The sequence below is a fragment of the Patulibacter minatonensis DSM 18081 genome (assembly GCF_000519325.1).
Taxonomy (GTDB): Bacteria; Actinomycetota; Thermoleophilia; order Solirubrobacterales; family Solirubrobacteraceae; genus Patulibacter; species Patulibacter minatonensis.
Map to the genome: position 1 here is coordinate 4023716 of NZ_KI912613.1, position 56405 is coordinate 4080120.

Genomic DNA, 56405 nt, shown 5'->3' on the forward strand with positions numbered 1-56405 from the left:
CGCTGGGCCGCGGCCTTCAGGTCACCGGAGCGCCGGTCGGCCAGGGCGAGCGCCGCCTCGGCCATCCGCCGGATCTGCGGACGCTCCTGGGGGCGGGCCGCGGCCATCGCCTCCTGGAAGTAGCCACGGGCCGCCGCGGCGTCGTAGCGCTCCGCCGCGCGGCTGCCGAGGATCGCCCGGGCCGCGGACCGGTTCTTGCTCTCGCGGAGGAGGTCGGCGTCGGAGCGCTGCTCGAGCTCCTGGATCGCGGCGAGACCGCCGCGCTGCTCGATGCGCATCTGCCGCTGCTGCTGCTTGGCCATGGACCCGCGATGGTACTCCGCACCGCGTCACGCCGCCCGGCACGCCCGGTACGGCATGCTTCGCGGTGGATGCGGACCCTCGTCATCTCCGACCTCCACCTCGGCGGACGGGGCGGACGCGACGTCCTCCGGCGCCCGGCCGCGCTGGAGGCCCTGCTCGACGCCCTGACGGACGTCGACCGGCTCGTCCTCCTCGGCGACGTCGTCGAGCTGCTCGAGGGCCGGACCTCCTCCGCGCTCGAGGACGCGCTCCCGACGCTGCGCCGGATCGGCCGGGCGATGCGCGGGCGCGAGGTCGTCGTCGTCCCCGGCAACCACGACCACCTGCTGATCCGCGCGTGGCTCCGGCGGCGCCGCGCGGACGAGCAGCCGCTCGGCGCCGCGACGCGGGTGCCCCGCGACGCCACCGAGCTCCTGTCGACCCTGACCGATGCCCTGCGCCCGGCGGGCGGCCGGCTCCGGGTGCACTACCCGGGCACGTGGCTCGGACCGCACGTCTACGCGCACCACGGCCACTACCTCGACACGCGCCTGACCGCCACGCCCATCAGCCGACTGGTCGCCCGCGCCAACGCGTCGGAGACCGACGAGCTCGGTCCCGCCGACGCGTACGAGCTCGCCCGTGCGCCGACGGTCGCGGCGGCGTCCCTCGTCGTCCGCGACCTGCCGGAGGGGTTCGAGGAGGGCGTCGAGCGGATCGGCGGGTTCGCCCGCGCGATCGGCAAGGCGGTGCTCGGGCGGGACGGGGTGCCGACCGCCGCGGCGCAGGCCCGCAACGAGCGGATCGCCGCGGTGGGCTCGGTGTGGCTCGACCGTCGCCTCGAGCGCGCCGGTCTGGGCAGCCTGCTGCGGGTCGCGGACGACCTCGGCGTGCTCCCGCGCGCCCACCACGTCCTGTTCGGACACGTCCACCGACTCGGACCGCTGAACCGCGACGAGGCGCTCGGTCCCTGGCACCCCGACCCGAACGGGCCGTGGCTGTGGAACAGCGGCTCGTGGGTGTACGAGCCGCTCCTCGTGCGGTCGACGGACTCCGACGGCCCGTACTGGCCCGGCGGGGCGCTGCTGCTGCAGGACGACCGGACCCCGCAGGTCCTCGCGCTGTTGAAGGACGTGCCGCTCTCGGCGCTGCAGCCGCCGACGTCGGCGGTCGAGGGGCCGGCGGAGGACGCCGGGGACTGACCGCCGGGACGGGCGGGCGGATCGCCCGCCCGTCGCGTGACGGGCTAGGAGCGCGGGGCCGCCAGCGCGTCGCGGATCTCGGTCAGCAGCACGACCTCCTGGGTCGGCCCGGCCGTGTTCTCCTCGGCCTTGCGGCCGCGGGTCGCGCGCTCGATCGCGCGGACGATGAAGAACAGGACCGTCCCGATGATCAGGAAGTTGATGAACAGCGTGATGAACACGCCGATCTTGATCGGGGTGTCGCCGAGGTTGATGACCACGTCGTCGAAGCTCGGCTTGCCGACGATCGCGGCGATGATCGGCATCAGGATGTCGTTCACGAGCGACTTGACGACCAGGCCGAACGCGGTGGCGAGGATGAACGCCACCGCCACGTCGATCAGGCTGTCCTTGAACAGGAACTTCTTCAGGTCTTGAATCACTGCGGCCTCCGGGGAAGGGGCGACGCGCGCGCGGGGGCTCCGCGAGCACGCCGGGGATGGGATCGCAGGTGGGTTCGACGCCGGACGGACCGTTCCTCCGCCCTCCCGAGGCCCTCCGGCCGGCGACGTCCCGCCCTCGTCCGGGGCGGGACGGCCGTCCGTGCCACGATGGTGCCGTGGCAGTCCCCTCCGGCGTCGACCCGCACGAGGTCCTGGGCGTGACCTCCGGCGCCCCGCCGGCCGACGTCACCGCCGCCTACCGGCGGCTCGCCAAGCGCTGGCACCCCGACCGCGCGCCGTCCGCGGAGGCCGCGGACCGGATGGCCCTGATCAACGCGGCGTACGACCAGCTGCGCGACGCGGCCGAGCGGGCGGCGTCCGGGGCGCCGGACGCCACGGGACCGGTGCCACGCACGTCGGGGTCCGCGGGCGCGCCGTCGTGGCCGCCACGCGGCACCGCGGGCCCCTGGGAGGACCGGGAGCCGCCGTCGGGACGGGCGCGGACCGGCGCGGCGGGGGAGGGGCTCGGGCCCGACGTCGATCCGCGGGCGCCCTGGACCCCGGGGCTCGACGGGCGGCTGCACGTGCCCGGCGGCGACCCGGGGCCGTCGGAGGTCCACCCCGGGCCGCGGGACGGGCTCGCGCCGGCGGTCCGCCGGGCGCTCGGGCTCGAGCTGCGCACCGCGCTGGAACCCGGCGAGACCGTCGGGCTGGTGGTGCCCGCGACGACGTGGGCGAGCCCCCAGACGACGCTCGTGGTCACCGACCGTCGCATCCTCTACCTGCTCGACGACGCCCCGGTGCACCGGGTGCGGGTGCTGCCCCTGGCGGACGTGACCGACGTCCGCGTACGACCGCCGCGTCCCTGGCGGGGCGGGGCCCAGGTCGCGTGCACCGACCGCCGCGGACGGCGCACGACGTTCGGCGATCTGCCCCCGGCCACGGCCGCCGCCGTCGCGCGTCGCGTGCGGGCGGGAGCGGCCCGCACCGGCGCCTGAGGCGCGGTCAGGACGCCGCGCCGCCCCGGAGGCTAGGATGCGACGCGCAATGGACGACTGGTCGCTCGGAATCACCCTCATCCTCGCCGCGGTCGTGCTGGCCTACGGCATCAACCTCGCCGCCGGCGCGGTCTGAGCCACAACGCCGGGGCACCCGCCTCGGCCCCAGCGGCGGCGCGCCACGTTGCACGCCGGACTGCGGGCGCACCCGCACCGGGCGACTACGGTCCCCCGGCCGATGGTGCATCAGACCCCTCGTGCCGCGGTCGCCGTCCTGACCGCAGGCCTCCTCCTCGTCCCGTCAGCGGGCGCCGCGTCCACGTCGTCCCTCCAGGGGAGGCTCGACGCGCAGCAGCGCCGCGCCCAGGGTGCCCGTCAGGGCCTGCACGCGGACCGCATGCGCCTGAAGGCCGTCACGGCGAGGGTGCAGGAGCTCGAGGCCCAGCTGGCGCCGCTCGACGCCGACCTCGACCGCGACGCCGCGCGGCTGGACCAGCTGCAGACGGAGCTCCGCGACACCCGCGCCCGGCTCGTGAAGCTCCGCGCCGAGTCCGCCCGCGACCAGAAGGTCCTCGCCGCGCAGCTCGTGGCCCAGTACGAGGACCCGCGGCCCGGCCTCGCCGAGGTCGTCCTGAACGCCCGCGGGTACTCGGACCTGCTCTCCCGCGTCGGCCAGCTCAAGCAGGTCGCCAGGCGCAACGCCGAGGTCACGGTCGCCGTGACGAAGGCGAAGACGGCCGCCGACAGCACGGCGAAGCACCTCCAGGAGCTCTCCGAGAGCAAGGCCGCGACCGTCGCCTCCGAGCGCACGCGCCGCGACGCCGTCGCCCACGTGCGGCTCGAGGTCGTCCAGCAGCAGGCCTCGATCGAGCGCTCCCGCGACGCCCACAGCGCGCGATTGAAGTCTCTCGGGCGCCGGGAGGACGCGCTCCGCAAGCAGCTCGTCAAGGCCCAGCGCGCCGCGGCCAAGGCCGCCGGCGTGCCGCTGTCGGGCGGCACCACCCCGCAGGGCGGCTACGGGTTCTTCCCCGCCGCCGGGACGAACTACTCGGTGCACGACGAGCCCGAGCTGGCGCAGCGCCTGAACAAGATGGGCAAGGAGCTGCACCTCCACCTGATCGGGCTCTCCGGCTACCGGACCCCGCAGCACTCCGTCGAGGTCGGCGGGTTCGCGAACGACCCGCACACGCGCGGCGAGGCCTCCGACACGCCCGGGCTCGAGGGCGTGCCCGAGGCGACGCTGAACGCCTACGGCCTCACCCGGCCCTTCGCCGGCGCCGCAGAAGCCGACCACGTGCAGCTCCACGGCGCCGGATGAGGGCCTGCGCGCCAGGACCCGCGTTCCCGCGCCACGACTGACGATTCGGCGGCGCGGACCGCGGTCCGGGAGGGCTACATTCGGGGTATGACGACGCCTGCGTCCCGCCGTCTCGCCGTCCCGCTCGCCGTCGTGCTCGTCGCCGGCGCGGGGCTCGCGGGATGTGGCGGCTCCGACGACCCGGCCGCCGCCGGGAGCTCCTCGACCGACGCCGCCCGGACGACGCCGGAGGCCACCACCGGCCCGGCCACCACGATCACCCGCTGGCCGAAGCGGACGGACCGCGACGGGACCGCGAACGTGAACGTCGAGCTGTCCGCGGCGCCGGCTCCCGGATCGCCCCGCCCGACGATCAGCCCGAAGGTCGCGGGAACCTGGTCCACGCACGGCACCACGGAGTCCTTCACGCCGACGGCCACGCTCACCCCGTGCGCGAGCTACACGCTGAAGGTGCCCGCGAGGACGACGGGTACGGGGCAGTCCGCGCTCGGCCGGACGCGCACCGCGCACCTGAAGGTCGCGTGCCCCGGTGACCGCGCGGCGGAGAACGCGCTCGCGCACCTGCGCTACCTGCCGGTGCGGGTCAGCGGCGGCGGCACGACGAGGCTGCCGTCCTCGGGGGCCGTCTCGCGCAAGGCGGCCGCGAAGCAGCTGTTCCGGCCGACCGGGAGGCTCGTCGCCCGGTACGACGACGCCCCGAAGGTCGTCTCGGGCAAGCGGACCGAGGCCCTGCAGGGCGCGATCATGGCCTTCCAGCACCGGCGCGGGCTGGACGTCGACGGCTACATGGGGCCCGCGACCTGGCGGTCGCTGCTCTCGGCGCTCACCCAGGACCAGCGCGCGCAGGGTCCCTACACGTGGGTGACCGTCCACAAGGGCGGCAACGAGAGCCTCACGGTCCACCGCGCCGGTGCGACCGTGCTGACCACGGTGGCCAACACCGGGGCGCCCGGGGCGGAGACCCCGTCGGGCTCGTTCCCGATCTTCGAGCACACCCCGGCGTCCGACATGAGCGGCACGAACCCCGACGGCTCGCACTACAGCGACCCCGGCGTGCCGTGGGTCAGCTACTTCCACAACGGCGACGCCGTCCATGGGTTCGAGCGCGCGTCGTACGGCAGCCAGCAGTCCGCCGGCTGCGTCGAGCTGCCGATCGCGACCGCGAAGAAGGTCTACGGGATGCTCGACATCGGCGACCTGGTGATCGTCTCCAGCTGACCTCCGGCCGGCGGGGCGTCAGTCCCGCAACTCGGCCCGCAGGTGGGCGACGAGACCGTCCAGCGACGCCGCGATGATCCCGCCGGTCGCCTCGACGAACGAGGCGACCTGGAGGTTCAGCGGCACGCCGGGCTCACCGGCCTGGCGCAGGTCGCTCCGGATCCCGTGGCAGCGCAGCCCCAGCCCGGCGGCGTAGCCGAGCTCGCCGACCGTCCCGCTGTCGGCCTCCTGCCCGTCGAGCTGCGCGATCAGCATCGTGCACGACCGGATCGCCTCGATGTTCCGTCGGCCGATCTCCAGGGCGATCTCGCGGTGCCGCCCGGCCTCGTACGCGGCGGTGATCTCGGCCTCGGTCGTCAGCGACCACGGGTCGACGGGATCGACGACCTCCACCAGTGCCGGGAGCAGGACGTCGGCGTACCAGGGACGCGTGGTCTCGGAGAAGCCGAGCGGGGAGGCGACGTAGCAGCGGGGGCGGGGCACGCCGCGGACGCTACCGTCGTCCGGCCGGACGGACCGCGCCCGACCCGGCTCAATCGGCCGGGACCGCCGTCGCCGCGGTGATCCGCCCGCGGCCGGGGATCGCGACCGAGATCGCGATCGCGACCACGAGCGCGCCCGCGCACATGAGGAAGCCCGCCGTGTAGGCGCCCTCCGACGGCAGACCCGTCGCGGCCACGAGGGTGCCGGCGAGGATCGTCCCCGCCAGCTGCGCGCCGACGGCACCGCCGATCGTCCGCATCACGGTGTTCATGCCGGTCGCGATGCCCGTCTGGTCCTGCCGGACCGCGACGACGATGAGGTTCGCCAGCGCCGCGAACGACAGGCCGAGGCCCACGCCCAGGAGCGCGGAGGCGAGGTACACCTGCCAGTGCTCGGTGTGGGCGAACGCGAGCAGTGCGTACGCGGCGGCGGTCACTGCGCACCCGGCGAGCAGCGACGCCCGCGCGCCGAAGCGCCGCTCGATCTTCCCGGTGAACTGGCCGACGAGGAGCATCGCGACCGTCGACGGCAGCAGGAACAGGCCGGCGGCGGTCACCGACGAGCCGAACCCGTAGCCCGTCGACGTCGGCTCCTGCACGAACTGCGGGATCAGGATGAACGAGGTGTAGAGGCCGACGCCCACCAGCAGCGCGGCGGCGTTCGTGGTCCAGACGCCACGGATCCGCATCATGCGCATGTCGACGAGGGGGTCCGTGGCCCCGGTCTCGTTGCGGATCCATGCGCCGAGGACGAGGAGCGCGACGACGAGCATCGCCAGCGTCTTCGGCGACCCCCAGCCCCAGTCCGACGCCTGGCTGACGCCGAGCAGCAGCACCGACAGCCCGAGCGAGAGCAGGAGCGCGCCGGTCCAGTTGATCGATCCCGGCGCGCGGACGGGCGACTCGGGCACGTACCGCCAGGTCAGCGCGGCGGAGGCGACGATCGCGACGAGCGGGATCCAGAAGAGCCAGTGGTAGCTCAGGTTGTCGACGATCACGCCGGCGAGGACGACGCCGAGACCGCCGCCGATGCCGAGCAGCGACGACATCATCCCGATGGCCCCGGCCACCCGTTCGCGCGGGAACTCGTCGCGGATGATCGAGAACGCGAGCGGGAAGATCCCGCCCGCGGCGCCCTGCACGATGCGCCCGGCGATCAGCAGCGGCAGCGAGGTGGCGACGGCCGACATCAGCGTCCCGACGCCGAGCGCGACCAGCACCCAGAAGAGGACCCGCTCCTTGCCGTGGATGTCCCCGAGCCGACCGAGGATCGGCGTCGCGACCGACGCCGCGAGCAGGTACGACGTGAGGATCCAGCTGACGGCCGAGGCCGAGGCGCCCGTGGCCTCCTGGATGTCCGGCAGCGCGGGGGCGACCAGCGACTGCAGGAGCGAGTAGGAGACCGCGCCGAGGGACAGGACGGCGAGCGTCAGGGTGGGGGGTGATCGGCGCGCGACGTCGGTCGATGACACGGGGCCTCCTGGAGGACTGGTTCACGGCGGCGAAGCCCTCGGGATCCACCGCTGCCGCATACAAGTATCGCACGGGTCCGGACCACGGTCCGCGTTCGTTCCCGGCACCGGTTGGAGGGATCGACGAACGGCGGCGCCGACGCGGTCCGGGGGACAGGAGGTGGCGCGCCGGTACCCTCCCTGCCCGTGACCGCGTCGCCCGCCGAACCGTCCCCCGACCCCGCCGACGGGACCGGTCCGGCGTCCGAGCCGGCCGCCGACCGGGCGCCCGCCCGCAAGGCCGTGGAGCCGCCGTCGCTCCTGGACGCCGTCGGCGGGCCGCTCGGGGTCGCCGAGTCGTCGGTCCCGGCCGCCCTCTTCGTGTCCGTCTACACGATCGGCGGGCACGACGCCACGATCGCCGCGATCGTCGCGGTCGTCGTCGGCGCGTCGCTGACGATCGCGCGCCTGGTGCGCGGTCAGACGCTGCAGTTCGCGCTCTCCGGGCTCTTCGGCATCGCCCTGGCGGGGTTCATCGTCGCCAAGACCGGCAACGCGTCGGACTTCTTCCTCCCCGGGATCCTCATCAACATCGGCTACGCCGGGGCCTACCTCGTGTCGATCCTCGTCCGCTGGCCGATCATGGGGCTCCTGATCGGCAGCCTCACGGGCGATCCGACCGGCTGGCGGAAGGACCCGCTGCTCACCCGGACCTACGTGCGGATCACGTGGATCTGGGTGGGGCTGTTCCTGCTGCGGGTGGCCGTGCAGCTGCCGCTCTACCTCGCCGACGCGGTGGCGGCGCAGGGCGTCGCCCGGGTCACCATGGGCATCCCGCTGTTCGCGTTCGGGCTCTGGCTGACGTTCCTGATGGTCAAGCGCGCCGAGGCGAACGCCGCCACCACCGCCATCGCCTGAGCCACGGCACGAGCGCCGTCGACGGGTCCCCGGCGCTCCGGGGACGGGAGGCCTCGACCTCCCGGAGCCGGCTCAGGCGTCGACCCGCGCCAGCGCCGGCGAGTCGTCGCCCGCGTCCGAGAGCAGGTCGCGGACCGCGTCCTCCAGGGCGATGCGGCCCTCGGGGTCGATGAAGGCCTCAGGCCCGCCCAGCTCCCGGACCCGCGCGGCGATCGTCCAGCCGGCGTCGAAGCGCGCGAAGACCCGCGGGTCGACGTACGACGCCTTCGCGACCGCCGGGGTGTTGCCGAGGAAGTACGCGACCTCCTTGACCGTGTCGACCACCGCCTGGTCGCGGCCCCGGTCGTCGAGGTCGTCGTCGGCCTTGACGGCGATCCCCAGCGCGGCCAGCACGGTGCCGTTCCAGGTACGGAAGTCCTTCGCGGAGCAGTCGCCGGCGTGCTCCTTGAGGTAGTCGTTGACGTCCCCCGGGTGGAGCTCCTTCCAGCGCCCGCCGTCCTTGAAGGCGAGGAGCCGGTTCTTGCTGCCGCGGCGCTTCTTCAGGCGCTCGACCACGTCGACGACCTCCTTGTCGGCGATCACCTGCACCCGGCGCTTCCCGGCCTTCGCCGTGTAGTCGAAGACGACCTGCTCGTCCTCGACCTTCACGTGCCGCTGCTGGAGGGTCGCCACGCCGTAGGTGTCGTTGGCCTCCGCGTAGTCCTCGGAGCCCAGCCGGAAGAACCCGAGGTCGAGCAGGCGCACGGCGCAGGCGAGCGCGCGGTCGCGGGGGAGGCCGTCCTGCCGCAGGTGCTGGATGAGGGTCGCGCGGAGCTTCGGGAGCCGCGCCGCGAACGCGACGACGCGGTCGAACTTCTCGTGGTCGCGCTGCTCGCGCCAGGCGTCGTGGTACCGGTACTGCTTGCGGCCGGCGGCGTCGATGCCCGTGGCCTGGACGTGCCCGTTCTCGTGCGGTGCGATCCAGACGTCGTCCCAGGCTGGTGGGATCACGAGCGCCTCGATGCGCTCGATCGTCCGGTCGTCGGTGATCCGCTCGCCGTCGGCGTCGCGGTAGAAGAACCCCGTCCCGGCGCCGACCCGCGTGATGCCGGGGGCGTCGTGGTCGGAGCGGCGCAGGCGGTTCATCGGTCCGCTCCTGTGCCCGCTTCCGGCGTCCGCACACGCGAGCGTGGCGCACCGCACGGTCGCGGCCCGCCCCGCCGTCCCGGAGGACGACGGGGCGGGCCCCACGACGTCCGGGCTAGCGGAGCGCGGTCGTCCGGGCGGCGACGCCCGACGTCGCCTTCTGCGCCTTCGCGGTGCCCGCGACCCGCGTCACGACGGACACGCGCGTCCGGCCCGTGAGCCGTCGCGTGCTCGTCGCGACGACCGTGACGCGGCCGGAGCCCGATCGGGTGACGGTCCGGCGGCTGCCGGCGACCCGGACGGTCGCCCGCACCGCCGCCTTCCGGGTGTTCGCCGTCGTGCTCCGCACCGTGCAGGAGACCGCACGACGGTTGCGGATCAGACGGCACGAGACGGTCACGCGCGGGGTGCTGCCGGTGGCGCCCTTCGCGCCCCTGTCGCCCTTCGGGCCCCGGGGGCCGGTCGCGCCGTCCGTCCCGTTCGTCCCCGCCGCCCCGGTGGCGCCCGTCGCGCCGGGGGCCCCGTCCGCACCGTTCGTCCCGGGCGCGCCCGTGGTGCCCTGTGGACCGGGCTGACCGTCGGCCCCCGGGACGCCGGGAGGTCCGGCCGGGAGTCCGCTGCTCGTGCCCGTCAGCGGGACGGACGCCGTGCGCTCCGCGGTGTTCGTGGCGAACCGCAGGGCCGCGGTCGACGTCGCGTCCTTCCGCGACGGTGCGAAGCGGACGAGCACGCGGCAGGTGCCGCCCGGCGCGACCTCGGTGGAGGCGCAGGTGTCGTCCGAGAGGAGGAAGTCGCCGGCCGACGCCGCGTCCGACGCCTCGATCCGCACGTCGCCGAGGACCAGCGGACGGTCGCCCGTGTTGCGGACCTCGACCGACTGCCCGGTCCCGATCGTGCCGACCGGCTGCGTCGCGAAGACGGGCGTGGCCGCCGAGAACCGCGGACCGGGGCCCGTGAAGGCGGTGACGTGCACCGTCTTCGTCGTCGTGACGGGGGCCAGCGACGCCTCGCCCGTGAACTCGCGCATCGACTGGTTCGTCACGGAGATCTGGACGTCACCCTTCTTCAGGCCCGTCAGCTGTCGCGTGACGGGGTCCAGGATCGCGACCTTGCCGGCCTTCCGGGCGGCGTCGGCGGCGGCGTCACCGCTGCCGATCGCCAGGCCGGCGTCGCCGGACCAGTGCACGGACATCGGGTACGCGAGCGGCACCACGCGGGAGCCGGTGCTGACGCCCGCCGGCTGCACGATGCTCCCGGAGAGGGTCTGGGAGGTCCCGACCTCGAGCGCCTCGGGGGCGTTCAGGGTGATCGACTGCGCGAACGCGTTGACGTCGGCCGTCAGCCACTGCTGCCCCGCGTCGTCGTCCGGATCGACGGTCCAGCGGAGGAAGCCGGTGAAGCCGCCGCGGTCCGGCGTGCCGTACGGATCCTTGCCCGAGGACGGGAGCACCGTGTACGGGACGCCCTCCAGCCGGTGGACGTCGGCGATCTGCGCGTGCGAGCCGACCATCGAGACGCCCTTGCCGCTGTCCTTCCGGAAGTCCGACAGGAGGTTCTCGACCAGCGACACCTCGGTGCGGTCGGTCAGCTGGCTGGCCTTCGTCTCCGCCGGGTCGTCGACCGGGTGGTGCGCGAAGACCATGACGTTCCTGACCTTCGGGTCGCTCTTCGCCTCGGTCAGCGCCTGCTGGAGCATCGGCAGCTGCTCGAACCTCGAGCTGCGGAGGTTCCCGTACGCGGAGTCGAGGATGAGGAAGCGCGTGCCCTTGTGGTCGAACGTGCCGTAGGGCTGGCCGAACTCGGCCTCGAACGGCGCGGTCGTCGACTGGACGTTGCCCAGGCCGTAGGACTCGTGGTTGCCCGGCAGGTAGTAGCAGGGCGTCGTCGTGTCGTCGGGCGCGGGCGTGTCGTCGCGGCCGATCGTCGAGGTCAGCGGGATCAGCCGGCAGCCGCCCTGCTCGAGGGTCTGCCGCGCGAGCGTCATGTCCTGCGGCAGGCCGCGGTCGGTGATGTCGCCGTTGAGCACGATGAGGTCGGGCTTCGTCGCACGGATGCGCTTGAGCGCCGCGACGCCGACCTTCGTGAGCTCCGGCGCGTCGGCCGTGAACTGGATGTCCGACAGCGTCGCGAACGACCAGTCGTTCGCGTCCGTGGGGATGCGACCGTCCGGCGAGAACAGGGGGTCGGCCTTCAGGGGCTCGGTCGCAGGGATCTCGACCGCGCTCGGGACGTCCGCCTGCAGCGACCGCACGGTGTAGGTGCCGGCGGCCTGGTTGCCGGTGTTCGTCTCGATGCCCTGGAACGAGTTGAACCGCAGCGGGAACGTGACGCCGGCGGGGATCGTGAAGTTCAGGTCCTGCTCCGTGCCCTTCCCGTTCATCGCGAGGCCGGTGACCGGGTCGGTCTGGGCGAACAGGCCGTAGCTCTTGCCGGCGGCGTCGAAGAGGCCCATGTAGGCCAGGGACGCGCTGTGGCTCGAGGTGACCTTCAGGCGGACCGTGAGCGGCTGCCCCGGGATCTCGACGCCGCGCGAGACGACGCCCGACGCCGTGAACCCGAAGTTCCGGGAGGCGTTGTAGGTGACCTTCAGCCCCTCGGGCGTGTCGGTCATGACCGTGCCGTTGCCGGAGGTGCCGTTCGGCGCCCAGCGCGGCGGGGTCGCGGCCGCGCCGCCGTCGTCGAACGAGAACAGCGTCTTCGTCTCGACGCCGATCGAGATCGGCAGCTTCGCCGTCCGGCCCGCGACCTTCACGGTGAGGACGGTGCCGCCGGACTTCAGCGGCGTGACCTTCAGGCCGGCGCCGTCGGGAGCGATCCGCACGACGGAGCGGTCGTAGTCGAGGTCGAGGTCCTGCGACTCGACCGGGGCGGTGTAGCCCTGCCCGTCGCGGCCGGTGACCTGGAGGCCGACGGCCGACGAGGCGCCGGAGGCGGAGAACGAGAGGCGCTTGGACGACAGCTCGAGGGTGCGCAGCGGCCGCAGGACGCGGACCTGCTCCTCGGCCTGCGCCGCGTCGGTCCGGCCGCGGACGGTGACCGTCCGATCGGACGCGTCTGGCGCCTGCAGGACCCCGCCGTCGACCGTGCCGGCGTCGGACGACCAGCGCACGTCGCCGCGCTGCAACGGCACCGGCGTGTCGTGGTCGTCGACCGCCTTGGCCGTCAGGGTGCGGTGGAGACCGGGGAAGACCGTGGCCTCCCGGCCGGAGTCGTCGTCCGTCTTCCCGGCCGGCACCACGGCGGAGAGGACGAGGTCGTCGACCTTGCCGTCGCCGGGCTTCACGAACAGGCCGACCCCGTTGGGATCCGCCCGCTCGCTGCCGTCCGACGGCACGTTGCGGACCGTCGCGGAGGTGTCGCCGAGCGCCCGCGCGACCATCGTGGTCGAACCGCCGCCGTCGAGGTTGACGGCCGTCTCGGCCCCGAGGTCGGCCATCATCGCCGCCTCCTTCGTGAGGGTGACGCCGCCGTTGCCGGTGCCGCCCGGGCCGTCGACCGTCTGCATGATCAGCGTGCGGCCGCCGTCCTTGAAGCCGATCGCCGTCCGCGGGGCGATCGCGGTGTCGCCGATGTTCTGCGCGACGCCGCCGGTCACGAGCTGCGTGTCCGCGCCGATCGCGAACTGCAGGTTCTTCGCCGCGTCGGGGTTCAGCGCGTAGGAGAGCTCGACCGGATCGCCGACCGCAAGCGTCTTCAGCGCGGTCGCGCCGGTGCCGGCGCCGACGAGCGCGGTGGTGCCGTCGGGCAGCTGCCCCGCGGCGGGCGTGGCCGCCGCCTGCACGACCTTGCCGCCCGCGACGAGGACCTCGGCGACGTTGGAGCCCGTCACCTGGGTGGCGCGGGTGTAGGCGCCCCACCGGTGGTCGTAGGCGCCGATCGCGTTGGCGCCGACGTTCACCTTGTTCAGGCCGCTGAGCGCGCGGGCCTGGCCGGCGAAGGTCGCCTTGCCGTCCAGCGCGAGCGTCAGGAGCTGGGCGATCCCGTCCTTCCCGACGCCGAAGCTCCGTCCGCCGTTGCGGTCACCGGACTTGATCAGCTGCCCGCCACCGACCTCGAACCCGAGCGCCGCGCCCGAGTTGCCGATGTCGAAGAAGTCGCCGTTGATGCCGGCGACCGCTCCGGCGGCGTTGGCCTGGTCGGTCAGCGCCGAGCCCTTCGCGACCTTCCCGGAGGTCAGGAGGTCGGAGCCGACCGCGGCGTTGCCGAGGTCGGCCGTGACGACCTGGCGGTTCACCCAGCCCGTGGACTCGAGGTACTGCTGGTGGCGCAGGGTGATCCCCGGGCCGAGGGTCTCGGTGTGGTCGACGACCGCGAGGGGGTCGGCCGCGTGGGCGGCTGATGGCAGGGCGACGAGGACCGCGAATGCGGCCAGGGGCACGCGCCACCGTCGGGCGCGTGAAGGGCTTCCGGACATCGGAGCTCCAGTGGATCGATGGACCGCCGCGCGGGGGACCGCGTCGGACGGGGGATGGGAGACGGACCGCGCGGCCCTGAGGAGGCCGGAGCGGTGCCGACGTCACTCTGCGCCGAGGTACGCCGTCAACTCGTGAACGGTCGGTCACCGGGCGGTGAAGACCGGTGAACACCCGCGTCCCCGGTGTCCCGCAGCGCGCTCCAGTCGACCCGCCGCAGCTGCTCCCGCAGCCGCGCTCCGCGGGCGGGGTGGACCTGCGCGACCCAGGCGACGCGGCCCCGCACGTGGGCCTCGAACGCCGGTCCCATCCCGCCGCGGTCGGCCGCGCGCGGCCCGGCGACCTCCGCCTCGTGGAGGAGCGCGCGGAGCCGGTCGACGTCGCGCCGCGCGACCGCCGGGCGCTCGTTGACGACGATCCCGCAGACGGTCTGCCGGCCCTCCCGGGCGCGGACGCGCGTCTTCTGCGGGTTCACCCGGAACCCCTCGTCGGCCGCGATCGCCGCGATCGTCCGCTCGAGCTCGTACGCCCGCCGTGCGAGGTGCCGTCCGCCGGACAGGGCCAGGTCGTCCGCGTAGCGCGAGTACGTCAGGCCGAGCGAGCGGGCCAGGCCGTCGAGGCGGCGGTCGAGCCGGAACGCGGCGAGGTTCGCGAGGGCGGGGGAGGTCGGGGCGCCCTGCGGCAGGTGGGGTGTCGCCAGGCGCCGACCGAGCCGGTGGTGGCGCTCGATCTCGCGCGGCCCGTCCGGTCGCGGGATCCGGGCCCAGAAGCCGTACGGCACGACGTTCGTGGTCAGCCCGACGATCGCGTGCGCCACGGGCTCCGGGTAGCCCGCGGCACGCAGGATCCCGAACACGCGGCCGGCCGTCACCTGCGCGAAGAAGTCCTCGAGGTCCAGCTGCACGACGACCGTGCGCCCGACGTGCCGCGCGGCGTGGTCGAGGACCGAGCGTCCGGCCACGAACCCGCAGGCGGCGTCGTGCGGCGGGATCGGTGCGAGCACCTCGCGCAGCAGGGTGCGCTGGACCTCCTTCAGGCGGGCCTTCGGGCGCTCGAGCACCCGGGGAGGACCGCCCGTCCGCGGGTGGTGCGTGTAGCGATAGGCCCGCAGCCGCTCGTCGGGGACCTCGCGCTCGAGCCCGCGGACGTCGGCCAGCCACGCGAGCGCGCCCGGGTCGCGCTCCCCGACCAGGCGGCCGAGCGCGGCGACCGTCGGCAGCGGGGCGACCGGCCAGCGGGCGCCGCGCATGGCGGTGGGCGGCGCGTACCGGCGGCGGACGCGGGCGTTGGGCGGCCATCCACCGCGGGGTGCGTGCCCGCGGACGAGGTCGTCGATCTCCTGCGCGAGCGCCCGAGGGGCGTCCGCCGGCGGCGTGCGGTGCAGGGCCAGGACGGAGGCGACGAGGCGGGCCGGGAGCCGCGGGCCGAGGGGTCGCACCGCCTGCTGTAGCCGGCGGAGCATGGCGCGCTCGGTCCAGGCCCCGGCGAGGAGCGCCGCGGCGGCGGCCTGCGCGAGGTCGCCGGGCGGCGTGCCGAGCGGCGCGGGTCCGCGCCTCACGCCGTCGGCCCGGTCGCGGCGAGCGCCCGCGGCACGCGGCCGGTCGCACCGTCCCGGAGCGGGTGGCCGGGGCGGCGCGGTCCGGACGACGACGGCGACGGGGCCCGACCTCCTGCGTCGTGCGTGCGCGCCCCCGCGCGGAGCGGCGGTCGAGCGCACGCGATGCGATGTCCGGCCATCACCGGTGCCCCCGGGGGTTCCCCGGAGCGGCCCGTGATCCCGAGGGATCCGCGGTGCCGTCTCGGGCCCCGCCGTCGTCCCCGCCGAGCCTAGTGCGTGCCCGCCCCGTCCACCACACGCGGCGATGCTCGCAGACCGGCACCGGTGCCGGGGCGCCACGATCGCAGCCCCGCGAGCCGCGACCGCGGGGTCGAGGGCTTGCACCATGCAGGAAGCGGGACATGTCCACCGACGTCCTTGCTACGGTGCCCAGAGCCGAGTCGCCGGAGATCCTCTCCGGCGAACGGGGGAACCAATCGACACCGGGGCTCATCCACCTCCCGAGGTGGAGGCGCGATCTTTCTGCGCTCGCCCGTCAGCTAACCCCGTAGGCCGACGAAAGAGAGCCGTACCCCGTGAAACGCCTGACCAGCGGCGTCGCCGTCGCGCTGACGCTCATGCTCGCCTCCGCCCCCGCGGCGATGGCCCAGGAGCCCGCCACCGGCGGCACCTCGACCGGTGGCACCTCGACCAGCACGACGCCATCGGACGGCACGACGACCACGACGCCGGGTGACGGCACGTCGACCACGCCCGGCGACGGCACGGCGCCGACCGACGGCACCTCGACGCCCGCCGCACCGAGCACGGGGACGCCATCTGCCACGAAGACGATCACGCTGACGAAGGCGCAGAACAAGCTCGTCCAGCGGCGCATCCACGTGAAGGCGGACGGCGCCCTGGGCGCGAAGACCCGCACGGCGCTCAAGAAGTACCAGTCCAAGCGCAAGCTCACGAAGACCGGTCGCCCGAACCTCGAGACGATCAAGGCGATGAAGATGCCCTTCGCCGCCGCCGTCGAGCAGAAGCTCAGCGGCAAGGCCACCGGCACCGACGCGTCGACGACCACGCCCGCCGCGGGCGACATGTCCGCCGTCATCGCCGCCGCCCAGTCCGTCATCGGCACGCCGTACGCCAGCGGCGGCAACGACGCCTCCGGCTTCGACTGCTCGGGCCTCACGGTCTTCGCCTTCAAGACGGCCGGGATCACGCTCCCGCGCACGTCGTTCGAGCAGTACAAGGAGGGCACGGCGGTCCAGAAGGCCGACATCCAGCCGGGCGACCTCGTCTTCTTCTCCACCGCCGGCGCCGGCGCGTCCCACGTCGGGATCGCCACGAGCGCGACGACGGTGATCTCCGCCACCACCAAGGGCGTGATGGAGCACAAGATCGACGACGACTACTGGGGAGCCGCGTACGTCGGCGCCCGTCGCATCACCGCGACGGACACGACGACGGCGGCCGCACGCCGCTGACGCGCCCACCGCCGCGCCCCGCGCGGCACCGCAGGACCATCGAGGGCCGCCCACTGGGCGGCCCTCGCCCGTTCCCGGGACCGGCCGGCGCACCTCGGGGACGGCTCCGGGTGGCGGATCCCGGGCGGTCGCGCTACTCTCGGTAGAGAAGATTGACTGACCAGTCAATCTAGCCAGCCGCCAGCACGGAGACGCCACGTGAGCACCGAACCGACCAGCGCCGAGTCCCGCAAGTTCGCCGAGGACGCCCGCGAGACCGAGTGGAAGCTCCCGAGCTTCGGCAAGGAGCTCTACCTGGGCGACTTCCAGTTCGACCTGATCCACCCGCTGCCGGCCGACGACGCCGAGAAGGCCGCGCGCGGCAAGGTCTTCCTCGAGAAGCTGCAGACGTTCCTCGAGAACGAGGTCGACCACCTCCAGATCGAGCGCGACGCGAAGATCCCCGAGCCCGTGATCGACGGGTTCAAGGAGCTCGGCGCGTTCGGCATGAAGGTGCCGCTGAAGTACGGCGGCCTCGGCCTCTCGCAGGTCGACTACAACCGCGCGCTGGCGATGGTCGGCACGTGGCACGGCTCGCTCGGCGCGCTGCTCTCCGCCCACCAGTCGATCGGCGTCTCCGAGCCGCTCCTGATCGCGGGCTCCGAGGAGCAGAAGCAGAAGTGGCTGCCGAAGGTCGCCAAGGACCACATCTCGGCGTTCCTGCTCACGGAGCCCGACGTCGGCTCCGACCCGGCCCGCCTCGCCGCGCAGGCGATCCCGACCGCGGACGGCACCGGCTACCGCATCACCGGCCGCAAGCTGTGGGCGACCAACGGCGTCATCGCCGACATCGTCGTGATCATGGCCCGCGTCCCGAAGAGCGACGGCCACAAGGGCGGCGTCTCCGCCTTCGTCCTCGAGTACGACTCCGAGGGCATCACGGTCGAGAGCCGCAACCAGTTCATGGGCCTCAAGGGCATCGAGAACTCCGTCACGCGGCTCGACGACGTCTTCGTGCCGGCCGAGAACCTGATCGGCAAGGAGGGCGAGGGCCTGAAGATCGCCTTCAAGACCCTCAACACCGGCCGCCTCGCGCTGCCCGCCATCTGCGCCGGCACCGCCAAGTGGGCCGCCCGCGTCTCCCGCGAGTTCGCCACCGAGCGCGTCCAGTGGGGCAAGCCGGTCGGCGAGCACGACCCGGTCGCGCAGAAGATCGCGTTCATCAACGCCACGGCGTTCGGCCTCGAGGCCGTCGTCGACGTCACCGCCCGCCTGTCGGACTCCAAGCGCTCCGACATCCGCATCGAGGCCGCCGTCGGCAAGCTCGTCGGCTCCGAGCTCGGCTGGAAGGTCGTCGACGAGCTCGTCCAGATCCGCGGTGGCCGCGGCTACGAGACCGCCGAGTCGCTGAAGAACCGCGGCGAGCGCCCGGTCCCGGTCGAGCGCGCGCTGCGCGACATGCGCATCAACCGGATCTTCGAGGGCTCGACGGAGATCATGCACCTGCAGATCGCCCGCGAGGCCGTCGACCAGCACCTGAAGATCGCCGGCGAGCTCATCGAGGGCGACGGCGGCCTGTCCGAGAAGGCGAAGCTCGCCGTCGGCGCCGGCAAGTTCTACGCCAAGTGGTTCCCGAACCTGACGACGGGCGAGGGCCAGAACCCGCGCTCCTACGACGAGTTCGGCGCGCTGGCCCAGCACCTGCGCTTCACGGAGCGCAACTCGCGCAAGCTCGCCCGCGTGACGTTCTACGCGATGGGTCGCCACGGCGCGAAGCTCGAGTCCAAGGGCGCCGTCCTCGGCCGCATCGTCGACATCGGCGGCGAGCTCTTCTCGATCGCCGCGACCGTCGCGTACGCCGAGGCGCAGAAGAAGGCGCACCCGGAGCGCGCCCGCGAGATCGACGAGCTCGCCGGTCTCTTCTGCCTGCAGGCGCGGCGCCGCACGAAGGACCTCTTCCACGGGCTGCGCAGCAACGAGGACGACGAGAACTTCGAGCTCGCGCAGAAGGTCCTGACGGGCCGGTACACGTTCCTCGAGGAGGGCATCCCGTACGACGAGACGGCGACCGAGTCGCTGTTCGGCGCGGACTACCGCCAGCCCGTGGCCGGGTCGGGCAAGGACGCCGAGCCCGTCGAGGCCTGAGTCGTCGCCCGGGAGGCCCCGGACGGGACACGACGAGGGCGGGGGAGCACCTCCTCCGCACCGAGCAGCACCCGGGGGCGCCGTCGAGGCGCCCCCGGCGCGTTCCCGGGGCGCCCGGCCGGCGTCCCGCGAAACCTGCGGCGTACGCAGCGATTTCCGGCAACCGGCGCGCCGAGCACCGTGTTCGTGCATGCCGTCGACATCCGGGGGCATCCAGTTGCGGAGGTCCGCCGTTCTACCTGACATGACAACGACGCACTTCCGCGGTTCCTTCTTCACCCGGACTCTTCCGGCCCTCGCCATGACCGGCGCCCTCGCCCTTGGCGTGACCGCGTGCGGCGACGACGACAGCGACCCCGTCACGACCAACGGCGGCGGCGCCCAGAGCACGAAGCCGGAGGCCGAGGTCAAGGACGTCACGGGCGGCATCACCCGCGTCACGCTCGACGCCGGCTTCGTCAAGGCGCTGACCTCCCTGAAGGTCACCCCGGCCCCGGTCGGCGACGCGAACATCAGCGACAAGGGCGTCGCGAGCTTCCCCGTCACCGGCGGCAGCGTGAAGTACTACAAGCCGAGCGGCCCGGTCCAGCCCTACGTGCAGGGCGAGCTCGACCACGACGGCTCCGGTCTCTCGCTGACCGCCGGCGGCAAGAAGACCGAGCTCGAGGACTTCGTCATCGACCCGGGCACCTCGACGCTGACCGGCAAGGTCTCCGTCGACGGCAAGGTCGCCGCCCCGTCCGCCCCGCTCTTCTTCCTCGACGGCCGCACGCTGAAGCCGCTGCGCCTGAACGAGCAGAAGACGAAGGCGATCCTCGAGGGCACGACCGTCAAGCTCAAGCAGGAGGCCGCCGACCTGCTGAACAAGACCTACAGCCTCACCGGCGCCAACGCGCTGAAGGCCGGCCTCGTCATCGGCGTCGCGAAGATCACCGTCCCGGTCAAGTAGTCCACGGTCGCTGCGCCGCCCCGGGCGGCGGAGCGACCCAGCGGCACCCGACGCCGTCGCCGGAGCACCTCCGGCGGCGGCGTCCGTCGTTCCGGGCGCGCACACGGGCCGACGGGAGCACTGTTGTACGGTCTCCCTAACATGGCCGACGCTTCTCCGACGAGCACCCCTCGACCCGCCCGCCGCGCCGTGCGCACCACGGTGCAGCGCGTGGACCGGGTCTCCCCGCACGTCCTCCGGGTCGTCCTCGGCGGCCCCGGGCTCGACGGCTTCGGGGCCGGCGCGTTCACGGACCACTACGTGAAGCTCCTCTTCCCGCCCGCCGGAGCGCCGTACGGTCCCGATTACGACCTCGCGGAGGTCCGCGGGACCCTGCCGAAGGACCAGTGGCCGCGGACGCGGACCTACACGGTCCGCGACTGGGATCCCGCGACGCTCGAGCTCACGATCGACGTCGTGCAGCACGGCGACACCGGGCTCGCGGGTCCGTGGGCCGCCGCGGCCCGGCCGGGGGACGTCCTGCAGCTGCTCGGACCGGGCGGGGCCTACGCACCGGACCCGGACGCCGACTGGCACCTGCTCGTCGGAGACGCGTCGGTGCTACCGGCGATCGCCGCATCGCTGCCGCGGATCCCCGCGGGCGTCCCGGTCCACGTCGTCGCCGAGGTGCACGACGCCTCCGAGGAGCAGGAGCTCGCGTCGCCCGGCGACCTCCGGGTCACGTGGCTCCACCGTGGCGACAGCGGTGCCGTGCCACCGGCGGACGAGCCGCTGGCCGTCGCCGTCCGGGAGCTCGAGTTCCCGCCCGGCCGGGTCCACGCCTTCGTCCACGGGGAGGCCGTCGTGGTCCGCGAGCTGCGGCGTCACCTGCTCGCCGACCGCGGCCTCGAGAAGGGCGACCTCTCGATCTCCGGCTACTGGAAGCGCGCGCTGGACGAGGACGGCTGGCAGTCGTCGAAGGCCGCGTGGAACGCCGAGGTCGAGGCCGACGTGCGGGCGTAGGGTCGGGCGTCGCCCGATCGGTGCGCGGACGGTCAGCGATGCCGGTCGTCGTGCCGTCCCGCGGTGCGGTTACGGTACCGTAGCCGGAAGGACGGGCGGCCGCCGGATCGACAGGGGCGGGCCCGCCACCGCACGATGCCCGACCTCACACAGTTAACATGCGTGCACTGAGACGGTCACGGTCATGACGCCCCGTTCGGCCGCCGCCGCACCGCCGCTGCCCCCACGCCCGGCGCTGCTGCGCGCCTCGACCCGACTGGCCGCCGTCGACGGCCTGACCGCGTGGGCGCTCGAGGCGGAGGCGTCGGCGGTCGCGCGCCGGGCGGCCCTCGCGCGGGACGCCGAGCGCCTCGCCGCGCCCCGGATCTGGCCCGACACGGTCGGCTCGCTCGCGACCACCACCTGGCGGGTCGCCCGCGCCGCGGCCCCCGACGCCCCGCTGGCGCTGCTGTCCGCGGCGGCGGCCGCCACCGGGCTCCCCGTGGCACCTCCCGGCGGGGGCGACGGCACCATCGAGCGGGCCGACCGCCTCGTGCGCGCCGGCGGCCCCGCGTACGTGAAGCTCGGCCAGTTCATCGCGAGCGCGCGCGGCCTGCTGCCGGACGAGTGGGTCGACGCGTTCGCCTGGTGCCGCGACGAGGCGCCGCCGATGTCCCCCGGCGTCGCGGAGGAGGTCGTCCGTCGCGAGCTCGGGGACCTCGACGCGTTCTCCTCGTTCGAGTCCGAGCCGCTCGCCGCCGGATCGATCGGTCAGGTCCACCGGGCGGTGCTGCGGGACGGCACCGAGGTCGTCGTCAAGGTCCGCCGCCCGGGCCTGCGCCGCGCGTTCCGCTCGGACATCGAGACGCTCGCGCTCGTCTGCGCCGCCGCCGACCGGATGCACCAGGGCGTGCGTGCGGCGAACCTGCCCGGGTTCGTCACGCTCTTCGCGCAGCTGACGCTCGAGGAGCTCGACTTCCGCCTCGAGGCCGCGAACCTCGTCGAGAGCGTCGCCGTGCTGGAGGACCTGGGAGCGGACGACGTCCGGGTCCCGCGGCCGTTCCCGGCGCTGACGACCGAGCGGCTGCTCGTCATGGAGCTGCTGCCCGGCGTCTCCTACACCCGACTGCCGGCCGCGGCGGTGGCGGGCGACGCGGGCGCGCGGCTCTTCACCGCGGGCGTGCGCGGCGTGCTGGAGGCCACGATCGTCCACGGGCTCTTCCACGGCGACCTGCACGCCGGGAACGTCCTCGTCGAGGGCGACACGTTCTCGATGGTCGACTTCGGCATGTGCGGCCGGCTCGACGCCCCGCAGCGCGCGGGTCTCGTGCGGTTCCTGCTCGGGTTCGCGGCGTCCGACGCGCGCGCCCAGGTCGAGGCGATGCGGACCTTCGGGGCGATCGACGAGGGCGCCGACGTGGAGGCGCTCGTCCAGAGCCTGCAGCGCGACCTCTCGCGCCTCGACGCGCGGACCGACGGCCAGGTCACGTTCGACCGGCTGGGGGAGACCCTGGGACGGCTGCTGCGGACCCTCGCGGCCGGCGGGTTCCGGATGCCGAAGGAGCTCGTCCTCTTCTTCAAGAACCTGCTCTACCTCTCGGGCTTCGCGGCGGCCGTGGCGCCCGACGCCGACGTCCTGGCGGTCGTCTCCGGGATCCTCGCCGACCTGTTCGGGCGCGACGGCGGGGCGCTCGCCGCCGAACTGCTCCCGGCGGCCCCGGCCGCAGGTGCGACCCCGGGTGGTCCCGACGCGTAGCCCGGGGACCGGGCGTCGCACACGGGCCGCGGGTGGGTCCTCCGTCATCCGCCCCCGGCCGATCCCGTCGGCCGGCGGGTCCGCGGCCGGCCGTGGCCCGCGGTCAGCCGCCGCGGAACGCCGTCGCGGCGATCGGCACGAGGTCGCGGGCCCCGACCGTGGTGCGGCCGGCGAGGACGTCGTAGCCGAGGGCCTCGACCCGGTCGAGCACGCGCCCGTAGACCGCGCGGGCGAGCCGCATGCCGCGGCGCATGGACACCGGCACGTGGTCCTCGACCTCGACCGTGTCGGCGAACAGCCCGCGGGCGCGGGCGACGTCGTCGGCGATCCGGCCGCGCAGCAGGGGGGAGGCGACGCCGCGACGGAGCTCGTCCTCGTCCAGCCCCGGCAGGTAGACGCGGTCCATCGCCCAGTCCTCGCGGACGTCGCGGATGAAGTTCGTGAGCTGGAAGGCGACCCCCAGCCGCGCCAGGGGCTCGGTCCCCTCGCCGCGGGCGTCCAGGAGCGGGGCCATCAGCCGGCCGACCGTGGCCGCGCTGCCGTTCATGTAACGGTCCAGCGCTTGGTCGTCGGGGATCCGCACCCGGTCGGCGCAGTCGACGCGCATCGACTGCATGTACGTCTCCAGCAGGTGCAGCGGCATGTCGTGCCGGCGGCCGGCGTCGGCGAGCGCGGCGAGGACCGGGTGGTCGGGGCGTCGGCCGTCCACGGCCTCCTGCAGCGCCCGCTGCCACGCGTCGAGCGCCGCGCGCCGGGTCTCGGGGGTGGAGGCGCGACCGCGGCCGTCGACGATCTCGTCCGCGCCCCGGAGGAAGCCGTAGAGCGCATGGACCGCGGGGCGGGTCCTGCGGGGGAGGCGGGCGGTCGCGAGGAAGAACGTCGGATCGTGCCGGCACTGCATGCGGCGACAGCGGTCGTAGGCGGTGGCGACCGCGTCCTGCGGTGAGGTTCGGGTGAGCACGCACCCCTATCGTCCCAGTGCGGGCGCCCGCGCACAACGCGGACCCGTCGCGCGCCACCCGACGACGCGCCAGGCCGCCGCCGGTCAGTCCTCGAACACCAGGGCGTCGCCCACGCGGACGGCTCCCGGCTCGAGGACGCGGGCGTACACGCCGAGGGCGACGCCGGGTCCGAGCTCGGTCTCCTGCATCCCGCGGTAGGCCTTGATCATGCGGACGACGGGGAGGTCGCGGCCACCCTCGTCCGGGTGCCGGGTGACGCCGGCGCATCGCGGGACGGGCCCGCCGACCTCGATCAGCGCCCGTCCGACGCGGACGGTCCGGCCGGCCCACCCGTCCTCGGCGTGGGCCGGCGTACCGGACACCGCGAGGAGCATCCGGAACCGGCGCGGGTCGACCGTCCCGACCCCGGCGCGCTCGGCCAGGTGCGTGACGGTGGCCTCGCCGAGGACCGTGACGGGGTGGACGTCGGAGCCGTCCCCGGCACGGTCGAGCAGCACCAGCCGGACGTCCTTCCCGGCCCGCTCCGACAGCAGCGCCGACCACGGTCCCTCGACCACGTGGCCCGGCGTCGTCCGCAGCCCGAACATGTCGACGCCGACCGGGTCGCCCGGGACGACGGTCGCGTCCCAGCGGCCGCCGTCGCGGTCGCGGACGTCGAGCCGCCCCGACCCGCGGTCGTACCGCGCGGTGAGGTCGACCCAGGCACCCGTCTTCGTGATCGATACGAGCCGGCCCCGGTCGTCGACGACGACGAAGTCGCGGTCCCCGACCGCCCCGGAGCGCTCGAGCCGCACCTCGTCCGGGTGCTGGAGCGCGAAGCCCTTGATCGGGGTGACCGACAGGCGGGTCACCCGCGGCGCGTGGTCCTCGCGGTCGGTGCTCGCCATGCGCGGACGCTACGCGATCCGCCGGGCGCGCAGCACGGCCCGACGGGTGTCGCGGTCGGCGGACACGCGTCGTCGCCGGGCCGTGGAACCGGTCGCCGGCCGGGAATCGATGGTCTACGCTGGCGACATGTGCCGGAACATCCGCACCCTGCACAACTTCGAGCCGCCGGCGTCGGACGACGAGGTCCGCGCGGCCGCGCTCCAGTACGTCCGGAAGGTGAGCGGCTCCACGAAGCCGTCCCAGGCGAACGAAGAGGCCTTCGCGCACGCGGTCGACGAGGTCGCGCGCATCACCGAGGAGCTCCTCGGCGCGCTCGTGACCACCGCGCCCCCGAAGGACCGCGAGGTCGAGGCCGCGAAGGCCCGCGCCCGCTCCGAGAAGCGCTTCGCCGCATAGCCCCGCCGGGAGCGCAGCGCCCGTCGGTCAGCGGGGGAGCCGCGCCATGGCGAGCCAGTTCCCGCCGTGCGTGGTCCGGAGGGTCGCGCGCCCGTGCGCGCCCTCGATGCGACGACGGAGCGTGTCCTCGTCGCGCGGCGTCAGGACGAGCGGCCGCGGGCGATCGGCGGTCCCGAGCGTCTGGACCGCGATCACGACGTGCTCGCCCTCGCAGCGGATCCTGATGTTCACCCGCTGATCGCCGGTCGCCCGGCGCACGAGGGTCATCGCGACGTCCTCCAGCACGAGGTAGGCGGCCCGCGCGGCGGCGGTGCCGACCTCGCCGGGCACCGTGCGGTCGGAGACCCGGACCTGGTGGCCGTGGCGGGCGAGGAGCGTCTCGATCGTCGAGAGGTCCGCGATCGTGCGGGGATCGCTCGTGGCTGAACGGTCGACCGCGACGGTGGCGGGGTCCGCGGGGACGGCGCCGGCCGTGGCCTCCGCATCGTCGGCGCCACGGGTCGCCGATCGCCGGAGGCGGCCCAGCCGTCCTGCGACGAGCCGTGCTGCGCCCGGCTCAGGCACGCCGGTCCTGGTATCGGTTCGGTGTCAGTCGCATGAATGTTCGGTATCGAATGATATCGACCGCTCCGGCGACGGAGCGCACAGATCGACGGAGCCCGCGGGAGCGCTCCCGGTGCGTCGACGGCCCGCGCCTCCCGAGGGACGCGTCGGGGGCGTCCGGCGGGCGGACGGGCCGTCGAACGGGCGTGACGTCGGCCGCCTGCGCGCGTACTCTGTCGCGAACACCGTTCCGATGCGCCCGACCGCACCGACCGGCGTCCCCCGCACCCCCACCGCCGTGCTCCGACATCCATGACCGCACCCGCCCTCCGGGGATCGCACGGCCGCCGCGCATGAAGCAGCTGACCTACCGCGCGACCGTCGACGGCCAGGCGCTCGTGATCCGGTTCGCCACGTCCGGCTCGGAGTTCGCGACGGACGACCCGACCGACGCGCTGGTCGACGACCCGCCCCGGTGCGCCGGAGCCGCCGGCGCCCATGCGTGGTGCGCGGTCGTCGCCGCGTGGCGCCGGCGGGAGGACCGCTCGCAGCGCTGGCAGCGGGACGTCGTGCGGGACGTCGTCGGGGCCGCCCGGCGTCGGTTCGCCGCGGCGAGCGACGCGCAGCAGCGCATCCCGATCCACGTCTTCCAGGCGGAGGCGACGCGGGCCGCCGAGCGGCACTACCCGCCGCCGCCCGTCGCCGACGCCCCGCCGCCGACGTTGCCGCCGTCGCTGCGGGATGCGGTGCTGCACACGCCGTCGGGCCCCCGCCGGGACCGCTTCGGGGCCTGACCGGGCCCGGGACCTCGCGACCGGTGGGTGGGGCCGGTCGCCCGCGTGTCGATCAGTCCACCGGCGGGCCGTGCCGCGTCACGGAGAGCCCGGGCGGAGCGGCAGGGACGTCCTCCGGCGGGGTCATCGTCCGCAGGCGGCCCTGGAACGCGAACGCGAGGCGGTCCGCGTGGAGCTTCGCGTGCTCGGCGCGCTCGCCGGCGAAGAGCTCGTCGACGGTGGTGTGCCACAGGAGCAGCCAGCGCTGGAAGTGCCCGGGACGGAGGCGGACCTTCGCGTGCAGCGCGGCGTGGGGGTGGAACGCCCCGCCGGTGTACGACTTCGCGCCGAGCAGGACGGTCTCCCAGAACGTCGCGACGTGCGGCGCGTGCACGTCCAGGTCGAGGTCGGCGACGTCGGTGAAGATGAACCCGACGACGGGGTCGACCAGCGCCCGGCCGTAGAAGGCGCGGACGAGGCGCTCGCAGTCGTCGCGGTCCTGGATGTCGGGGAGCGGGGCGATGCCCGGAACTATGCCGACCGCGGACCGTCGACCGCGGTGTGCACGCCGAAGCCTCGCCGGACGCGGTCAGGACCCCCCGGCGTGAACCGGCGGGGCTCGACGCTCACGCGGACGAACCACCCCAGCGACGCGTGGACGGTCTCGGTCGACGGGGCCGCGTCCCCCGGCACGTCGATCGCGAACGGCACGGTCGCCTCGACGCCGGGCGCGAGCGGGGCGTCCTCCGCGATCGTCACGACCGGCCCGTCGATGATCAGCGTGTCGCCCGGCGTGCGGACCAGCGGGTGCGAGACCACCGTGCGCTGGAGCCGCACCGTCAGGGTGCTCGCCCCGAGGTCGACGCGGGGCGCCACCGCGACCCGCCCGCGGAGCTGCTCGCCTGGCAGCCACCAGTCCCGGTCCAGGGCGATCGACACGTCCGACGACGTGCCGTCCAGGCGCTCGTCCGCGAACCCGGCGGGCGCGTCGGGCGGCGGGACGACGACCTCGAACGCCTCGGCGGCCCGGAGATCGCGTCCGGAGCGCTCGACGTGCAGACGCACCTCCCAGCGCACGAGGCTCTCCGACGAGCCCGGCGACCACGACGGCAGGCGCAGCGGGACCTCGTGGGCCCCTGCGCGGAGCGTCCCGCCCGCCACCGGGAGCGGGGCGTCGAGCACGTGCACCCAGTCCGTGGTGGTCCGGTCCGTGCCGAAGTCGGTCCCAGCCGTGTCGGGCGCGAACAGGTCGAGGTCCCGGTTCATCGTGGCCTGCACCCGGCGGCCCGCCCAGCGGTAGGGATACCGGTTGACGTACCCGAGCTCGACCCGCGCGGACGTGACCCCGCGGACGTCGCCGTCGAGCCCGACCCGCGCCGTCAGCGTGCTCGTCGGGAGGTGCGGGCCCGCGGGACCGAGCCGGAGATCGACCGCGGGGCCTCGCGAGAACAGCCCCACGGAGCGGTCCTCAGCCCGTCTTGCCGTGCTTCTCGCGCCACGCCGCGGCCTCCTCGGGGTGGTGCTTGAAGTGGTGCCGACGGACCGGCCAGAAGAGGAGCATCAGCACCGCCTCGCCGGCCTTCGCGAGCAGCTGCAGCGGCCAGGCGAGCACCAGGCCGAGGACCACGACGAAGAGCCACGCCGGGTAGACGAGCACGAGGCAGAACCAGAGGAACTGCTTGATGCCCGGCGGGTAGCCGTCGGCCTGGCTCAGCACCAGTCGCGGGTTCGCGCCCGCCTTCAGCTTCTGGGTCCACGTCGACGCCCGCTCGAAGGCGATCTCGTGCTCGTTGGCGTCGGACCCGCGCTCCTGCGCGGTCGAGCCGCGCTGGGGACGGGATGGTTCGGCGGTCGACATGGTGCGACGTCCTGGGGTCGGGGGCGGGCGCGGGAGGAGCGCCGACAGCCGGGCAGCGTCGCAGGGGACGGCCGGCACGGCGTGGGGGACGGGGCCCTGAACTTTCGGCGGGCCGGCCGGCCGCGGGATCCGACCGGCCGGCGAGCGGACCCGTGGGCCCCGCCGCTACGGCCTCAGGCGAGCGGGCGCCCGGCCCTCCAGACGGCGTACCGCCCGGGCAGGCAGACGGCGCACGGCCGGTAGCCGGCGCGGATCGCGGTGTCCTCGTCGGCGAAGAAGACCCGGTCCCGCACGTACCCGCCCCGCTCGATCGCCCGCCGCGCGGTCCGGCAGTCCAGGCGGCCGTAGATCCGCGACCGGCGGTGCCCGCCCAGCGTCCCGGGGCGGTCGGAGACGACGGGGGCGCCGTCGGGACCGAGCAGCTTCCACGTCGTCCGCACGCCCGGATCATCCCCGACGGCCCCGCCCGGGCTTGTGGAGGTTCGCGACGGGGTATTTTGGAGGTCTGATGCTCGGGCCCGTCCGTCGACTTCGCGTGATCGCGGAACGCGACCTGCGCCGCCGGGTCATCAGCGACGACCGCCTCCACGACACCGCGAAGGTGCTGCAGGACGGCGCGGTCCGGGCCGAGGGCTGGATGGCCTGGCTCCGCCGGCACTCACGGATCGCGGGGCTCGGCAGCCTCGCCGTCGTCATCGCGCTCGTCTCCTTCGCGGTCGCGACCTCGGGCGGCGGGACGGTCAAGGTCTCGAGCGCGTCCGACGCGGCGAAGACCGCGATGGACCTGCAGTCCGGGCTCAGGAACGTCGAGTGCACGCGCGGCTCCGGGGCGTGGGAGTGCGTCGGGGTGCGGAGGAAGCGCGCGTGGTCGTGCCGGATCTACCTCCAGCACACCGACCGCCAGGCGATCACCGGGACGTGCAACCGCGGGACCCAGGCGCCCTGACCACCGGCCCGCCGCCGGTCCCGGGCCCAGGATCCGCGGACCACGACCGGTAGCGTGGCTCCGCGACGCATGACCCTGGTCGACGCCCTGCCCTCCGATCCCAGCGCCGACGCGCTCTACGACGCGTTCGTGGAATGGACGGCGGAACGGGAGCTCGAGCTCTACCCGCACCAGGAGGAGGCCGCGATCGAGCTCTTCTCCGGGAACAACGTCGTTCTGGCCACCCCGACCGGCTCGGGCAAGTCGATGGTCGCGATCGCCGCGCACTTCGCGGCGCTGGCCGACGACCGCGTCACGTTCTACACCGCGCCGATCAAGGCCCTGGTGTCGGAGAAGTTCTTCGCGCTCTGCGAGGTCTTCGGGGCGTCCAACGTCGGGATGCTGACCGGCGACGCGTCCGTCAACGCCGACGCCCCGATCATCTGCTGCACCGCCGAGGTCCTGGCGAACATCGCGTTGCGCGAGGGGCCCCGGGCGGACGTCGGGCAGGTCGTGATGGACGAGTTCCACTACTACGCCGACGGGCAGCGCGGCTGGGCGTGGCAGGTCCCGCTGCTCGGGCTGCCGCAGGCGCAGTTCCTCCTGATGTCGGCGACGCTCGGCGACATCACCCGGATCTCCGAGGACCTGACCCGTCGCACCGGTCGCGAGACCGCGCTGATCGACGACGCCGAGCGCCCCGTGCCGCTGAGCTTCGAGTGGTCCGTCGACCCGCTCCACGAGCTGCTCGAGACGCTGGTGGAGACCGACAAAGCCCCGATCTACGTGGTGCACTTCACGCAGGCGTCGGCGATGGAGCGTGCGCAGTCGCTGCTCTCGGCGAAGCTCGTCTCCCGCGCGGAGCGGGACCGGATCGCCGAGGAGCTCGGGGCGTTCCGGTTCACCGCGGGCTTCGGGAAGACGCTGTCGAAGCTCGTCCGCGGCGGGATCGGCGTCCACCACGCCGGCATGTTGCCGCGGTACCGCCGCCTCGTCGAGCAGCTCGCGCAGACCGGCCTCCTGAAGGTCATCTGCGGGACCGACACGCTCGGCGTCGGCATCAACGTGCCGATCCGCACCGTGGTCTTCACCGCGCTGGCGAAGTACGACGGGACGAAGCACCGGCTGCTGAAGGCGCGGGAGTTCCACCAGATCGCCGGCCGCGCCGGGCGCGCGGGGTTCGACACGTCGGGGCACGTGATCGTCCAGGCGCCCGAGCACGTGATCGAACGGACGAAGGCGCTCGCGAAGGCCGGCGACGACCCGAAGAAGCGCCGCAAGGTCCAGACGAAGAAGCCGCAGGACGGTGCCGTCAGCTGGACCGAGGAGACCTTCGAGCGGCTGAAGGCCGCGCAGCCGGAGGCCCTGGTCTCCCGCATGCGGGTCGACCACTCGATGATCCTCAACGTCGTCAACCAGCACGGCGACCCCGTCGAGACCATGCGGGCGCTGATGGAGGAGAACCACGAGGACGAGGGCCGCCGGGCGAAGCTCTACGCGCAGGCGCAGGAGCTGGGCGACGAGCTCGTCGCCGCCGGGGTGCTCGAGTGGCTCCCCGAGCCCGACGAGCACGGGCGGACGTTGCGGCTGGCGCTCGACCTGCAGGACGACTTCGCGCTGAACCAGCCGCTCGCGTCGTTCGCGCTGCAGGCGTTCGAGCTCCTGAACGCCGAGGCCGAGACCTACACGCTCGACGTGCTCTCGGTCGTCGAGGCGATCCTCGACGACCCCTTCCCGGTCCTGATGGCGCAGGCCAACGAGGCCCGCGGCGAGGCCGTCGCCGAGATGAAGCAGCAGGGCATCGAGTACGACGAGCGGATGGAGCTGCTCGAGCAGGTCACCTACCCGAAGCCGCTCGGCGAGCCGCTGCTGGACGCGCTCCGGACCTTCCGGGAGACCCACCCGTGGGTGCGCGAGAGCGACCTCTCGCCGAAGTCGGTCGTCCGCGACATGTACGAGTGGGGCCGCTCGTTCACCGAGTTCGTCTCGCACTACAAGCTCGCCCGGTCCGAGGGGGCGCTGCTGCGGTACCTCTCGAGCGCGTACCGGGCGTTGCGCCAGACGGTCCCGGAGCAGGTCCGCACCGAGGAGCTCGAGGTCATCATCGAGTGGCTGGGGGAGACCGTCCGCCAGACCGACTCCTCGCTGCTCGACGAGTGGGCCGCGCTGACCGACCCCGAGGCCGTCGAGCAGGCCGCGGCGGACCTGGCGGCCGGGAAGCCGCCGGCGCCGGCGCGGCCCATCACCGGGAACGAGAAGACGTTCTTCGTGATGGTCCGCAACGCGATGTTCCAGCGGGTGCAGCTCGCGTCGCGCGACCGCTCGGGGGCGCTGGCGCAGCTCGACGCCGCCGCGGCCGCGCTGACCGAGCCCCCTGGGCGGATCACGATGCGCGAGCCCGCCTGGCGCAGCGCGCTGGACGCGTACTGGGAGACCTACGAGGAGCTGCCCGCCGGGCCGGCGGCGCGGTCTCCCGCGCTGCTGCTCGTCGACAAGGACGCGGGGCAGGACGGCGCACGGGTGTGGAAGGTCCGGCAGATCATCGACGACCCCGAGGACCACCACGACGTCGCGATCGTCGCGGAGGTCGACCTCGACGGCTCCGACCAGGCGGGCGAGCCCGTGATCCGGACCCTGTCGTTCGGGACGGACGAGCTCGGCGGCTGAGGGTCAGGAGACCTTGGCCCGCGACACCTGGTTGAGCGCGAGCACGTTGCCCTCGCTGTCGCGGAGGAACGCCGCCTTGACCGGCCCGAAGTTCGCGACGTCGGGGTCGCGACCCTCGTCCCCGCCGGCGTACGCGCCGCCGGACGAGAGGGGCACGAACCCGGCCCCGCGCTCCTTGAGACCCGCGACGAGCTCGTCGATGCCCCGCACCGCGAAGCTCGCGACCGGGTAGGCGACCGGGACGCGGTCGGCGGGCGCCTCGGCCAGGGCGACCAGGGTCCCGTCGCCGGCGCGGAAGGACTGGAGCTCGTCCTCCGGGTCCGCGGTCGCCTGCAGGCCGAGCACCTCGGTGTAGAAGCGGCGGGCGCGCCCCAGGTCGTGCGCGGGGAGGACGGCCGTGACGGGGAAGCGGTCGAGCATGCGCCTACGGTACGCGTGGCGCCCGCAGATCGACCGGTCCGTGGCCCGCGTGCCGCGCGGTTCAGCCGTTCCCGACGGGAGCACCGGGCTTGTAGTTGCGTCTGCAACTAGATGCGGTACGGTGCAGGCATGACCACGAGCGCCGCCGGATCCGACCCGTCCTCCCGTCCGCAGGCCGGTGGCCTGCCCGTCCTCGTCACCGGCGCGACCGGCACCCAGGGCGGGGCCGTGATCCGGGCGATCGTCGGCGCGGGCCTGCCCGCCGCCGCGCTGGTCCGGGACCCGGGGTCCGGGCGGGCGCGGGCCCTGGCGGACCTCGGCGTGGAACTGCGGACGGGGGACCTGGCGGACGAGGCGTCCCTCGTGCGCGCGTTCGCGGACGTGTCCGCGCTCTACGCCGTCACGACGCCGTTCGAGGGCGGGACGGAGCAGGAGGTCGCCCAGGGCGTCGCCGTCGTGGACGCGGCCGTCGCGGCCGGGGTCCCGTGGCTCGTGCTCGCGTCGGTCGCCGCCGCGGACCGCGCGGCCGTGCCGCACTTCCGGAGCAAGGCGCGGATCGAGGAGCACCTGGGCGCGTCCGGCGTGCCGTGGACGGTGGTGGCGCCCAGCTACTTCTACGAGAACGTGTCGCGTCCCGACCCGGCCGATCCGGTCCTCCGCGTCCCGCTGCCGGCCACGACGCCCCTGCACCAGGTCGCGCTCGAGGACCTCGGCGCGGTCGTCGCCGCCGTGCTCGGGCGCCGCGACGAGCACCTGGGCGTCCGCGTCGAGGTCGCCGGCGACGCCCCGACCCCGCAGGAGATGGCCGACGCCCTCGGCGTGACGTTCGAGGAGCAGCCGCTGGAGGCGGTCGAGGCGCGGAGCGCGGACCTCGGCGCGATGTACCGCTTCCTCGCCGGACCGGGATACGGGATCGACGTCGACGCGGTCCGGGCCCGGTACCCGGAGGTCGCCTGGCGGAGCTTCTCCGCCTGGGCCCGCGGCTGACGCCCTTGCCTCTGTGCGGCAGGGCCGGCCCGGGACCGAGCGACGCCGGGCCCGCCCGGCGCGTCAGGATGGGGGAGTCCCCTCCCGGAGTGCCCCATGAAGATCACCCGCAACACGCTCCCGACCACCCCCGGACCCGCCGACTGGTTCACCGGCACCGTCCTGATCGACACGGTCGCCACCCCGGAGGCGACGTCGACGGTCGCAGCCGCGAACGTCCACTTCACGCCGGGCGCGCGGACGGCGTGGCACACGCACCCGCACGGCCAGACGATCTGGGTGACCGAGGGCACCGGGCTGTGCCAGCGGGAGGGCGGGCCCGTCGAGGTCCTGCACCCCGGCGACCGCGTGTTCTTCGAGCCGGGCGAGGACCACTGGCACGGCGCCGCGCCGGACCGCTTCATGGTCCACGTCGCGATCCAGCAGGCCGACGCGGCGGGCGAGGCCGTCGTCTGGGGCCGGCACGTGACCGACGAGGAGTACGGCGCGGCGACCGCCGCCGCGTGAGCCCCGCGATGCCCGCCGGCCCCGACGCCTATTTCGTCCGCGTCGACGAGCGCAGCTTCCGCCCGACCGCGCTGACGGGCGGCGGCTGGTCGACCGACGAGCAGCACATCAGTCCGATGAACGGCCTCGTGGTGCACGAGGTCGAGCGGTTCGTCGCCGCCCGGGGCGACGACGGCCTGCAGATCGGGCGGATCGGCCTCGACATCCTCGGCGTCCTGCCGATCGACGTCTTCGAGGTCGCCGTCGAGGTGGTGCGGCCGGGACGCACGATCGAGCTGCTCGAGGTCGTCGTCACCTCGGGCGGCCGCGCGGCGCTGCGGGCACGGGTCTGGCGGATGGCCGTCGCCGACACCGCCGCGGCGGCCGGCGATGACGCCCGGCGCCTGCCCGGTCCGGACGGGCTGCCGACCGACGACCTGACGCGGACGTGGCCCGGCGGCTTCATCGGGTCGCTCGAGTTCCGGCCGGTGACCGAGCACGCCCCGGGCCGCCGCGCCGGGTGGATCACGAGCCACGTCCCGCTCGTGGACGGCGAGCCCGTCAGCGACCTCGCGCGCTTCGTCGGCTACGTCGACACGATGAACGGCATCGCCGTCCGGCGCTCCCCGGACGACTGGGCGTACCCGAACCTCGACCTGACGATCCACCTGGTCCGGCAGCCGGTCGGGACGTGGGTCGGGCTCGACGTGACCGTCGACCTCGGCACGGGCGGCCTGGGGCTCACGAGCGCGGCGGTGCACGACGAGCGCGGCCCGGTCGGTCGGGCGGCGCAGACGCTCACGGTCCGGCCGCGGGGCTGACGGGCCGCCGGCCGTGGCGGGTCGCCCCGCCGGACGCGGCGGGTCGCGGATCGCCGTGGGCCCGAGAGCGGTCGGACGGCACCAGCCCGAGAGCCGTCAGGCCGCGCCTGACGAGGACGGCACCGGAGCACCCGCCGCCTCCAGCGGGTCGACCACCTCGCGGAGCTCCCGGAGCCACGTCGGTACGTCACGGGCGTGGGGGACGAGCACGAACTTCGTCGCGCCGACGGCGAGGAACCGTTCCAGGAGCCGGCGCACGCCGTCGAGGCCGTGGCCGACGTGGTCCTCCGGGGCGACGTCCTTCTGCAGCTCGAGCAGGCGCCCGTGCCCCGGCGAGATCCCGTCGGGCTCGCGGACGGCGTGGATCGTCGCGCCGTAGTGGTCCTCGTCGATCGTCCGGCCGGCCTCAGCGGCGGCGGTGCGGATCGTGGCGATGCCGGCGCGGACCCGGTCCGGCCCGTCGGCGGACGCCAGCCAGCCGTCCGCGATCCGGCCGACGCGCCGCAGGCCGACGTCCGTCCGGGCGCCGAGCCACAGCTCCAGCCGCGGCCGCGCCGGACGCGGGGAGAGCCGCAGATCGGAGAACGACCAGAACCGCCCCTCGTGGGTCACGGGCTCTCCGGTCCACAACGCGCGGACGACGGCCACGGCCTCCTCCAACCGCGCCGCGCGCTCCTCGCGGGGCACGCCCATCGCCTGCCGCTCCCGGGCCCGCTGGAGTCCGAGCGCGGCGGTCGGCAGCAGACGGCCGCCGGAGAGCGCGTCGACCGCCGCGAGCTCCCGCGCCGCCGTCACGGGATTGCCGGCGGAGAGGACGAGGGCGTTGGTCCCGAGCTTCAGGCGTGCGGTGCGGCCGGCGACGGCGGCGAGCACCGGCAGCGGCGCGATCCCGCCGATCGGCGCGAGGTCCGGGAGCCAGAGGGAGTCCCATCCACCCGCCTCGAGCTCGTCGACGACGGGCCACAGCGACGCGAGGTCGCGCCCGGCCCACGTGACCCCGACCCGGACGCTGAGGCGTGGCTCCATGCGGGAGTCCTAGCACGCGGGGGAGCCCTCCCGGCACGCAGCGGCCGCCGGAAGGGACGCCGGACGGTCCGTCGAACGAGAGGGTCGTGGAGATCACGACGTTCTGGGTCCAGGGCCACGGGCTGCGGGAGTTCGTCGGTGCCGCCGACCCGGTCTCCCCGCGCTTCGAGGCGCTGACGAACGAGGCGGTGGGGATGGCGGCCACGATCGGCGGGGCGTGGGCGACCGTCGTCGTCGACGTCCCCGACGACCTGATCGTCGACGCGTTCGCCCGGATCGACCCCGTCGCCTGATCGCGGATCCGATGTCGAGAACCACGGGCGGGCTCCGCTCACCACACGACGGGCCGCGCGACGCGGGCCCGCGGCCCCGGAGGAGCACCCCCATGCCGAACGCCCCGATCCTCGTGCACGACGACCATGCCGACGCCTGACGCCACCCCGCGCCGACCGGGCGCCGGTGTCCTCGACGAGGGTGCCCTGCGCGCCCTGGTCCCGCGGGTCCTCGCCGGGATGGTGCGTCGCGGCGAGCGGTTCGACGCCGCCGAGGACGCGCTGCAGGAGGCCCTGATCGAGGCGCTCCGCGTGTGGCCCGCGTCGCCGCCCGACGACCCCCGTGCGTGGCTGACGACGGTGGCGACCCGCCGGCTCGTGGACGCCCGGCGCAGCGAGACCTCCCGCGCCCGCCGGGAGGAGACGACCTACGACCGGGCGCCCCACGTGGAGCTCGGCCGGTCGGACGACGCGGCCGAGGGCGACGACACGCTCTTCCTGCTCTTCTGCTGCTGCCACCCCGACCTCGCGCCCACGTCGCAGGTCGCGCTGACGCTGCGCGCCGTCGGTGGCCTCAGCACCCGCCAGATCGCGGACGCGTTCTACGTGCCGGAGGCGACGATGGCCCAGCGGATCAGCCGTGCCAAGCGGACGGTGGAGGGCCGGCGGCTGGACCGTCCGGGCGACCTCGCCGTCGTCCTGCGCGTGCTCTACCTCGTCTACACGACGGGCCACGCGGGCCGCACGGACCTCGCCGAGGAGGCGATCAGGCTGACCCGGCAGCTGGCCCTGGTCTCCGAGGAGCCCGAGGTCCGTGGCCTGCTCGCCCTGATGCTGCTCGGTCACGCGCGCCTCGCGGCGCGGTTCGACGCCGAGGGCCGGATCGTGCCGCTCGACCTCCAGGACCGCAGCCTCTGGGACACCCGGCGGATCGCGGAGGGCGTCCGCGTCCTGCAGTCGGTCTTGGCGGCCCAGACCGACGAGCGACCGCCCGGCCGGCACCAGATCGAGGCCGCGATCGCGGCGCTCCACGCCGACGCGGCGAACGCGGCGGAGACCGACTGGCCGCAGATCCTCGCGTGGTACGACGAGCTCGTCGGCCTGACCGCCCGGCCCGTGACGGACGATCCCTCGGCGGTGCTCGGACGGGCCGTCGCCGTCGGGCACGTCCTCGGTGCCGCGGCCGGCCTCCGCGAGACCGACCGCCTGCGTGAGACCTTCGGCGAGCGCCACCGGTGGCACGCCGTCCGCGGGTACCTCCACGAGCTCGGCGGGAACCTGCCGGCGGCGGCCGACGCGTACGCCGAGGGCGCGCGGCGGGCGACCGACGTGGCCGAGCGCGACCACCTCGTCCGCCAGGCGGCACGGGCGCGCGCGGGGCGCCCGGCGTAGCCGGTCCACGGGACCGACCGTCCCGGGGTGGGAGAGGACCCCAACGCCTCCGGACGCCCGTCCACCACGACCGCGCCGGGCGCGTATCGTCGGTCCATGGTCGCCCCGTCCGTCTCCTCCGAGCACCTGCGGCCGTCGGCGTCGCTCGACGCCGACCACCCGTCCGTCGTCGCGTTCGCGCAGGACGCCGTCGCCGGCGTCGAGGACGAGCGGGAGCGCGCGGTGGCGCTCTACCTCGCCGTCCGCGACGGCTTCCGGTACGACCCCTACGCGATCGACCAGACGCCCGCCGGGTTCCGCGCGAGCACGCTGGTCGCACGCGGGTCCGGGTACTGCGTGCCGAAGGCGACGCTCCTCGCGGCGAGCGCCCGCGCCGTCGGCATCCCGGCGCGCGTCGGGTACGCCGACGTGCGCAACCACCTGAGCAGTCCGCGGCTGGCCCGCATGCTGGGGGACACCGACGTCTTCGTCTTCCACGGCTACGCGCAGCTCCACGTGGAGGGTCGGTGGGTGAAGGCGACGCCGGCGTTCAACGCGTCGCTGTGCGAGAAGATCGGCATCGAGCCGCTCGCGTTCGACGGCCGCGAGGACTCGCTCTTCCAGCAGTTCGACCGCTCGGGCCGGCAGCACATGGAGTACGTCCAGGACCGCGGGACGTTCTCCGACGTCCCGGTCGACACCATCGTCGCGACCTGGCGCGCGGCGTACCCGCACTCGGCGTCGTGGCCCGACGGCTCGCCGGAGAGCGCCGCCGCGTTCGAGCGCGACGCCCACGGCGGTGGGTGAGCCGCTGCAGGTCCCCGCGACGTCGTCCCGTCCGTCCGTGCCGCCGACCTCCGACGAGCTGCGCCTGCTCGACCGCAACGCCTGGGTCGTCCCCCGTCCGCGGCTGACCGCCCGGATCGTCGAGCTGACCGAGCGCTTCGGCGTCGTCTGGGTGCTCGGGTCGGCCGGGGCGGGGAAGACCACGGCGGTGGCGGACGCCGTCGCCTCGACCGGCCGGGCGACCGCGTGGCTCACGCTCGACGCGACCGACACCGCACCCGGGCGCCTCCTCCTGCACCTCCAACGCGCGCTGTCGGGGGCGCTGCCCGGACTCCCGGCCGTCGCCGACGAGGCGCTGGCCGCGGACGTCCCGCACGTCGAGGTCGCCGGCCGCGTCTCCGCCGCCGTGGGCTCCGACCCGGTGACGCTCGTCCTCGACGAGGTCGAGCGGCTCGGGGACGCGGAGTCCGCGCGCGCGGTGCTCGCGTCGTTCCTCCGGGGCATCGGGCCCGCCGTGCAGGTCGTGCTGATCTCGCGCCGCGACGTCCCGCTCGCGCTCGGCAGCGCCCGCGCGGTCGGCGGGGTCGGGCGGGTCTCCGAACGCGACCTCGCCTTCAGCGTCCAGGAGGCGGCGGAGGTCCTCGCGCTGCTCGAACGCCCCGGCGACGACGCCGAGGAGGCCGTCCGCGCGACCGGCGGCTGGGTGGCCGGCGTCCTCTTCGAGGCGTGGCGCTCCCCGGAGCACACCCACGGCTCCGGCGGCGAGGCCGACGCGCTCAGCGGCTACCTGTCGCTCGAGATCATGCAGGGGCTGACGGCCGACCAGCAGTGGTTCCTGGAGGCCACGTCCGTCCTGCGGGAGGTCACGGCGCGGCGGGCCGGGCGGCTCGGGCAGGCCCGGGCGCCGGAGCTCCTCGCGGGTCTCCGGGAGCACCACATCCCGGTCTGGTTGTCGGCGGACGGCGCCGAGCTGCGCTGCCACCCGCGCTTCCGGGAGTACCTGCGGCGCCGGCTCGACGATCGCGGCGGACCGGAGGTCGAGGCGCTGCACGCCGCGCACGGACGGCTGCTGCTCGAGGAGGACGACCCGGAGGACGCGGTCGGCGCGTTCCTGCTCGCGGGCGACCTGGCGGCGGCGGAGGACGCCGGCGAGCGCGCGATGCCGGAGGTCCTGCGGCGCAGCGACGTCGACGTCGCCGAGGCGTGGCTCCGCGCGTTCCGGCGCGCGACGGTCCAGCGGTCGGAGGTCCTGACCCGGGCGGAGCTCGCCGTGGCGCTCGAGCGGGAGGCCTGGGCGGCCGGGGCGACGGCCGCGGACCGCCTGCTCGGCATGCTGCACGCCGAGGCCGCCGCGGGGCGTCTGGATCCGCTGCTCGCCGGCACGGTCGGGACCTGCATGGTCCACATGGGGCGCTTCGAGGACGCCGTCGCCGTCGTCGAGGGCGCGCGGCCCGGGCCCGCCCGCGAGGCCTGGCGGATCGCGTTGGGGATCGACGTCGTCGACCGGCCGGAGCACTACCGCGACCGGCCCCCGGACCGCGACGAGACCCTCGACGGGCTGCTCCACCGCATCGACTTCATGCACGGCCGCCTCGAGCGGCTCGTCGACGACCGGACCGCGCCGTGGGCCGCCGCGCGCTCCAGCCGGATCGCCGCGCTGCGCGCCGTCGGCCGCCACCACGAGGCGCTGGCCCTGATCGAGGCGTGGCCCGGCCGCGAGCGTTCACCGACGATGACGCGCGTCCTCGTCGACATCCTCGTCGACCTGGGCCGGCACGACGAGGCCGAGACCGCGCTGCGGGACGGACGCGACGTCGCAGCCCGCAGCTCGCCGTACTGCGTGTCGCTGCACCTGCTCTACCGGGCGATGCTCGCGCTGCGCGTGCACGGCGACGTGCCGGCCGCGCGGGCGCTGCTCGAGCGCGTCGAGGAGGACCCCGGCGCGCGGCGCCGCACCCGGGTGCTCGACCAGCTCGGGATCTGGCGCGGCCTCGCGGCGCTGCTCGACGGCGACGCGACGCTCGCCGCCACGCACCTGCGCGAGGCGCTCACCACGATGCTGCACTGGGATCGCCAGCTCTTCGTGCCCACCGCAGGGGTCTACCTCGCCGAGGCCGAATGGCGGCTCGGCGAGGAGGACGCCGCCGACGCGGCCATGGACCACGCGCTGGCGGCCGCGCGGATCCAGGGGTCCGACCACCTGCTCCTGCAGGCGCTGCACCAGTTCCCGGCCGTCCTGTCCCGCCGGGTCGACGCGGAGCAGGAGAGCGACACCGCGTGGCACGCGCTGGGGCGCGTGCTCGTGACGGACACGACGGCCTCCGCCTCCGCGCAGGCGTCCGGCACGCACCTCCGCGAGTACGGGGTCCCCGAGATCGTGCACGCGGGCGTCCGCGTCGACCCGCGCCTGAGCCGGTCGTTCGAGGTGCTGGCCCACCTCGCCGCCCATGACGGCCGGTCCTCGAAGGCCGTGCTGCTCGTCGACCTCTTCGGCGGCGGGACGGACGACCGCACCCGCGCGTACCTCCGCCAGGCGCTCAAGCGCCTGCGCGACGCGCTCCCCGTCGACTCGCCCCTGACGACCGACGGTCCCGACGTCACGTGGGCGGGCGGGCACCTGACCAGCGACTCCACGACGTTCGAACGGACGGCGCGCGAGGCGCTCCGGCTCCGGGGCCGGGCCCGCCTGGAGGCCGATCTCCGCGCCCTCGCCGTCACCGAGCGGGGGGAGTACCTGCCGGGTTCGACGACGGAGTGGGTCCAGGACCGCCGACGGGCCCTGCGGATCGCCGCGACCGACCTGCGCCTGGACGCCGCCGAGGTCGCCTTCGGGCTGGACGAGCTCGAGCGGGCGCGCCACCTGGTCGACGCCGTCCTGGAGGAGGACCCGTACCGCGAGAGCGCGTGGCGGCTGTCGATGCGGATCGCCGCGGCGATGGGGCACGACGACCGCGTGATCGCCCTCTTCATCGCCTGTCGCGACCGCCTGGCCGAGCTCCCCACCACGCCGGCGGCCTCTACGCAGCGGCTCCTCGACCAGCTGCGCCGCTGACCGATTTCGGTCGGATTTCGCCCGCCGCTGGATGGTGGGCACGTGATCACCGCAGCCGACTCCGAGTTCCACGAACGCGACCCGTCGATCGCCAACTGGGCTGAGACGATCGTCCTCATCTTCTCGGTCCCGGAGGCCGGGATCATGGGCAACGCCTACGTCCTGGCCCGGCCGAACCTGGGGGTGGCGGCCGCGTCGGTCATCGTCTTCCAGGGCTTCACGCCGAAGGCCCACCAGATCGACTTCTCCGACGCGCGGATGCACCAGCCGTGCCCCGAGTCGTTCCTCGACATGTCGTTCCCGGACATGGGCTACCGGGTGCAGACGCTCGACGCCCCACGCGACTTCCGGTTCTCCTACGACGACCCGCACGGCGCCTGCAGGTTCGACCTGACGTTCAAGGCGCTGCACGAGCCGTTCGACACCCACGACCCCGCGCAGAACCCGCTGATCGAGGCCGGCGGGACGGACATGGGGTACGGGGACGCCTGGGCCAACGGCCACCTCGACGTGATCGGGCACACCACCGGCACGCTGGAGCTCCGCGGCAAGGAGTACGTGGTCGACTGCTACGACGGCATGGACCGTTCGTGGGGCCCGCGCGAGGAGTGGGGCGGACGCGCCGTGACCTGGGTCCACGTGACCTACGGCGCCGAGTTCGGCCTGCACCTCGCCTTGACGATGCAGCGCGACGAGCGCGGGCACGTCGTCTACGACCAGCTGCGCTTCGGTTACCTGCACGAGAACGGCGAGGTCTTCGGGATCACCGAGGCCCACATGAGCGCCGAGCGCGTCGACATGGTCCCCGTCAGCAACCGCATCTGGTGCAAGGACACCCGCGGGAAGGAGCACGAGTTCCATGGGACCGCCGTCGCCGGATGCCCCTGGTACCAGTTCATCCCCGCCTACGTCTGCTTCCACACGCTGATGCGCTACGAGGACCGCCAGGGCCGCGTCGGCCACGCCGAACACGGGGACATCTTCGGCATGGACTGGCTCGGCGACCGCTACTCCAGCCACGCGCGCATCGGTGCGGGGGTGGCGGGATGAGCCGCTCCACGACGCTCGAGCCCTCGGTGGAGCGGACGCTCGACCGCAAGCGCGCCCGCCGCGGGGTCGTCCAGCACGAGGCGCCGGTCGTGTCCGTGATCGAGGAGCGGCTGCGCACGTTCCTCGCCGCCCGCATCAACGGCGAGCACGCGGTCTCGGACCTGCGGCGCATGGCCGGCGGTGCGTCGAAGGAGCAGTTCACCTTCACCCTGGAGTGGGAGGGGCGCCGCGAGAAGCTCGTGCTCCGCATGGACCCGCCCGCGTCGCTGGTCGAGACGCCGCGGCTGCGCGAGGTCGAGGTCCTGGGCGCGCTGCAGGGCACCCTGCCCACGCCGGTCGTCCACTTCGCCACCGACGACCCGGACGACCTCGGTGCCCCGGCGATGGTCTGCTCGTTCATCGACGGCGTCGTCGCGCCCGCCGACGCGCCGAAGACCGCGTCCGGGCTCGGCACCACCTACGGTCCGGCGCTCCGGCCGCGGCTGGCGGAGCAGTTCGTCGACCACCTCGCGGCGCTCCACCGGTTCGACTGGTCCGGCCACGAGCTGCCGTCGTTCCAGCGGCCGCGACCCGGGACGACGGACGCGATCGACTGGCGTCTCGCGCACTTCGACCGGATGTGGGCCGACGACGCGTTCGAGGCCCACCCGACGATCGCGCTGGTCCGCGAGTGGCTGTGGGAGCACCGGCCGGAGGTCGACCACGTCTCGATCGTCCACGGGGACTACCGCAACGGCAACTTCCTCTTCGACGAGGGCGACGCGCGGATCACCGCGATCCTCGACTGGGAGCTCACCTGCCTCGGCGACCGCCACCACGACCTCGCGTACGTGGTGATGAAGGACTGGGGCCAGGTCGACCCCGAGACCGGCACGTTCTACTGCTGCGCCCTGATGCCGCGCGAAGAGCTCTTCGCCCGCTACGAGGCCGCGTCCGGCCTGACGGTCGACCCCGCCCGCATCGACTACTACGTCGTGCTGAACCTGTACTGGGCCGCGGTCTGCACCATCGCGTGCGGCGTCCGGGCGGCCGCGGAGCGCATGACGCACCTGGACGTCCTGCAGAACATCGTCAGCGGCCTCGGCGTCGCGTTCATCCACGAGGCCGCGAGCCTCATCGAGGAGAGGTGAGGACGTGGTCCCCAACGTCGAGCAGCAGCTGAACGCGATCCGTCGCACGATCGAGAAGACCATCCAGCCGGCCCTCCCGGCCGACGAGGGCTTCGCCCAGGAGCAGGCCGGCCTCGTGCTCGCCTCGCTGGACTGGGTGATGGACGTCGTCGCCCACGAGCAGCGCTACGAGCAGATCGAGCACGCCGACACCCGCGCACTCCTGGAGGACCTCCTCGGCCTGGCCGGAACCACCGACGACGACGCCCGCGCGCTGCTCGAGCAGTCGGCCGAGCCGCCCGCCGACCTGCCGGCGCTGCGCGAGCAGACGGGGCGCCTGAAGGCCGCCACCGTGCGCCTGTTCGACGTCCTGGCGGCCGAGCCCGCGACCCGACCGGACGCCCGGCGGCTCCTCGCCGCGTCCTCTCGCCGGCAGATGGAGCGCGAGCGCTCGTGGACGCGCATGACAGGCTTCTCGGGCGACGTCCCGAACGTCGGCGAGGTGCTCGCGGCGCAGGCGGGCGGCTGACCGGCGGCCGGCGCGGGGGAGGACAGGGTTCGGACGACCCGGCGGCGCCGGACGCCGAACCGTCAGCGGTGCGGGAAGGCCACGCGCTCGACGGTGGCGCCGGGCACGGGACGGACGGTCGTGGAACCCGCCGCCGGACCGCCCCAGGTCAGGCTGGTCGGGGTCAGGTCGAGCGCCGCGTCGATGCCGGCGTGGGCGGGCAGCCTGCCGACCGGCCGGACGCCCGCGGCATCGGCGAGCCAGATGCGGCGGGGGAGAGCGTCCAGCGCCCGGGAGCGGCCGGGCTTCGCGCCACCGAGCCACGCGACGGCCCCCGGGAGCACTCGGACACTGGTCGGCGTGCCGACGAGTCGCGGCTCGTCGGGACCTGCGGGATCGCCGACGCCGCCCGTCACGGAGGTCGACGCGCCGGTCCGCAGGTCGGTGACCTCGCTCAGCACGGTCGTGCCGTAGTCCTCGTTCGTGTCGGCCTCGACGAGCACCCCGGCGGTCGAGATCGCGTCGACCGGGACTCCACCGGTGTTCTCCATGTACTTCGTGCCGAGCCCGGGCGTCGCGTGGACGTGGACGTAGTCACCGACGCGGGGGTCGCAGAGGAGCGACTGCGCCCAGTACGTCACGGCGCCGGGCTCGGTGATGCTCGCGCCGGGCACGTGGACGAGCGACCGGCCGGCGATCGGGCTGACCGTCGCCCCGACGGGGGTGGGGCAGCGGCCGGGCGTGGTGGGGCCATACCGCAGGACCGTCGCGCTGGGTCCGAGGATCACGTGCCGATCGTCGACGATGCGGACGTCCCAGCCGGGATCGCGCACGCGCGCCCGCGGCGGCAGGACGAGCCGCCGTGCGGCACGACCCGCCGGCCACAGCCACACGGCCGCACGCCCGGCGACGGGCAGGCTCCACGCGGCGGTGCCGTCGGGCACGACGAGGATCCGGCCGTTGATCGCGTCCGCCCGGGCGAGCGTCGGCACCGCGGTCGTGCGGACCGCGACCACGCGGCCGTGGTCGATGCGGCCGACCGAGAGCGTCCCCGGCCGGCCGGCCCGCCAGACCCGCCACGCGATCCGGTCGCCGTTCACGCTGACCCCGCCGATGCGACCGCGGGGATCCGGGCGGCGGATGGTCGCGAGCCGCTTGCGGCGGTCGCAGAGCTCCAGCCGCACGACCCGGTCGCCCCGGCGGACGCTGCGGAGCGCCGCCCGGTGCGTCGTGGCCCCGTCGTCGACGAGCAGCCCGCGACCGCTCGCCAGCCCGGCGACCGCGACGGTCGACCCCTCGCCCCACTCGCCGTCGTTCCCGTACGTCTCCGGCCTGGTGATCGGGTCGCCGTCGGGGTCGTCGCTCGGCAGCCAGGTCCCGAGCGTCGCGACGACCCCTGGGCTCCCGGGCGAGCACGGACGACCGGCTGCGTGCGCCGCGGGTGCTCCGGCGAACCCCAGCAGCCCGATCCCGAGGACGACCCCGAGTCCGGGCCGGAGACCGGGGGAGCGGCCTCTTCGGGTTCCGGTCGACACCACGCGCATGTTCGCTACAACCGGCGAGAGGGCGGATAGGATCGCTCCGGCGGCGCGAAGCGTGGGAGAGAGGTGCAGGACATGGCGGTGATTCGTGGTGGTCGTCGGTTCGCGGTCTGCGCCGCCGTCGCGTCCGGGGTGCTCGGCGCGCCGGCCGGTGCCGCGGCCCAGGGTCAGGCTCCGGTGCGCTCCGCGGTCGTGACGTCCGGGGCGGATACGGTCGTCGCGGTGACGGGGTCCGGGACGTTCCGGTTCGCCGGCGACGACGGGGCGCCACCGGCCGTGGTGGTCGCCGACGGGGTGGCTCCGCCGCAGACGGCCGGGGTCCTGTCGGTGCAGCCGCGCGCGACCGTCCACGTGGAGTACAGCGCGCCGGTCACCGTCCTCGCGTCCTCGGCGATCGCCCGGACGGCGCCGTCGGGACCGGGTGCGTCGTTGGCCGTCGTCCAGACCTCCGCGACCGGAGCCGAAATCACGATGCCGTCGGTGACCGTCCCGCCGCTTCACACCGTCTCGGTCTCGACGCGCTGGGAGTCCGGGTCGTGGTCCGGCACGCAGCACGACGCGTTCGCGATCGCGCTCCCGCAACGCCCGGTCGTGCCGCCGGCGGGTCCGGGTGTCGACTCCGGTCGTGGCGCGACACCGAAGCTGCGGACGATGATCGCCGTCCCGTCCAGCACGCGGTGCGTGCGTTCGTCGCTCCGCGTCCCGGTCCGGGAGCGCTGGCGGTCGCGGGTGCGCCGGATCTCGATCACGGTGCGCGGGCGGACGGCGAGCCGCGACCCGCGTCGGTTGCGGAAGGACGCGGTGCGGTACCGCGGCTGCGGATGAGCCGGACGCTCAGCGACCTGCGCGCAGCGTCACCCGGAGGAGCCCCTCTCCGTTCCAGGTTTCCATAAGACTGATTATCGAGCGCACACGTTTCGAGAGGGGCGAGGGGGCTGCCGGCCTCGGGACGCGCATGATCCTTCGGGATCAGGAATGCGCGTCTCAGACCCGCCAGCCGAGCTTGCGGCCGACGGCGTGTGGAACGACATCGGGATGAGGTCGAAACGACATCAGACCGAGGCAGTTAACGACACCGGACCAAGACAGTCGACGACGCCGACTGAGGCAGTTCGCGACACGGAGTGAGGCAGTTGGCGTCACGCCGTGGTGCAGTCCGCGACGTCGTCGCTATCGCTTGCTTCCGCGCAGTCGGGAACGTCGTTCGTTGCGAGCGGTCGTTCGGCGCTGGCGTGTGCGTTCGGGATCGGTTCCGAACGGTGCCCGCGTGACGAGCCGGGTCGCCGAGTGATCCATGCTGACGCCGGTTCGGGTCAGAACCAGCGGGTTTGTAGGCGGGGTCCGACGTATACGCCGGTACGTGCCTTGAGGTGCTCTTCGAACCACCCGACGAGCAGGTACCTCCGGCGATGCTCGTCCCACACGGCCAGGTCGTGTTCGAGCAGCCACCTGAGACCTTCGGACTCGGGTGCTTTCCCGTTTGGCCTGTCGTACGGCGTCGCTCGCGAGTGCTCGTCGCGGAGCCTGCGCGCGTGAAGCGCTGCGCTCAGGGGCATCGAGTCCGAGGTGCAGATGGCGCGCAGTCGGCGGCGCTCTTCGATCTCGACCGGCATCTCGGATTCGGCTGTAGCGAGCTGGATGTAGGCGGCGGCAGGCCGGATGGCGTCGATGACCGGGGCGAGGTCGGCATATTCGAGGTGTGCGGGTCGGCCTGCGTTCGTGGCGGAGACCATTTCGAACGCTGATCGATCTGGTGGCTGCCCGGTGGCGGTCCGGCGGCGTGCTCTGGCGATGCGAGACCTTTGCGGACCTCGTATGGCCAGGGCGGCGCGGGCGTGCCACTGCAGCCAGGGTGGGATGTCGATGAGTTCGCCGGAGCTGGGGATGAACTGCGTTCCGTCGTCCGCCAGCTCGATGGGTCCGCGCTCGCGGGCTGCGGGTGCCCAGGACGCCCGCATACGGGCGTAGATGTCGAGCACTGCCTGCTGCGGGTCGGCTTCCTGGTCGTAGAGCGTACCGTCGGCAACGGGGCCCTCGAGCGCGTCGCGTTTGAGCGTGCGCATGGTCGCGGCGATCGTCTTGGGGCTGGTCACGAGTAGGCCGTCGGCCATGAACACGTCCTCCTCGAACGCGCGCAGCAGGATGGAGAGATCGGCGGCGGAGTCGGAGATGAGCGCGATCCGTGCGACGGCCGCGAGGACGTGGCGACGCTCGTAGGGTGGTCGGCCGAGCATGCTCTGGATCACGGGCCAGAGCGCCTCGTAGGTCCCGTGGAGATCGAGGATCGAGCGATACGTCTGGGTCCGGGTCGGGGTGTTCGCGATCGTCGTGCGGGCGAGCGGGTACGGCGGCAGGATCGGGGTCCCCCACTCCCCGGTCGGGTCGTGCCCGAGCAGCAGATCGTCCCCAGCCGGTGACGGGACCGTGTCGTGCCATGGTCGGGTGAGGAACGTGGCCCAGGACCACGAATGTCCGGGGACCATGTCGAGTGGAGCGTTCTGGCCGAGCGGTGCTACGAGCCATACGTTGACGGTGTTGGTGGCCAGCTCGGTGAGCCACCGGATGCCCGCCGTGGTGAGGCGTGCGGCGCCGTAGACGATCAGCTGGCAGTGCGGCCGGGCGGTGCTGAGCCATGCCGCCGACCACGCTTGCAGCTTGGTGCTGGGGGTGTCGACGTTGGCGGGTCGTCCGAGGGCCCAGAGGATGTCGTCGGCGAGCGGTCCGGTGCCGCCGGCGGCTTGGACGTGGGTGACGATCACGCCGCAGGTCGGGGCGTGTAGGGCGTTTACCTTGTCGGCGGCGTCGAGGTCGTCGGGGTCTTCCACGACGCGCCGGAGCATCACGTGCCGGGCCAGTCGATGCCGTGCCAGAGCAGCAGGGCGGGGACCTCGGCCATCGTCACGGGCTTGCTGTTCTCCTTGCGGGTGGTGGTCGCGGTGACGGTGATCGACGCCCAGTTGCCGGCCATGCCTTGCGCGAAGTGGCTGTCGATGACGTCGATCACCCTTTGTTCGGTCTTCCAGACCGCGTGGTACTTCGGCAGCAGGGTGCGGACCTCGTCGAGGTTGAGGTACCGGAAGGCCGTGTGTCGGTAGACGCGTCGTCGGAGGTGCGGTTCGGCGCCGATCCTGGCCCAGCATCCCTCGCCGCCGGCGAGGATCAGGCAGAAGTCTGATTCGCGGTGCTCGTAGAGGTACCGGAGGTGGTCCAGGCACCGGCGGTCCATGCGTTGCGCTTCGTCGACGATCACGATCTTCGGGGTGCGCAGCGCCTCGATCAGCGGTCGGACCTTCTTGTGCTTGCTCGCGCGTTTGCCGCCCTCGTCGCCGGTGAGCTCGAACAGCATCTGTTCGGTGATCGACAGCATCGTCGGGTCCTCTTCGGGTTCGAAGCGCAGGACCGGGCGGTCGAACTCGGGTTGGACCGTGTCGAGGAGGAAGGTCTTGCCGGAGCCGGGCGGCCCGGTGATCGCGCAGATCGCCTGGCGCGCGACGGTCTGGTGGAGGCTCTCGCGTCCGATCACCCAGAACGGGGTGCGCAGCAGTGTCGCGCCTTGCAGGTCGAGGAAGTGCTTGCCGTTGGGGCCGTCGCCCGGTGCGCTCATGCCGCGTCCCGCTCATCGGTGGTGGGCGGTTCGGTGTCGGGGTCGTCGAGGTCGGTCCGGAGCTGCAGGTGGTTGAGCAGGTCCATCACGTTCTGCGGGACGCCGCTGGTCTCGCGGGCGGCCTCGGCACCGGTGATGACGGTGCTGTTCTCCGCGCGCTGGCGGTCGGTGCTCGCTCGTGTCTGTGCCCGGGCGAGGCGGCGGGCGGCGGCGAGGTCCTTTCTCTGACGTTTGAGGTGCTCGCGCCGGACGCGGAGGACCTCCTCGACCTGTTCGGGGCTGGCCGGGTCGGAGAGGCGGGCGGTGCACCAGTGCCTGTCGCCGCGGTAGATCTCGAGCTGCCGCTGGTCGTCCTGGGCGTAGCGGACCTCGATCTTCGTGCCGAGGTTCCCTTCGAACTCCGGGGCGTAGTAGTGGCGGCCCGCGAACCGGACGCCGTACTCGACGATCGTGCGGCGGACCTTGCTCAGCAGGTATCGGCGAAGGACGGCGTCCGGGACGCGTCGTTCCGGGGTGGCGTCCTCGGCGTAGACCTCGTTCGGGGTGCTGCCCTGGAGGCTTCGGTGGCCCCGGTTCTCGTATTGCTCGTGGGTCTGGAAGAAGAGTTCCTCGAACCTGGGCAGCGGGATGACGGGTGGGGCGCCCAAGAGCGGTTTGCCTCTGATGTTCACCGCCGGCGTCGGTGTGGTGCCGCAGGCGTGCGTCAGCATCCGGTTGAGCGTCTGGTGGAACCGTTCGACCTTGCCCTTGTGGTGCGGGTGGTACGCGAGCGTGGCCATCGCGACGTATCCGAGCTCGGCGGCGTGCTCGGTCACCGAGCGGGCGAGGAACTCGCGGCCTTGGTCGAAGATCAGCGCGCGTGGGGTGCCGCACCGGCGGATCGCCATCCCGAGGGCGGCGAGCACATGCCCTTGGTTGGGACGGAGCGAGATCGAGACGCCGACCGCGCGACGGCTGTACCCGTCGATGATCACGGTCATCCACGGCTTGACCGGGATCGTGCCGCGCGGTGGGAGGACGTCGACGTCCAGCTGCTTGTGGTCGGCCAGCCAGACCTCGTTGCGGTCGGCGTCCTCGACCGCGACGACCAGCCGCTTTCCGCGGGCCGCGGCGTGGCCCTTCTCTGCCAGAGCCCGCTCGTCGGCGGTGAAGTCCAGGTCACGGGTGCGCTGCATCGTGCGGACCGACGGCAGCACCTCGTCGGGGTGCTCCGTGCTCAGCAGTTCGCGGGCGTACGTCACGTCGCCCGCGGCGCGGTAGTAGGCCGCGCGTGCCGTCCCTTCCCATCGCCAGCGCGACCGGTCCGCGGCGGCGGGAACGCCTTGGGCGACGTAGCGCTGCAGCGTCGAGCGTGGGACGCCGAGCGCTGCACCGATCTCGTTCAGCCATCCGCGCGGCACGGTGCCGGCGTGCGCGTGCCGCGCGGCCCGCATCCGGTCGACAGCGAACTCGATCGTCGCGCGATCCGCTCGGGCGCTCACGACGCCGATCCGTCCCGTCCGTCGATCGAGAACGTCGTAGCGGTCCGAAGCCCCACCACCCGGACCCCTGCGAACCGGTCACCGAACGCCAGGCGCCCTGCCGCCGCGTGGGCTTCGGCCCGCGAGGCGAACGTGTTGGCGTGCATCCGACCGGTCTGCAGGTCGTCGGCGAGCAGATCGCCGTCGGGGAGTCTCCAGAGCAGCCCGAACCGCACTTCGGCGTGGGTCTCCTCGAGGGAGTGCAGCTGCGCGCCGGCCGGGAAGTGATCGGCGAAGTACGACGCGACGAGCGTGGTGACCGCTCCCAGTGCGGCCTGATGGCCGCTGGAGGACCGGCGGGCGGTGCGTCGCGTGCTCGCGATCTCCGTGATCAGATCGAGCGACGGCTGCGCACTTCTCACCGAGCACAGCGCCACGACTCGTCGTGTCGCCACACAGACGGTCGAGGCCGACGACACCAGCGCAGCGAGCTCCTCAGACAGTTCCGAGTCGTCCGCCCCGACGCGGTGAAGCGACAGACGCGTACCCGGTGTCTCGCCCGGTTTGGGCGAGAGATCCGGTCGGTCGATGGCGCGGAGGTCCGGTAGATCAGGGGTGCAGGTCACGCCTTCAGAGGTAGCCGTCCCGAGCCGGACATCACAAGCCCTGCGAGCGGCTGGCGATCAGTTCACGGCGCACCCGCGTTCAGAGTTGAAGCGGTGCGCGGAGGTCCTGCGGAATTTCGCCGTACCGCGGGCGGACATACGGCGAGCACTTCGCGAGCACCTCTGAGACATCGTCGCTATAGACGAAGTCGCTCGGCGTTCGGTGCCCCTCGCTGCGATAGAGGTTCCAGAAGTACTGCACGCGCCACCCGATCTGGTCGCCGGCCTCCTGGATCGACTCGACCCGAACGACGACATCGTGCTCCCGGGCGAACCGCCGAAGCGACGCTACGAAGGACAGGTGTTCGCTCGCGTAGTCCTCGCCCCTGATGCAGTCCACCGGCAGACCGGAGGCGATCGTGTGCATGTCGTGGCGCTGTCCCTCCCACAGCCGCCGCGGCTTCGGTGTCGCAAGACGAGGCATCACTAAGAAGCCTAGCCCTCGACGTCGAGAAGAACCACACGATCCCTCGCAGATGATCGTTGGGTGCTCGTCGAGTGCTTGCGGTTTGCTCGTAGCGTGTCCGTGCGTGTTCCGACAGAACCGACTGGTATCCGCTCGTCTTTAGCTTCGTGCACGCGATAGTGCAAGTAGCGATACGTGCTGTTATTGCTACTGGAGGACCTCTAGGCTTCACGCATGGCTGACGCCGAGACGACCCCGGATCTGGACGTCGAGGTCGTCGACGCACTGCCGACCGTCGTTCCGTCACACCTCCCCGGCGAGCTGCAGGACCTACTCGACGCCGCCCGCGAGTACGCCGACGCCGCAACCGCACCGAACACCGTCAAGGCGTACCAGTCCGACTGGCGCGGCTTCACCGCCTGGTGCGCCCAGCACCGCCTGCAGCCACTGCCGGCCGACTCGATGACCGTCGCGCTGTACCTGACCGCGATGGCCAAGAACGGCCGCAAGGTCACCACGATCCGCCGGCACACCGCCGCGATCGCCCGCGCACACCGCGACAACGGCCTCCCCAACCCGATGTGGGACCCCACCGCAGCGCTGGTCCTCGAGGGCATCGCCCGCACGCACCGCTCCGCGCCGAAGAAGAAGGTCGCGCTGTTGCGCGACCCGATGGTGCAGCTCATCGACCGGATCGAGACCGACACCCCGGCCGGGCTCCGCGACCGCGCGCTCCTCCTGCTCGGCTTCGCGCTCGGCCTGCGCCGCTCCGAGCTCGTGCAGATCCTGATCGAGGACCTCTCCCCCAACGCCGACGGCCTCACCATCCGCCTGGCGACCTCGAAGACCGACCAGACCGGGCACGGCCACGAGTTCCTTCTCCCCTACGCCGAGCCCGGCCGCCCGTGCCCCGTCCGCGCGATCCGCGCCTGGCTGGACCACACCGGCCTCACCCATGGCCCCCTGATCCGACGCCTCCACCGCAACGGCATCCCCGGCGAAGCGCTCTCCCCGCAGTCCGTCGCGCTGATCGTCAAGCGCCGCGCCAAGGCCGCCGGCCTGAACCCCGCCGACTTCGCCGGCCACAGCCTCCGGGCCGGGTTCGCGACCCAGGCCTCCCGCGACGGGCACCGCACCGAGCAGATCACCGACGTCACCCGACATCGCGACCGCCGCACGCTCGACGGGTACGTCCGGGCCGGCAAGGGCGCCGAGGACGTCGCCCGCGTGCTCTGAGCTTCCCGACCACCACGGACCCGTGGTTGCGGACGTGGAACCGGTCCACTGGCGTCACGTCGTGCTCCCCCAGGTCCGTTCTCGACGTCTCGGCGTTCAGCGGATCGCTCGTGTGCACGATCATCGAGCCGGTCTTGCCGAAGACATCCACTCGTCAGGCGTACCCCTCCGCGGTGCGCTCCACCCGGATCCTGTCAGCCACTGCGTAACGCGGTGGCCCAATGCAGGACCATGCACCATGCTCTCGATCCCCGGCTCCCCCCGACCTCTCCTGATGGCCGTCCTGTCCGCGGGGGCGCTGGCGTCGTGCGGCGCCGAGTCGTCGGACCCGGCCGGGCCGGCGAGCACGACCGCGCCGACGTCCGTCGCAGGCTCGCCCGGCTCCTCGTGCCCGGACATCCCGGTTCCGGGCCACCGGGCGACCCGCGTGCGGGTCGTCGGCGTCACCTGCGCGGTCGCCGTCACCGTCGCCAATGATGCGGAGGGACGGGGGCGCGCCGCATACGCCTCCGCGGGTCTGTCCTGCACGCCGTCCGACGCCACCGCCGGCGACACCGACTACGCCTGCACCGACGGGGAACGTCGGCTGACCTTCCGCTACGGGGCGCGCTGACGCCGACGGTCCGACAGACTCGGCGTCCGAGTGTTCGAACCATTGCTCCCCCGCCGACGTAGGACCCCCGATGCGATCCGACGAGCACCTGCTGCGGGATCTGGGGACGCGGCGCGCCGAGTCTGCAGCGCGGGCGCTCTACCGGGGCTACCAGCGGGAGCTGTTCGGGTTCGTGGCGCACCGCCTCGGTGATCGGGCGCTCGCGGAGGAGGTCGTCCAGGACGTCTTCACCCGGGTCTGGCGCAGCGCCGCGAGCTACGACGAATCACGGGCCACCGTTCGGACGTGGATCTACGGGATAACGCGCAACGCGATCGTCGACGCCGAGCGCCGTCGCGGCCGTCGTCCTCCAGCCGCGCGGTACGCCCAGGACGACGACCAGGGTGGCATCGACGAACCGATCGAGCGGACCCTGCTGCGGTGGCAGGTCGGGGATGCGTTGGCGCGGCTGACGCCCGAGCACCGAGAGGTCCTGCGCCTCGGGCATCTCGGGGGTCTCTCGGTCGCCGAGATCGCTGAGGCCTTGGGCGTGGCGCCCGGAACGGTGAAGAGTCGGACGTACTACGCGATGAAGAACCTGCGCCTGGTCCTCGAAGAGATGGAGATCACGTCATGAACGATCACGACGAGCTGCGCGTGAGCCTCGGGTCGTTCGTGCTGGGCAACCTCGACCTCGACGATCGGGAGCGCGTCGAGGAGCACCTGCGAACGTGCGAGCACTGCAGGGCCGAGCTCGAGCTGCTCCGGCCGCTCACAGGTCTCTTGGACCTGGCGCGCGCCACCGCCGTCGACCCGGTGGAGGCGTCCCCGCTCCTGGAGCAGCGCGTGCTCGACGACCGTCGGCGTGCCGTCGGCGTGGATCGACATCCGACCGGACGTCGAGCTGCTCGCGACCCACGGCGGTGGGGGTCGGATCGACGGCGGCTGGTGGTCGCTTCCGCCGGTGCGCTCCTCGGTGTCCTGGGCACCGTCGGGATCATGGCTGCGGCCGGCGCGTTCGACGGCGCCTCGCCCGCCACGACGACGGTGGCCCTTCGGCCGGTCACCGCGGCAGGTGGTCCGACGGCGAGTGACGCGGCGACCGCCCGGATCGTCGCGACCGGTTCCGGGTCGCGGGTCGCTCTGGATGCCTCGTTGCCGCCGACGACCGGACGTCAGGTCTACGAGGTGTGGTTCGTCAGCCCGAGGGGGCGGGTCAGCGCGGGGACGTTCCGCGTCGGCCCCGCCGGACGGGCGACCGCCGAGCTCGGCGTCGCCGCCGGGCGAGGCGGGTTCGGGAAGATCGGGATCACGAGGGAGCCCGACGCCGACGATCCCACGCGCAACGGCGAGACCGTCGTCAGCGGCGCGCTGCCCGACTGATCCTGGACGGCAGGTCTTGGGCCTGGAATGAACCGGCCCGCACCGGCAGGCGTAACGCCCCGCGACGACGCCGCTCGGCGTCCTGACCATCGGAGAACCCCCATGTCCACCGTCTCGATGCCCACGGCGCTCGGTGCTGCGCTGCTCACCACCGCCGCTCTCGCCCTGCCGGCCACCGCCATGGCCGCCACGTCCCACCACGCGAAGAAGGCGTCCGCCTCGACGGCCCACAAGCACACCGCCGCAGCGAAGAAGAAGGCGAAGGCGAAGGGCCGTACGGTCCCGGTGAGCGTCAACGTCCTCTCCCCGTTCACGGGTGACCGCGCCGGCGCCGGATCGCAGGGTTTCGGAGTCAGCCTGCGGCTGCGGTTCAACACCGGCCTGGCGGCCACCGGGTTCACCGCTCCGCAGCTGACCGGGCCGATGGCCCACGCCAACGCCGCACCGTTCCCCGGCTCCTTCTCCGGCGGCCAGGACGACCGGCTCCCCGGCCTGATCGTCCTGCTGTCCACGACGCAGACGACGAAGGCCGACGGCACGCCGACCGGATTCACCGGCGCGGGCCAGAACCTCGCCAACCTCTTCAACACGACCGCCGTCGCCGACCGCACGAAGAAGACGACCGACATCTCCACCGACTGGATCGCCGGCGCCCCGCTCTTCGGCCGCAACGTCCGCACAACGCTGACGGTCGCCGTCGCCGCCGACAAGAACAAGGACGGGATCTACAACGACGCGCCGGCGAGCGTCACGGACCTCAACGGCGACGGCCGCATCGACGCGTTCGACCTCAAGGCGTTCGGGATCGCCTCCTCCGCCCGGACGGTGACGTTCTCGATCGTCGACTGACGCACGCATACGGCGATCACCAGCGCCTGGAGTGGCACGTCGGGGCAAGGCAGTTCTTCGGCGGCCTGCTCGGAGCACGCCCGCCGCCGCGTGAGGGCGGCGGCCAGGGCCATGACGGGCACGAACGCGAGGATCGCGCCGCCGCCGCCGACGACGGTGCCGACGATCAGGCCGATCACGAGCCCGAACGGGATCGCGAGCAGCGTCACCTGGCCCGCCTCTCGGTGGGGAGCACCACGACCGGCACCGAGAGGGCCTAGACGGCCTCGGTCGGGGCGTCGGGCTTCTCGAGCTCGTGACCGAGCCTCCCCCACTTCGGCACGCCGCCGTCGGTGACGTGCACGACGTCGCGGCCACCGTGGCGGACGACGAGGCTCGCGAGCGCCTGGTCGACGAACTGCTGTTCGTCGGTGATCTGCAGCGTCGGGTTGGCGTGGCGCTCGTAGCCGATCGTCGAGGACGTCTTCATGTCCATCCCCGGGCCGCCGCACATCGATCCACCGAGGTGGCCGGGCCAGCCCGGAGCAGGCGCGCGAGCAGAACGCCGGTGTCGTCGGCTCCCCGGTCGGCCCCGACCGTCCTGTCGGGGCCGACCGGTTGAGCTTCAGGCGACGGGCACGCCGCCGGCGGGGGACGGGGCGCCGTACCAGTCGGTGCGCCAGGAGTTCATCTGCTTGATCTCCTTGGTCTGCGCTTCGAGGATCGCGGTGGCGATCTTCTTCAGCTCGGGGTCCTTTCCGCGGGCGAGTTCGGCGCGGGCCATCACGATCGCGCCCTGGTGGTGGGGCAGCATCTCGTCGATGAACGCACGATCGAACGGGTTGGCCTTGGCCAGGGAGCCCATGTCCATCGACATGCCCATCTGGTCCGTCGGGATGCCGAGCGTCTTCGCTGCGGCGGTCATCGAGTCGCCGCCGTGCACGGAGTGGTTCATGCCGCCGTTGGCGTGGGAGGGCATCTCCGCGACCGTCGCGCCGAGCCTCCTGGCTGCGGCCTTCATCTCGGTGATCTCGGTGGTCTGGCTGGCGATGATGCTCTTGCCCAGCTCCTTGATCTGCGTGTGCTGGCCGCGGGCGGGGGCGTAGCCGGCCATCTCCA

The 56405-nt window shown here is 73.7% G+C and carries 54 protein-coding genes and 1 riboswitch (2 of these 55 running past the window's edge); of the genes, 30 read left to right on the plus strand and 24 right to left on the minus strand.

Annotated features, from left to right (window positions below; genetic code table 11):
- On the minus strand, positions 1 to 302 hold the 5' portion of the coding sequence (locus tag PATMI_RS0118755) for a hypothetical protein (protein ID WP_026911985.1). The gene continues 355 nt to the left of window position 1, outside the view; only the first 302 of its 657 coding nucleotides appear in the window; its start codon is at positions 300 to 302; its stop codon lies off the left edge, out of view.
- Between the two features lie 69 nt (positions 303 to 371).
- Here PATMI_RS0118755 and PATMI_RS0118760 point away from each other — a divergent pair, with 69 nt between their 5' ends.
- Positions 372 to 1484: a metallophosphoesterase gene (locus PATMI_RS0118760; RefSeq protein ID WP_026911986.1), complete on the plus strand. Its 1113-nt coding sequence runs from the start codon at positions 372 to 374 to the stop codon at positions 1482 to 1484.
- Between the two features lie 44 nt (positions 1485 to 1528).
- On the opposite strand, the gene mscL is transcribed toward PATMI_RS0118760, so the two are convergent.
- Positions 1529 to 1906 carry a large conductance mechanosensitive channel protein MscL gene (gene mscL, locus PATMI_RS0118765; RefSeq protein ID WP_026911987.1) on the minus strand — a complete coding sequence of 126 codons (378 nt, stop codon included), beginning with the start codon at positions 1904 to 1906 and terminating at the stop codon, positions 1529 to 1531.
- A gap of 176 nt (positions 1907 to 2082) precedes the next feature.
- Here mscL and PATMI_RS0118770 point away from each other — a divergent pair, with 176 nt between their 5' ends.
- The 3 genes from PATMI_RS0118770 to PATMI_RS35065 all read left to right on the plus strand — a co-directional run bounded on the left by PATMI_RS0118770 (position 2083) and on the right by PATMI_RS35065 (position 5440).
- The gene (locus PATMI_RS0118770; RefSeq protein ID WP_026911988.1) at positions 2083 to 2904 is read left to right on the plus strand and encodes a J domain-containing protein; all 822 of its coding nucleotides are present in this window, start codon (positions 2083 to 2085) and stop codon (positions 2902 to 2904) included.
- A gap of 238 nt (positions 2905 to 3142) precedes the next feature.
- Positions 3143 to 4222, plus strand: coding sequence for a D-Ala-D-Ala carboxypeptidase family metallohydrolase (locus PATMI_RS0118780; protein WP_026911989.1), 1080 nt, complete (start codon positions 3143 to 3145; stop codon positions 4220 to 4222).
- Positions 4223 to 4309: 87 nt separating this feature from the next.
- Positions 4310 to 5440 (plus strand): L,D-transpeptidase family protein, encoded by a 1131-nt coding sequence (locus tag PATMI_RS35065; RefSeq protein ID WP_051472027.1) that lies wholly within the window; start codon positions 4310 to 4312, stop codon positions 5438 to 5440.
- Between the two features lie 18 nt (positions 5441 to 5458).
- Here PATMI_RS35065 and PATMI_RS31580 read toward each other — a convergent pair whose 3' ends face one another.
- Entirely contained in the window at positions 5459 to 5923 is a 465-nt protein-coding gene (locus PATMI_RS31580; RefSeq protein WP_036726112.1) for a nucleoside 2-deoxyribosyltransferase, read from the minus strand.
- A 49-nt stretch (positions 5924 to 5972) separates the two neighbouring features.
- Positions 5973 to 7394, minus strand: a complete 1422-nt coding sequence (locus PATMI_RS0118795) for an MFS transporter (protein ID WP_036726114.1) — start codon at positions 7392 to 7394, stop codon at positions 5973 to 5975.
- Positions 7395 to 7580: 186 nt separating this feature from the next.
- On the opposite strand from PATMI_RS0118795, the gene PATMI_RS31585 reads away from it, so the two are divergent.
- Entirely contained in the window at positions 7581 to 8291 is a 711-nt protein-coding gene (locus PATMI_RS31585) for a DUF3159 domain-containing protein (RefSeq protein ID WP_245604198.1), read from the plus strand.
- Between the two features lie 72 nt (positions 8292 to 8363).
- Here PATMI_RS31585 and PATMI_RS0118805 read toward each other — a convergent pair whose 3' ends face one another.
- From PATMI_RS0118805 to PATMI_RS31590, 3 genes are all read right to left on the minus strand, one after another.
- On the minus strand, positions 8364 to 9416 hold the full coding sequence (locus PATMI_RS0118805) for a DNA topoisomerase IB (protein WP_026911991.1): 1053 nt from the start codon (positions 9414 to 9416) through the stop codon (positions 8364 to 8366).
- A 115-nt stretch (positions 9417 to 9531) separates the two neighbouring features.
- Entirely contained in the window at positions 9532 to 13794 is a 4263-nt protein-coding gene (locus PATMI_RS38580) for a phosphodiester glycosidase family protein (protein ID WP_026911992.1), read from the minus strand.
- A gap of 161 nt (positions 13795 to 13955) precedes the next feature.
- Positions 13956 to 15386 (minus strand): reverse transcriptase family protein, encoded by a 1431-nt coding sequence (locus PATMI_RS31590; protein WP_051472029.1) that lies wholly within the window; start codon positions 15384 to 15386, stop codon positions 13956 to 13958.
- 423 nt (positions 15387 to 15809) lie between these two features.
- Positions 15810 to 15955, plus strand: a riboswitch (cyclic di-AMP (ydaO/yuaA leader).
- A 6-nt stretch (positions 15956 to 15961) separates the two neighbouring features.
- Between PATMI_RS31590 and PATMI_RS35070 the strand changes: the two genes are divergently transcribed.
- The 5 genes from PATMI_RS35070 (at position 15962) to PATMI_RS31605 (ending at position 22671) form a co-directional block, all read left to right on the plus strand.
- Positions 15962 to 16861, plus strand: coding sequence for a C40 family peptidase (locus PATMI_RS35070; RefSeq protein WP_051472030.1), 900 nt, complete (start codon positions 15962 to 15964; stop codon positions 16859 to 16861).
- Positions 16862 to 17059: 198 nt separating this feature from the next.
- A complete protein-coding gene (locus PATMI_RS31600; RefSeq protein WP_051472031.1) occupies positions 17060 to 18985 on the plus strand; it encodes an acyl-CoA dehydrogenase family protein in 1926 nt (641 codons plus the stop codon).
- 301 nt (positions 18986 to 19286) lie between these two features.
- Positions 19287 to 19934, plus strand: a complete 648-nt coding sequence (locus tag PATMI_RS0118830) for a hypothetical protein (RefSeq protein WP_051472032.1) — start codon at positions 19287 to 19289, stop codon at positions 19932 to 19934.
- A 141-nt stretch (positions 19935 to 20075) separates the two neighbouring features.
- Positions 20076 to 20936 carry a siderophore-interacting protein gene (locus tag PATMI_RS0118835; protein WP_026911994.1) on the plus strand — a complete coding sequence of 287 codons (861 nt, stop codon included), beginning with the start codon at positions 20076 to 20078 and terminating at the stop codon, positions 20934 to 20936.
- A gap of 184 nt (positions 20937 to 21120) precedes the next feature.
- Positions 21121 to 22671, plus strand: coding sequence for an ABC1 kinase family protein (locus tag PATMI_RS31605; RefSeq protein ID WP_084270077.1), 1551 nt, complete (start codon positions 21121 to 21123; stop codon positions 22669 to 22671).
- A gap of 103 nt (positions 22672 to 22774) precedes the next feature.
- On the opposite strand, the gene PATMI_RS0118845 is transcribed toward PATMI_RS31605, so the two are convergent.
- Positions 22775 to 23632 (minus strand): phytoene/squalene synthase family protein, encoded by an 858-nt coding sequence (locus PATMI_RS0118845; RefSeq protein ID WP_026911995.1) that lies wholly within the window; start codon positions 23630 to 23632, stop codon positions 22775 to 22777.
- An 84-nt stretch (positions 23633 to 23716) separates the two neighbouring features.
- On the minus strand, positions 23717 to 24520 hold the full coding sequence (locus tag PATMI_RS35075) for an MOSC domain-containing protein (protein WP_026911996.1): 804 nt from the start codon (positions 24518 to 24520) through the stop codon (positions 23717 to 23719).
- 127 nt (positions 24521 to 24647) lie between these two features.
- Between PATMI_RS35075 and PATMI_RS0118855 the strand changes: the two genes are divergently transcribed.
- Complete coding sequence (locus tag PATMI_RS0118855; protein ID WP_026911997.1) at positions 24648 to 24917, plus strand: DUF2277 domain-containing protein; 270 nt, start codon at positions 24648 to 24650, stop codon at positions 24915 to 24917.
- A gap of 27 nt (positions 24918 to 24944) precedes the next feature.
- Here PATMI_RS0118855 and PATMI_RS0118860 read toward each other — a convergent pair whose 3' ends face one another.
- Positions 24945 to 25481 (minus strand): hypothetical protein, encoded by a 537-nt coding sequence (locus PATMI_RS0118860; protein WP_026911998.1) that lies wholly within the window; start codon positions 25479 to 25481, stop codon positions 24945 to 24947.
- Positions 25482 to 25813: 332 nt separating this feature from the next.
- On the opposite strand from PATMI_RS0118860, the gene PATMI_RS0118865 reads away from it, so the two are divergent.
- Positions 25814 to 26254 (plus strand): hypothetical protein, encoded by a 441-nt coding sequence (locus PATMI_RS0118865; protein WP_026911999.1) that lies wholly within the window; start codon positions 25814 to 25816, stop codon positions 26252 to 26254.
- A 52-nt stretch (positions 26255 to 26306) separates the two neighbouring features.
- On the opposite strand, the gene PATMI_RS0118870 is transcribed toward PATMI_RS0118865, so the two are convergent.
- The 4 genes from PATMI_RS0118870 to PATMI_RS0118885 form a co-directional block, all read right to left on the minus strand.
- Positions 26307 to 26627, minus strand: a complete 321-nt coding sequence (locus PATMI_RS0118870) for a group III truncated hemoglobin (RefSeq protein WP_245604199.1) — start codon at positions 26625 to 26627, stop codon at positions 26307 to 26309.
- Between the two features lie 137 nt (positions 26628 to 26764).
- Positions 26765 to 27691 (minus strand): hypothetical protein, encoded by a 927-nt coding sequence (locus tag PATMI_RS0118875; RefSeq protein ID WP_026912001.1) that lies wholly within the window; start codon positions 27689 to 27691, stop codon positions 26765 to 26767.
- A 10-nt stretch (positions 27692 to 27701) separates the two neighbouring features.
- Positions 27702 to 28091: a hypothetical protein gene (locus tag PATMI_RS31615; RefSeq protein WP_036726118.1), complete on the minus strand. Its 390-nt coding sequence runs from the start codon at positions 28089 to 28091 to the stop codon at positions 27702 to 27704.
- Positions 28092 to 28264: 173 nt separating this feature from the next.
- Entirely contained in the window at positions 28265 to 28531 is a 267-nt protein-coding gene (locus PATMI_RS0118885) for an Ada metal-binding domain-containing protein (RefSeq protein WP_026912002.1), read from the minus strand.
- A 68-nt stretch (positions 28532 to 28599) separates the two neighbouring features.
- On the opposite strand from PATMI_RS0118885, the gene PATMI_RS0118890 reads away from it, so the two are divergent.
- On the plus strand, positions 28600 to 29037 hold the full coding sequence (locus PATMI_RS0118890) for a hypothetical protein (RefSeq protein WP_157260854.1): 438 nt from the start codon (positions 28600 to 28602) through the stop codon (positions 29035 to 29037).
- Between the two features lie 69 nt (positions 29038 to 29106).
- The gene (locus PATMI_RS0118895) at positions 29107 to 31683 is read left to right on the plus strand and encodes a DEAD/DEAH box helicase (protein ID WP_026912004.1); all 2577 of its coding nucleotides are present in this window, start codon (positions 29107 to 29109) and stop codon (positions 31681 to 31683) included.
- 3 nt (positions 31684 to 31686) lie between these two features.
- Here PATMI_RS0118895 and PATMI_RS31620 read toward each other — a convergent pair whose 3' ends face one another.
- Entirely contained in the window at positions 31687 to 32103 is a 417-nt protein-coding gene (locus PATMI_RS31620) for a VOC family protein (protein ID WP_036726121.1), read from the minus strand.
- 129 nt (positions 32104 to 32232) lie between these two features.
- Between PATMI_RS31620 and PATMI_RS0118905 the strand changes: the two genes are divergently transcribed.
- The 3 genes from PATMI_RS0118905 (at position 32233) to PATMI_RS0118915 (ending at position 34397) form a co-directional block, all read left to right on the plus strand.
- The gene (locus tag PATMI_RS0118905; RefSeq protein ID WP_211241752.1) at positions 32233 to 33090 is read left to right on the plus strand and encodes an NmrA family NAD(P)-binding protein; all 858 of its coding nucleotides are present in this window, start codon (positions 32233 to 32235) and stop codon (positions 33088 to 33090) included.
- 96 nt (positions 33091 to 33186) lie between these two features.
- Complete coding sequence (locus PATMI_RS0118910) at positions 33187 to 33597, plus strand: (R)-mandelonitrile lyase (protein WP_026912006.1); 411 nt, start codon at positions 33187 to 33189, stop codon at positions 33595 to 33597.
- Positions 33594 to 34397, plus strand: a complete 804-nt coding sequence (locus tag PATMI_RS0118915) for a thioesterase family protein (protein ID WP_026912007.1) — start codon at positions 33594 to 33596, stop codon at positions 34395 to 34397. The genes PATMI_RS0118910 and PATMI_RS0118915 overlap by 4 nt, the downstream gene beginning before the upstream one ends.
- A gap of 96 nt (positions 34398 to 34493) precedes the next feature.
- Here the strand turns inward: PATMI_RS0118915 and PATMI_RS31625 are convergent, their stop codons facing one another.
- Entirely contained in the window at positions 34494 to 35423 is a 930-nt protein-coding gene (locus tag PATMI_RS31625; RefSeq protein ID WP_051472034.1) for an LLM class flavin-dependent oxidoreductase, read from the minus strand.
- A gap of 86 nt (positions 35424 to 35509) precedes the next feature.
- On the opposite strand from PATMI_RS31625, the gene PATMI_RS0118925 reads away from it, so the two are divergent.
- The 7 genes from PATMI_RS0118925 to PATMI_RS0118955 all read left to right on the plus strand — a co-directional run bounded on the left by PATMI_RS0118925 (position 35510) and on the right by PATMI_RS0118955 (position 43592).
- Positions 35510 to 35716: a hypothetical protein gene (locus tag PATMI_RS0118925; RefSeq protein ID WP_026912008.1), complete on the plus strand. Its 207-nt coding sequence runs from the start codon at positions 35510 to 35512 to the stop codon at positions 35714 to 35716.
- Between the two features lie 126 nt (positions 35717 to 35842).
- Positions 35843 to 37087 carry an RNA polymerase sigma factor gene (locus tag PATMI_RS0118930; RefSeq protein ID WP_026912009.1) on the plus strand — a complete coding sequence of 415 codons (1245 nt, stop codon included), beginning with the start codon at positions 35843 to 35845 and terminating at the stop codon, positions 37085 to 37087.
- A 96-nt stretch (positions 37088 to 37183) separates the two neighbouring features.
- Positions 37184 to 37873: a transglutaminase-like domain-containing protein gene (locus PATMI_RS0118935; RefSeq protein WP_026912010.1), complete on the plus strand. Its 690-nt coding sequence runs from the start codon at positions 37184 to 37186 to the stop codon at positions 37871 to 37873.
- Positions 37874 to 37910: 37 nt separating this feature from the next.
- Positions 37911 to 40904, plus strand: coding sequence for an AfsR/SARP family transcriptional regulator (locus PATMI_RS0118940; RefSeq protein ID WP_157260855.1), 2994 nt, complete (start codon positions 37911 to 37913; stop codon positions 40902 to 40904).
- 42 nt (positions 40905 to 40946) lie between these two features.
- Positions 40947 to 41954, plus strand: coding sequence for a DUF7064 domain-containing protein (locus PATMI_RS0118945; protein ID WP_026912012.1), 1008 nt, complete (start codon positions 40947 to 40949; stop codon positions 41952 to 41954).
- A complete protein-coding gene (locus PATMI_RS0118950) occupies positions 41951 to 43084 on the plus strand; it encodes a phosphotransferase family protein (RefSeq protein ID WP_157260856.1) in 1134 nt (377 codons plus the stop codon). Before PATMI_RS0118945 ends, PATMI_RS0118950 begins: the two co-directional genes overlap by 4 nt.
- Positions 43085 to 43088: 4 nt before the next feature.
- Complete coding sequence (locus tag PATMI_RS0118955) at positions 43089 to 43592, plus strand: hypothetical protein (RefSeq protein WP_026912014.1); 504 nt, start codon at positions 43089 to 43091, stop codon at positions 43590 to 43592.
- 62 nt (positions 43593 to 43654) lie between these two features.
- Here PATMI_RS0118955 and PATMI_RS0118960 read toward each other — a convergent pair whose 3' ends face one another.
- Positions 43655 to 45106 carry a hypothetical protein gene (locus tag PATMI_RS0118960; RefSeq protein WP_157260857.1) on the minus strand — a complete coding sequence of 484 codons (1452 nt, stop codon included), beginning with the start codon at positions 45104 to 45106 and terminating at the stop codon, positions 43655 to 43657.
- 228 nt (positions 45107 to 45334) lie between these two features.
- Here PATMI_RS0118960 and PATMI_RS0118965 point away from each other — a divergent pair, with 228 nt between their 5' ends.
- Positions 45335 to 45937 carry a hypothetical protein gene (locus PATMI_RS0118965; protein ID WP_169738394.1) on the plus strand — a complete coding sequence of 201 codons (603 nt, stop codon included), beginning with the start codon at positions 45335 to 45337 and terminating at the stop codon, positions 45935 to 45937.
- A gap of 488 nt (positions 45938 to 46425) precedes the next feature.
- Here the strand turns inward: PATMI_RS0118965 and PATMI_RS0118970 are convergent, their stop codons facing one another.
- The 5 genes from PATMI_RS0118970 to PATMI_RS0118990 form a co-directional block, all read right to left on the minus strand.
- Positions 46426 to 47937, minus strand: coding sequence for a hypothetical protein (locus tag PATMI_RS0118970; RefSeq protein ID WP_157260859.1), 1512 nt, complete (start codon positions 47935 to 47937; stop codon positions 46426 to 46428).
- Between the two features lie 14 nt (positions 47938 to 47951).
- Positions 47952 to 48716, minus strand: coding sequence for an ATP-binding protein (locus PATMI_RS0118975; RefSeq protein WP_026912018.1), 765 nt, complete (start codon positions 48714 to 48716; stop codon positions 47952 to 47954).
- Positions 48713 to 50197, minus strand: a complete 1485-nt coding sequence (locus PATMI_RS0118980; protein WP_026912019.1) for a DDE-type integrase/transposase/recombinase — start codon at positions 50195 to 50197, stop codon at positions 48713 to 48715. The genes PATMI_RS0118975 and PATMI_RS0118980 overlap by 4 nt, the downstream gene beginning before the upstream one ends.
- Entirely contained in the window at positions 50194 to 50802 is a 609-nt protein-coding gene (locus PATMI_RS0118985; protein WP_157260860.1) for a hypothetical protein, read from the minus strand. Before PATMI_RS0118985 ends, PATMI_RS0118980 begins: the two co-directional genes overlap by 4 nt.
- 79 nt (positions 50803 to 50881) lie before the next feature.
- A complete protein-coding gene (locus PATMI_RS0118990; RefSeq protein WP_157260861.1) occupies positions 50882 to 51208 on the minus strand; it encodes a hypothetical protein in 327 nt (108 codons plus the stop codon).
- A gap of 273 nt (positions 51209 to 51481) precedes the next feature.
- Here PATMI_RS0118990 and PATMI_RS31630 point away from each other — a divergent pair, with 273 nt between their 5' ends.
- The 5 genes from PATMI_RS31630 to PATMI_RS0119015 all read left to right on the plus strand — a co-directional run bounded on the left by PATMI_RS31630 (position 51482) and on the right by PATMI_RS0119015 (position 55307).
- Complete coding sequence (locus PATMI_RS31630) at positions 51482 to 52483, plus strand: site-specific integrase (protein ID WP_051472036.1); 1002 nt, start codon at positions 51482 to 51484, stop codon at positions 52481 to 52483.
- 238 nt (positions 52484 to 52721) lie between these two features.
- Positions 52722 to 53096 carry a hypothetical protein gene (locus tag PATMI_RS0119000; protein WP_026912022.1) on the plus strand — a complete coding sequence of 125 codons (375 nt, stop codon included), beginning with the start codon at positions 52722 to 52724 and terminating at the stop codon, positions 53094 to 53096.
- Positions 53097 to 53166: 70 nt separating this feature from the next.
- Positions 53167 to 53712 (plus strand): sigma-70 family RNA polymerase sigma factor, encoded by a 546-nt coding sequence (locus tag PATMI_RS0119005; protein ID WP_026912023.1) that lies wholly within the window; start codon positions 53167 to 53169, stop codon positions 53710 to 53712.
- Complete coding sequence (locus PATMI_RS0119010) at positions 53709 to 54458, plus strand: anti-sigma factor (protein ID WP_026912024.1); 750 nt, start codon at positions 53709 to 53711, stop codon at positions 54456 to 54458. Before PATMI_RS0119005 ends, PATMI_RS0119010 begins: the two co-directional genes overlap by 4 nt.
- 102 nt (positions 54459 to 54560) lie before the next feature.
- Entirely contained in the window at positions 54561 to 55307 is a 747-nt protein-coding gene (locus PATMI_RS0119015) for a hypothetical protein (RefSeq protein ID WP_026912025.1), read from the plus strand.
- Positions 55308 to 55563: 256 nt separating this feature from the next.
- Here the strand turns inward: PATMI_RS0119015 and PATMI_RS38010 are convergent, their stop codons facing one another.
- Complete coding sequence (locus PATMI_RS38010) at positions 55564 to 55776, minus strand: hypothetical protein (RefSeq protein ID WP_211241753.1); 213 nt, start codon at positions 55774 to 55776, stop codon at positions 55564 to 55566.
- A 135-nt stretch (positions 55777 to 55911) separates the two neighbouring features.
- Positions 55912 to 56405: the 3' portion of a DUF305 domain-containing protein gene (locus tag PATMI_RS31635; protein WP_051472037.1), read on the minus strand. 196 nt of this gene lie beyond the right edge of the window; the window shows 494 of its 690 coding nt (coding positions 197-690); the start codon falls outside the window, past its right edge; the stop codon is at positions 55912 to 55914.

Coding starts and splice junctions, on each gene's coding strand:
- PATMI_RS0118760 (WP_026911986.1), top strand. CDS start 372: ATGCGGACCCTCGTCATCTCCGACCTCCACCTCGGCGGACGGGGCGGA.
- PATMI_RS0118780 (WP_026911989.1), top strand. CDS start 3,143: ATGGTGCATCAGACCCCTCGTGCCGCGGTCGCCGTCCTGACCGCAGGC.
- PATMI_RS35065 (WP_051472027.1), top strand. CDS start 4,310: ATGACGACGCCTGCGTCCCGCCGTCTCGCCGTCCCGCTCGCCGTCGTG.
- PATMI_RS0118805 (WP_026911991.1), bottom strand. CDS start 9,416: ATGAACCGCCTGCGCCGCTCCGACCACGACGCCCCCGGCATCACGCGG.
- PATMI_RS0118830 (WP_051472032.1), top strand. CDS start 19,287: ATGACCGGCGCCCTCGCCCTTGGCGTGACCGCGTGCGGCGACGACGAC.
- PATMI_RS0118835 (WP_026911994.1), top strand. CDS start 20,076: ATGGCCGACGCTTCTCCGACGAGCACCCCTCGACCCGCCCGCCGCGCC.
- PATMI_RS31605 (WP_084270077.1), top strand. CDS start 21,121: ATGACGCCCCGTTCGGCCGCCGCCGCACCGCCGCTGCCCCCACGCCCG.
- PATMI_RS35075 (WP_026911996.1), bottom strand. CDS start 24,520: ATGGCGAGCACCGACCGCGAGGACCACGCGCCGCGGGTGACCCGCCTG.
- PATMI_RS0118855 (WP_026911997.1), top strand. CDS start 24,648: ATGTGCCGGAACATCCGCACCCTGCACAACTTCGAGCCGCCGGCGTCG.
- PATMI_RS0118865 (WP_026911999.1), top strand. CDS start 25,814: ATGAAGCAGCTGACCTACCGCGCGACCGTCGACGGCCAGGCGCTCGTG.
- PATMI_RS31615 (WP_036726118.1), bottom strand. CDS start 28,091: ATGTCGACCGCCGAACCATCCCGTCCCCAGCGCGGCTCGACCGCGCAG.
- PATMI_RS0118890 (WP_157260854.1), top strand. CDS start 28,600: ATGCTCGGGCCCGTCCGTCGACTTCGCGTGATCGCGGAACGCGACCTG.
- PATMI_RS0118895 (WP_026912004.1), top strand. CDS start 29,107: ATGACCCTGGTCGACGCCCTGCCCTCCGATCCCAGCGCCGACGCGCTC.
- PATMI_RS31620 (WP_036726121.1), bottom strand. CDS start 32,103: ATGCTCGACCGCTTCCCCGTCACGGCCGTCCTCCCCGCGCACGACCTG.
- PATMI_RS0118905 (WP_211241752.1), top strand. CDS start 32,233: ATGACCACGAGCGCCGCCGGATCCGACCCGTCCTCCCGTCCGCAGGCC.
- PATMI_RS0118910 (WP_026912006.1), top strand. CDS start 33,187: ATGAAGATCACCCGCAACACGCTCCCGACCACCCCCGGACCCGCCGAC.
- PATMI_RS31625 (WP_051472034.1), bottom strand. CDS start 35,423: ATGGAGCCACGCCTCAGCGTCCGGGTCGGGGTCACGTGGGCCGGGCGC.
- PATMI_RS0118930 (WP_026912009.1), top strand. CDS start 35,843: ATGCCGACGCCTGACGCCACCCCGCGCCGACCGGGCGCCGGTGTCCTC.
- PATMI_RS0118935 (WP_026912010.1), top strand. CDS start 37,184: ATGGTCGCCCCGTCCGTCTCCTCCGAGCACCTGCGGCCGTCGGCGTCG.
- PATMI_RS0118950 (WP_157260856.1), top strand. CDS start 41,951: ATGAGCCGCTCCACGACGCTCGAGCCCTCGGTGGAGCGGACGCTCGAC.
- PATMI_RS0118975 (WP_026912018.1), bottom strand. CDS start 48,716: ATGAGCGCACCGGGCGACGGCCCCAACGGCAAGCACTTCCTCGACCTG.
- PATMI_RS0118990 (WP_157260861.1), bottom strand. CDS start 51,208: ATGCACACGATCGCCTCCGGTCTGCCGGTGGACTGCATCAGGGGCGAG.
- PATMI_RS31630 (WP_051472036.1), top strand. CDS start 51,482: ATGGCTGACGCCGAGACGACCCCGGATCTGGACGTCGAGGTCGTCGAC.
- PATMI_RS0119000 (WP_026912022.1), top strand. CDS start 52,722: ATGCTCTCGATCCCCGGCTCCCCCCGACCTCTCCTGATGGCCGTCCTG.
- PATMI_RS0119005 (WP_026912023.1), top strand. CDS start 53,167: ATGCGATCCGACGAGCACCTGCTGCGGGATCTGGGGACGCGGCGCGCC.
- PATMI_RS0119010 (WP_026912024.1), top strand. CDS start 53,709: ATGAACGATCACGACGAGCTGCGCGTGAGCCTCGGGTCGTTCGTGCTG.
- PATMI_RS0119015 (WP_026912025.1), top strand. CDS start 54,561: ATGTCCACCGTCTCGATGCCCACGGCGCTCGGTGCTGCGCTGCTCACC.
- PATMI_RS38010 (WP_211241753.1), bottom strand. CDS start 55,776: ATGAAGACGTCCTCGACGATCGGCTACGAGCGCCACGCCAACCCGACG.